58 protein-coding genes and 1 riboswitch (2 of these 59 only partly in view) are annotated in these 57,671 nt (G+C 36.7%); of the genes, 46 read left to right on the top strand and 12 right to left on the bottom strand.

Going from position 1 to position 57,671, the window contains the following annotated elements:
* From AC4BB7_RS11040 to AC4BB7_RS10975, 14 genes are all read left to right on the top strand, one after another.
* Positions 1-280, top strand: the 3' end of a protein-coding gene (locus AC4BB7_RS11040) for a TIGR01906 family membrane protein (RefSeq protein ID WP_490483046.1). It extends 377 nt beyond the left edge of the window; only the last 280 of its 657 coding nucleotides appear in the window; its start codon lies off the left edge, out of view; its stop codon occupies positions 278-280.
* A 532-nt stretch (positions 281-812) separates the two neighbouring features.
* Entirely contained in the window at positions 813-1,916 is a 1,104-nt protein-coding gene (locus AC4BB7_RS11035) for a tyrosine-type recombinase/integrase (protein WP_490483045.1), read from the top strand.
* A gap of 529 nt (positions 1,917-2,445) precedes the next feature.
* Entirely contained in the window at positions 2,446-5,259 is a 2,814-nt protein-coding gene (locus tag AC4BB7_RS11030; RefSeq protein ID WP_490483044.1) for an isopeptide-forming domain-containing fimbrial protein, read from the top strand.
* 16 nt (positions 5,260-5,275) lie between these two features.
* Positions 5,276-5,626 carry an LPXTG cell wall anchor domain-containing protein gene (locus AC4BB7_RS11025; protein ID WP_490483043.1) on the top strand — a complete coding sequence of 117 codons (351 nt, stop codon included), beginning with the start codon at positions 5,276-5,278 and terminating at the stop codon, positions 5,624-5,626.
* Complete coding sequence (locus AC4BB7_RS11020) at positions 5,623-6,432, top strand: WxL domain-containing protein (RefSeq protein WP_490483042.1); 810 nt, start codon at positions 5,623-5,625, stop codon at positions 6,430-6,432. Before AC4BB7_RS11025 ends, AC4BB7_RS11020 begins: the two co-directional genes overlap by 4 nt.
* 68 nt (positions 6,433-6,500) lie before the next feature.
* Entirely contained in the window at positions 6,501-7,334 is an 834-nt protein-coding gene (locus AC4BB7_RS11015) for a WxL domain-containing protein (RefSeq protein ID WP_490483041.1), read from the top strand.
* A gap of 112 nt (positions 7,335-7,446) precedes the next feature.
* The gene (locus AC4BB7_RS11010; protein ID WP_490483040.1) at positions 7,447-8,526 is read left to right on the top strand and encodes a WxLIP family cell surface protein; all 1,080 of its coding nucleotides are present in this window, start codon (positions 7,447-7,449) and stop codon (positions 8,524-8,526) included.
* A 24-nt stretch (positions 8,527-8,550) separates the two neighbouring features.
* Positions 8,551-9,228 carry a hypothetical protein gene (locus AC4BB7_RS11005; RefSeq protein WP_086314058.1) on the top strand — a complete coding sequence of 226 codons (678 nt, stop codon included), beginning with the start codon at positions 8,551-8,553 and terminating at the stop codon, positions 9,226-9,228.
* Between the two features lie 13 nt (positions 9,229-9,241).
* Positions 9,242-9,868 (top strand): signal peptidase I, encoded by a 627-nt coding sequence (lepB, locus tag AC4BB7_RS11000; protein ID WP_490483039.1) that lies wholly within the window; start codon positions 9,242-9,244, stop codon positions 9,866-9,868.
* Positions 9,869-9,893: 25 nt separating this feature from the next.
* Entirely contained in the window at positions 9,894-10,580 is a 687-nt protein-coding gene (locus AC4BB7_RS10995; RefSeq protein WP_490483038.1) for a winged helix-turn-helix domain-containing protein, read from the top strand.
* Between the two features lie 516 nt (positions 10,581-11,096).
* Entirely contained in the window at positions 11,097-11,711 is a 615-nt protein-coding gene (locus AC4BB7_RS10990) for a MarR family winged helix-turn-helix transcriptional regulator (RefSeq protein ID WP_490483037.1), read from the top strand.
* Between the two features lie 205 nt (positions 11,712-11,916).
* Positions 11,917-12,486, top strand: a complete 570-nt coding sequence (locus AC4BB7_RS10985) for a DUF1836 domain-containing protein (protein ID WP_490483036.1) — start codon at positions 11,917-11,919, stop codon at positions 12,484-12,486.
* The gene (locus tag AC4BB7_RS10980) at positions 12,479-13,336 is read left to right on the top strand and encodes a DegV family protein (protein WP_086313541.1); all 858 of its coding nucleotides are present in this window, start codon (positions 12,479-12,481) and stop codon (positions 13,334-13,336) included. Before AC4BB7_RS10985 ends, AC4BB7_RS10980 begins: the two co-directional genes overlap by 8 nt.
* A 195-nt stretch (positions 13,337-13,531) precedes the next feature.
* A complete protein-coding gene (locus tag AC4BB7_RS10975; RefSeq protein ID WP_086313540.1) occupies positions 13,532-14,197 on the top strand; it encodes an MIP family channel protein in 666 nt (221 codons plus the stop codon).
* A gap of 81 nt (positions 14,198-14,278) precedes the next feature.
* Here AC4BB7_RS10975 and AC4BB7_RS10970 read toward each other — a convergent pair whose 3' ends face one another.
* Positions 14,279-15,046 (bottom strand): SDR family NAD(P)-dependent oxidoreductase, encoded by a 768-nt coding sequence (locus AC4BB7_RS10970; RefSeq protein ID WP_086313539.1) that lies wholly within the window; start codon positions 15,044-15,046, stop codon positions 14,279-14,281.
* Positions 15,047-15,209: 163 nt separating this feature from the next.
* Between AC4BB7_RS10970 and AC4BB7_RS10965 the strand changes: the two genes are divergently transcribed.
* Positions 15,210-15,593 carry a MerR family transcriptional regulator gene (locus tag AC4BB7_RS10965; protein ID WP_490483035.1) on the top strand — a complete coding sequence of 128 codons (384 nt, stop codon included), beginning with the start codon at positions 15,210-15,212 and terminating at the stop codon, positions 15,591-15,593.
* A gap of 45 nt (positions 15,594-15,638) precedes the next feature.
* Here AC4BB7_RS10965 and AC4BB7_RS10960 read toward each other — a convergent pair whose 3' ends face one another.
* The gene (locus AC4BB7_RS10960) at positions 15,639-16,598 is read right to left on the bottom strand and encodes a S66 family peptidase (RefSeq protein ID WP_490483034.1); all 960 of its coding nucleotides are present in this window, start codon (positions 16,596-16,598) and stop codon (positions 15,639-15,641) included.
* A gap of 185 nt (positions 16,599-16,783) precedes the next feature.
* On the opposite strand from AC4BB7_RS10960, the gene yycF reads away from it, so the two are divergent.
* The 7 genes from yycF (at position 16,784) to AC4BB7_RS10925 (ending at position 24,334) form a co-directional block, all read left to right on the top strand.
* A complete protein-coding gene (gene yycF / locus AC4BB7_RS10955) occupies positions 16,784-17,488 on the top strand; it encodes a response regulator YycF (RefSeq protein WP_086313537.1) in 705 nt (234 codons plus the stop codon).
* A gap of 6 nt (positions 17,489-17,494) precedes the next feature.
* Complete coding sequence (walK, locus tag AC4BB7_RS10950) at positions 17,495-19,324, top strand: cell wall metabolism sensor histidine kinase WalK (protein ID WP_086313536.1); 1,830 nt, start codon at positions 17,495-17,497, stop codon at positions 19,322-19,324.
* Positions 19,321-20,628: a YycH family regulatory protein gene (locus AC4BB7_RS10945; RefSeq protein WP_490483033.1), complete on the top strand. Its 1,308-nt coding sequence runs from the start codon at positions 19,321-19,323 to the stop codon at positions 20,626-20,628. The genes walK and AC4BB7_RS10945 overlap by 4 nt, the downstream gene beginning before the upstream one ends.
* On the top strand, positions 20,628-21,509 hold the full coding sequence (locus AC4BB7_RS10940) for a two-component system regulatory protein YycI (RefSeq protein WP_086313534.1): 882 nt from the start codon (positions 20,628-20,630) through the stop codon (positions 21,507-21,509). The genes AC4BB7_RS10945 and AC4BB7_RS10940 overlap by 1 nt, the downstream gene beginning before the upstream one ends.
* A gap of 54 nt (positions 21,510-21,563) precedes the next feature.
* The gene (locus AC4BB7_RS10935) at positions 21,564-22,370 is read left to right on the top strand and encodes an MBL fold metallo-hydrolase (protein ID WP_086313533.1); all 807 of its coding nucleotides are present in this window, start codon (positions 21,564-21,566) and stop codon (positions 22,368-22,370) included.
* Between the two features lie 207 nt (positions 22,371-22,577).
* Positions 22,578-23,477 carry a permease gene (locus tag AC4BB7_RS10930; RefSeq protein ID WP_490483032.1) on the top strand — a complete coding sequence of 300 codons (900 nt, stop codon included), beginning with the start codon at positions 22,578-22,580 and terminating at the stop codon, positions 23,475-23,477.
* A 14-nt stretch (positions 23,478-23,491) separates the two neighbouring features.
* Complete coding sequence (locus AC4BB7_RS10925) at positions 23,492-24,334, top strand: TIGR03943 family putative permease subunit (RefSeq protein ID WP_490483031.1); 843 nt, start codon at positions 23,492-23,494, stop codon at positions 24,332-24,334.
* Between the two features lie 39 nt (positions 24,335-24,373).
* Here AC4BB7_RS10925 and AC4BB7_RS10920 read toward each other — a convergent pair whose 3' ends face one another.
* The 3 genes from AC4BB7_RS10920 to AC4BB7_RS10910 all read right to left on the bottom strand — a co-directional run bounded on the left by AC4BB7_RS10920 (position 24,374) and on the right by AC4BB7_RS10910 (position 26,162).
* A complete protein-coding gene (locus AC4BB7_RS10920; protein WP_490483030.1) occupies positions 24,374-24,802 on the bottom strand; it encodes a GNAT family N-acetyltransferase in 429 nt (142 codons plus the stop codon).
* A gap of 89 nt (positions 24,803-24,891) precedes the next feature.
* Entirely contained in the window at positions 24,892-25,368 is a 477-nt protein-coding gene (locus tag AC4BB7_RS10915) for a threonine/serine exporter family protein (RefSeq protein ID WP_490483029.1), read from the bottom strand.
* 41 nt (positions 25,369-25,409) lie between these two features.
* A complete protein-coding gene (locus tag AC4BB7_RS10910; RefSeq protein WP_490483028.1) occupies positions 25,410-26,162 on the bottom strand; it encodes a threonine/serine exporter family protein in 753 nt (250 codons plus the stop codon).
* A 230-nt stretch (positions 26,163-26,392) separates the two neighbouring features.
* On the opposite strand from AC4BB7_RS10910, the gene AC4BB7_RS10905 reads away from it, so the two are divergent.
* From AC4BB7_RS10905 to argF, 6 genes are all read left to right on the top strand, one after another.
* Positions 26,393-27,091 (top strand): DUF554 domain-containing protein, encoded by a 699-nt coding sequence (locus tag AC4BB7_RS10905; protein ID WP_086313527.1) that lies wholly within the window; start codon positions 26,393-26,395, stop codon positions 27,089-27,091.
* Positions 27,092-27,181: 90 nt separating this feature from the next.
* A complete protein-coding gene (locus AC4BB7_RS10900; protein ID WP_490483027.1) occupies positions 27,182-27,571 on the top strand; it encodes a GyrI-like domain-containing protein in 390 nt (129 codons plus the stop codon).
* 238 nt (positions 27,572-27,809) lie between these two features.
* Entirely contained in the window at positions 27,810-28,841 is a 1,032-nt protein-coding gene (gene argC, locus AC4BB7_RS10895) for an N-acetyl-gamma-glutamyl-phosphate reductase (protein ID WP_490483026.1), read from the top strand.
* Between the two features lie 62 nt (positions 28,842-28,903).
* Positions 28,904-29,656: an acetylglutamate kinase gene (gene argB, locus AC4BB7_RS10890; RefSeq protein WP_490483025.1), complete on the top strand. Its 753-nt coding sequence runs from the start codon at positions 28,904-28,906 to the stop codon at positions 29,654-29,656.
* Positions 29,653-30,819: an acetylornithine transaminase gene (gene argD, locus AC4BB7_RS10885; RefSeq protein ID WP_490483024.1), complete on the top strand. Its 1,167-nt coding sequence runs from the start codon at positions 29,653-29,655 to the stop codon at positions 30,817-30,819. Before argB ends, argD begins: the two co-directional genes overlap by 4 nt.
* A gap of 93 nt (positions 30,820-30,912) precedes the next feature.
* Positions 30,913-31,848, top strand: a complete 936-nt coding sequence (gene argF / locus AC4BB7_RS10880; protein WP_490483023.1) for an ornithine carbamoyltransferase — start codon at positions 30,913-30,915, stop codon at positions 31,846-31,848.
* Between the two features lie 32 nt (positions 31,849-31,880).
* Here argF and AC4BB7_RS10875 read toward each other — a convergent pair whose 3' ends face one another.
* Positions 31,881-32,504 carry a class I SAM-dependent methyltransferase gene (locus tag AC4BB7_RS10875; RefSeq protein ID WP_490483022.1) on the bottom strand — a complete coding sequence of 208 codons (624 nt, stop codon included), beginning with the start codon at positions 32,502-32,504 and terminating at the stop codon, positions 31,881-31,883.
* 255 nt (positions 32,505-32,759) lie between these two features.
* On the opposite strand from AC4BB7_RS10875, the gene AC4BB7_RS10870 reads away from it, so the two are divergent.
* From AC4BB7_RS10870 to AC4BB7_RS10860, 3 genes are read left to right on the top strand one after another with little or no spacing between them, the layout of a single operon-like run.
* On the top strand, positions 32,760-33,029 hold the full coding sequence (locus AC4BB7_RS10870; protein ID WP_010760982.1) for an IreB family regulatory phosphoprotein: 270 nt from the start codon (positions 32,760-32,762) through the stop codon (positions 33,027-33,029).
* Positions 33,026-33,454 carry a Holliday junction resolvase RuvX gene (ruvX, locus tag AC4BB7_RS10865; protein WP_086313520.1) on the top strand — a complete coding sequence of 143 codons (429 nt, stop codon included), beginning with the start codon at positions 33,026-33,028 and terminating at the stop codon, positions 33,452-33,454. The genes AC4BB7_RS10870 and ruvX overlap by 4 nt, the downstream gene beginning before the upstream one ends.
* A gap of 47 nt (positions 33,455-33,501) precedes the next feature.
* Positions 33,502-33,810 carry a DUF1292 domain-containing protein gene (locus AC4BB7_RS10860; RefSeq protein ID WP_010760984.1) on the top strand — a complete coding sequence of 103 codons (309 nt, stop codon included), beginning with the start codon at positions 33,502-33,504 and terminating at the stop codon, positions 33,808-33,810.
* Positions 33,811-34,033: 223 nt separating this feature from the next.
* Here the strand turns inward: AC4BB7_RS10860 and AC4BB7_RS10855 are convergent, their stop codons facing one another.
* Genes AC4BB7_RS10855 through AC4BB7_RS10845 form a run of 3 tightly spaced genes read right to left on the bottom strand, consistent with a single transcriptional unit; the run spans position 34,034 to position 37,304 of the window.
* On the bottom strand, positions 34,034-35,203 hold the full coding sequence (locus AC4BB7_RS10855; protein ID WP_490483021.1) for an FtsW/RodA/SpoVE family cell cycle protein: 1,170 nt from the start codon (positions 35,201-35,203) through the stop codon (positions 34,034-34,036).
* Positions 35,200-36,381, bottom strand: a complete 1,182-nt coding sequence (locus AC4BB7_RS10850) for an FtsW/RodA/SpoVE family cell cycle protein (protein WP_086313518.1) — start codon at positions 36,379-36,381, stop codon at positions 35,200-35,202. The genes AC4BB7_RS10855 and AC4BB7_RS10850 overlap by 4 nt, the downstream gene beginning before the upstream one ends.
* On the bottom strand, positions 36,378-37,304 hold the full coding sequence (locus tag AC4BB7_RS10845; protein WP_086313517.1) for an LCP family protein: 927 nt from the start codon (positions 37,302-37,304) through the stop codon (positions 36,378-36,380). Before AC4BB7_RS10845 ends, AC4BB7_RS10850 begins: the two co-directional genes overlap by 4 nt.
* 291 nt (positions 37,305-37,595) lie before the next feature.
* Positions 37,596-37,765, bottom strand: a riboswitch (M-box (ykoK) riboswitch).
* Positions 37,766-38,184: 419 nt separating this feature from the next.
* Between AC4BB7_RS10845 and alsS the strand changes: the two genes are divergently transcribed.
* On the top strand, positions 38,185-39,849 hold the full coding sequence (gene alsS, locus AC4BB7_RS10840; protein WP_490483020.1) for an acetolactate synthase AlsS: 1,665 nt from the start codon (positions 38,185-38,187) through the stop codon (positions 39,847-39,849).
* Between the two features lie 13 nt (positions 39,850-39,862).
* The gene (budA, locus tag AC4BB7_RS10835) at positions 39,863-40,576 is read left to right on the top strand and encodes an acetolactate decarboxylase (protein WP_490483019.1); all 714 of its coding nucleotides are present in this window, start codon (positions 39,863-39,865) and stop codon (positions 40,574-40,576) included.
* Positions 40,577-40,619: 43 nt separating this feature from the next.
* On the opposite strand, the gene rnhC is transcribed toward budA, so the two are convergent.
* Positions 40,620-41,549, bottom strand: coding sequence for a ribonuclease HIII (gene rnhC, locus AC4BB7_RS10830; RefSeq protein WP_490483018.1), 930 nt, complete (start codon positions 41,547-41,549; stop codon positions 40,620-40,622).
* A gap of 386 nt (positions 41,550-41,935) precedes the next feature.
* Here rnhC and AC4BB7_RS10825 point away from each other — a divergent pair, with 386 nt between their 5' ends.
* From AC4BB7_RS10825 to AC4BB7_RS10765, 13 genes are all read left to right on the top strand, one after another.
* Complete coding sequence (locus tag AC4BB7_RS10825; protein WP_490483017.1) at positions 41,936-43,318, top strand: nucleotide sugar dehydrogenase; 1,383 nt, start codon at positions 41,936-41,938, stop codon at positions 43,316-43,318.
* Positions 43,318-44,613: a glycosyltransferase family 2 protein gene (locus AC4BB7_RS10820; RefSeq protein WP_490483016.1), complete on the top strand. Its 1,296-nt coding sequence runs from the start codon at positions 43,318-43,320 to the stop codon at positions 44,611-44,613. Before AC4BB7_RS10825 ends, AC4BB7_RS10820 begins: the two co-directional genes overlap by 1 nt.
* 313 nt (positions 44,614-44,926) lie before the next feature.
* Complete coding sequence (gene rimP, locus AC4BB7_RS10815) at positions 44,927-45,400, top strand: ribosome maturation factor RimP (protein ID WP_490483015.1); 474 nt, start codon at positions 44,927-44,929, stop codon at positions 45,398-45,400.
* 123 nt (positions 45,401-45,523) lie between these two features.
* Positions 45,524-46,705, top strand: a complete 1,182-nt coding sequence (gene nusA, locus AC4BB7_RS10810; protein ID WP_490483014.1) for a transcription termination factor NusA — start codon at positions 45,524-45,526, stop codon at positions 46,703-46,705.
* Between the two features lie 18 nt (positions 46,706-46,723).
* Positions 46,724-47,020 (top strand): RNase P modulator RnpM, encoded by a 297-nt coding sequence (rnpM, locus tag AC4BB7_RS10805; protein WP_086313511.1) that lies wholly within the window; start codon positions 46,724-46,726, stop codon positions 47,018-47,020.
* Positions 47,013-47,315 (top strand): YlxQ-related RNA-binding protein, encoded by a 303-nt coding sequence (locus AC4BB7_RS10800; RefSeq protein WP_086313510.1) that lies wholly within the window; start codon positions 47,013-47,015, stop codon positions 47,313-47,315. The genes rnpM and AC4BB7_RS10800 overlap by 8 nt, the downstream gene beginning before the upstream one ends.
* Before the next feature lie 12 nt (positions 47,316-47,327).
* Positions 47,328-49,922 carry a translation initiation factor IF-2 gene (gene infB, locus AC4BB7_RS10795; protein WP_490483013.1) on the top strand — a complete coding sequence of 865 codons (2,595 nt, stop codon included), beginning with the start codon at positions 47,328-47,330 and terminating at the stop codon, positions 49,920-49,922.
* Positions 49,923-49,955: 33 nt separating this feature from the next.
* Positions 49,956-50,306: a 30S ribosome-binding factor RbfA gene (rbfA, locus tag AC4BB7_RS10790; protein WP_069634716.1), complete on the top strand. Its 351-nt coding sequence runs from the start codon at positions 49,956-49,958 to the stop codon at positions 50,304-50,306.
* Between the two features lie 196 nt (positions 50,307-50,502).
* Positions 50,503-51,759 (top strand): PcsB-like coiled-coil domain-containing protein, encoded by a 1,257-nt coding sequence (locus AC4BB7_RS10785; protein WP_086313508.1) that lies wholly within the window; start codon positions 50,503-50,505, stop codon positions 51,757-51,759.
* 238 nt (positions 51,760-51,997) lie between these two features.
* Positions 51,998-52,918, top strand: a complete 921-nt coding sequence (truB, locus tag AC4BB7_RS10780) for a tRNA pseudouridine(55) synthase TruB (RefSeq protein ID WP_490483012.1) — start codon at positions 51,998-52,000, stop codon at positions 52,916-52,918.
* Positions 52,919-52,935: 17 nt separating this feature from the next.
* Positions 52,936-53,883, top strand: a complete 948-nt coding sequence (gene ribF, locus AC4BB7_RS10775) for a riboflavin biosynthesis protein RibF (RefSeq protein ID WP_490483011.1) — start codon at positions 52,936-52,938, stop codon at positions 53,881-53,883.
* A 232-nt stretch (positions 53,884-54,115) separates the two neighbouring features.
* Positions 54,116-55,909 carry a glycerophosphodiester phosphodiesterase family protein gene (locus AC4BB7_RS10770; RefSeq protein WP_490483010.1) on the top strand — a complete coding sequence of 598 codons (1,794 nt, stop codon included), beginning with the start codon at positions 54,116-54,118 and terminating at the stop codon, positions 55,907-55,909.
* Between the two features lie 128 nt (positions 55,910-56,037).
* A complete protein-coding gene (locus tag AC4BB7_RS10765) occupies positions 56,038-56,268 on the top strand; it encodes a hypothetical protein (protein ID WP_490483009.1) in 231 nt (76 codons plus the stop codon).
* Between the two features lie 150 nt (positions 56,269-56,418).
* Here AC4BB7_RS10765 and AC4BB7_RS10760 read toward each other — a convergent pair whose 3' ends face one another.
* Both AC4BB7_RS10760 and AC4BB7_RS10755 read right to left on the bottom strand, forming a co-directional pair.
* Positions 56,419-57,309, bottom strand: a complete 891-nt coding sequence (locus AC4BB7_RS10760; RefSeq protein ID WP_490483008.1) for a LysR family transcriptional regulator — start codon at positions 57,307-57,309, stop codon at positions 56,419-56,421.
* A gap of 25 nt (positions 57,310-57,334) precedes the next feature.
* Positions 57,335-57,671, bottom strand: the end of a protein-coding gene (locus tag AC4BB7_RS10755) for a LysR family transcriptional regulator (RefSeq protein WP_490483007.1). Its footprint extends 545 nt past the window's final position; 337 of the gene's 882 nt are visible here — the last part of the coding sequence; its start codon lies off the right edge, out of view; the stop codon is at positions 57,335-57,337.

The following is a 57,671-nucleotide window of genomic DNA, read 5'->3' as shown; positions in this document are numbered from 1 at the left end:
AAAGCGAATGTGGCGATTGATTCGTCCGTTCCAATGGGGAATGATCATCCCAGTATTTTTCGGGTTTTTAATGGCAATCGGATTTGATCAGTTTTTTGTGGCATTTCATGGAGTCTTTTTCAATAATGATGATTGGTTGTTCGATCCAGTTACCGATCCGATCATAAATGTTTTACCAGAAGAATTCTTTATGCATAGCTTTATTTTATTTTTTGTTTTATTGGAGTTGTTCTTCTTAATCGGAATTATTTTAGGCAAACGACAACTGAAAAAACTGTAAAGAGAAGAATATAAGTCACTGTAAGCAGACTCACTGAGTTGCTTCAGTGATTTTTTTAGTCTCTTTGTCAACTAATGTTGGTACGGTAAATGAAATTAGTATAAAGAAAAATACTGTATTTCTAGTAAAAATTGAAATTTTACTTTGACATGTTTATTGTATACTTTATTTAAATCAAAAACGTTTCCTGTTTTTCTATAAAACAGGAAACGTTTTTGATTTGATTTTTAAAGTAACTAGTTTAACAACACAATTAATTCTATTAGAGTATTTGATAAAAATCAAGTAGCTAATCGAAAAATATCTCATAATTATTTCCAATTTTTTTATTAAATATGCAAAAAAATGAGAATTTATATAATTATATCGTTTTTTTTGAGAGAAAAAAGTAGAAATCTGGTCTAATTTTTTTCAGTAGATGAAATTTGATAGTGACTTTATTTAGAAAATCAGTATCGAAGTGTACAAGAGGCGGTTCGTTTTTTTCCGCCGTCAGTTCCGCCGTCAATACAATAGAAAGGATTTGATTATTTTGATTAAAGGTGAAAATATTTATAAGCGAAAAGATGGACGGTGGGAAGGACGTTATCCAAAGGCTAGAAAAGCAGATGGTTCTATTTATTATGGCTATATCTATGCACGCTCTTATCGAACCGTCAAAGAACAGATGATTGAGAAAAAAGCACAGGCAATTGTATCTTATGAAGGGCATTCAAAAGAATTTCAAGGAACTTTTGGTCACTGGGCGCACCTTTGGCTGACAGAGATAATGGCGAAAAAAATCAAAGAAAGCACATATGCTAGCTATAACAATAAACTTCAATTACATATTTTACCCTTTTTAGAAAGCTATCCGCTAAAAAAAATTACTTCATTAACGATCAATCAATTCGTTCAATCGTTAGCGAAGTCATTGGGATCAAGTTCGATCAGAATTGTATTTCGGATCGTCAAAAGTTGTTTTGAAGCGGCAAAAGAACGAGGATTTATTTATTTGAATCCTTGTGAGAACACAGCTTTACCTAAAAATTCAAAAAAAAATATACAAGCTTTGACTCGTGCTCAACAGAAAGCTGTAGAAGCAGAGAGTTTAATGGATGAAAAGGGGTTACCTATTTTATTAGCATTAGAAACTGGGATGCGCATTGGTGAAATCTGTGCATTGAAATGGACGGATATCGATTTTGAGTCCTCTTTATTAAGAGTTGAACGGACAAAGCAACGAATTTGTTTACCCAATAGTACTACTGGGCAACGGTCAAAAATTGTGGAAACAGCGCCAAAAACAGCAAATTCGACTAGAGTTATTCCCTTAACGACAAAAATAAAAAAAGTACTATTGTATTGGAAAGGTCATTCTTCAGCTGAGTATGTCGTGACTAGTGATAATCGCTCAATAGAGCCTCGTACAGTTAGTTATCGCTTTGAAAAAATTAAACAAAAGCTGGGTTTATTTAACATGCCATTTCATGCTCTTCGCCATACCTTTGCCACACGTTGTGTAGAATTAGGAGTAAATATAGCAGCCATTAGTTCATTATTAGGTCACTCATCTATAAAGTTAACATTAGATACCTATACCAACTCATTTTTAGAAGAACAACGAGCTGCAATAAAAAAATTATCGCTTATTTAATCTGTTTTTTTAAATTTTATCTCAAATACATTATATTTTTGTGTTTTTTAAATAACCAATGTTTTTTTATTGGGATAATATTCTTATGATTAACTTTACTCATCTGAGTAAGGTTATTTTTTTGCAATCCGCCGTCAAATTAGTCGTCAAACGAGAAAGGTAAATAGTTTTATATAAGGCTTTTTCAGTGCTCTTTCCTGTTTTATAGAAAAACAGGAAATGAAAAAGCATCTTTTTAAAATTGAAAAAATAAATTTGATAATGTAAGCATATAAAAGTTTGGGATAAAATAATTTTTGTAGAAAATTCGTGAGAAGTGACTAATTTAATAATACTATAAACCAGAAAAATAGAAAAATATTTCGAATACAACTACTCTTAGTTTTCAATTTTTATACCAACCATCGTTTAAAAGAAGCTAAAACATATAAGGAAGTAACTCTTGTATGATCGGCAAGGTTTCCTTTAAATGTAGGCTGCTATAAAAAATGAAATATATACTATTATTTACTATGAAAGGAGGAGAAATGTGAAAAAAAATAAAAATACTCAAAAAATCACTTTCTCTATGATTGCGCTTATGGCTATAGTGGGAATATTCTTCTTAGGAAAAAATGTGTTAGCGCATGAAACAAGTGATGGGGAGAATGACTCAGCACAATTAACAAATAAAGTTATGGATTCATTGAGCAACGATAAACTAGCGTTGTCTCCTGGAACAAGGGCAAGGTGGAATAAACTACCAGATTTTAATTGGCGATTGTTAGATACAGACGATATAGATTTGTCAACGTTTCAAAAAGTAGATGTGAATACCCCTGTTAAATTAACGGGTGGAGCCTTCTCCACTACTCAGAGAGATTATTACATGTATTTCGGTCATCCTTCTAGAGGAGAGGTATTCAACCATGATACTGGTAAGTTCGAAGGGACATATTTCTATACGGAAATAGATATGACAGATAAACGGACTTTAGCATTAACAGGTCCAGCTATGATTGGTGTGAAAAAAGGAACAAGTGGGAAGCAACAAGTATTTGGCTATGATTATGATTATGTTAATGGAGGATATGGGGCTTCTAATAGTAGCTTTGATATTGGTGTGTTAGATGATTTAACAGGAAAAATATCTGCATCAGGGTTAGTATATAAGCCATCAGAATCTACCGCCGCACGTGAGTACATTACTGAACAATATGTGAAAGAGAATGAAATTGTTTCATATGGCTATTTTATGCAAGAGGTTAGAAACACTTATCCGCCGAAATATGAATATTTACCAGTAAGAGTTCATGGCTATGTAGCTAATTTTAAAAAGGGTAGAGTTCGTTATGATGTTAGTTTTTATAATCAACGTGGCCAACAGACAAGCTTTGGAGTGACTCACTCTTCCCATATGGATGTTGGTGGGAACCATAGGTCTTCTAGGTTATTTTCATATGGGACAGGGGGGTTGTATTTCAATGAACCCGATAAGACAATCGCAGATGGGATTCCAGCTCGTATTTATTTTTATACAAATATTGGTTATCCAGAAGGTAGTAATATGCCAACAGAATATCTGTGGGGGGATCTAGGTGGCAATCTAAACAAAGTAGGCTACTTTAAGTTTATGATAGGAACTAGCTTTGTTGAAAAGGCTGGAAGTCAGGATGAACCATATCGTCCTTGGTCCAATAACTACCTACCGATGCATGAGGAATACGTTTTAAAACACCCTGTTTTCATGATGAGGTGGCCAAAGATAACCGTTCCAAATGATAGCGTCGGAACCGCAACTTTAGATATGTCAATCGAAGAACCAGAACTCTTGAAACCTACTGCAGAGAAGTCATACAAGAACACGACATCACTCAATGGAGAGAACATGGTTGGAGATATTCTTGATTTTGAAGTTATAGCTTCAAATGATGGAGACATGAACCCTTGGCCACAAGTGACTTTAGAAGATAAATTACCACCAGAATTAGAACTAGATACTCGTTCACTTGTAATGGTTGATGTAAATGGAATAGAGACATCGTTACCTGCCTCTATTTATGATCCAGGCACACACACTTTTGCAATTGGCAAATATGATATTGAAGCGAAAAAATCAATAGCTATTAAGTATAAAGCAAAAATCGTGGGTGGTGCGCAAACAATGATCATCAATCGTTTTAAAGCATACAATGACAAAAACGATGAAGATGAAGCCGAACTTAGTATTCTAGTGAAAGGAGAACCCGCCAAACCAGAAGCGGCTAAAACATACACCAATAACACGTCAACGGACGGAAAAGATCGAATTGATGACAGTCTTACTTTCGAATTAAGTGCATCAAATACAGGAGAAGCCTCTTGGCAAGAAGTGGGCTGGAAAGATGAGTATCCAGCAGAATTAGAATTAGATAAAGAGTCCTTCGTCTTAGTAGATGACAAAGGCGTAGAAAAGAAAGTTACACCTATTTTTCATGCATCACTTCCTTCATTTACAGTAAGTGATACACCACTAGAGGTACAACCAGGGAAAAAAATAACCCTAAGATATAAAGCAAAAATCATCTCTGGTGAAGGAACGACGATTACCAATAAAGTTACAGCTTATACAGTGAGTGATTCGACCAAAAAAGCAGAGGCTCAAGTGGCGATTCCAGTATTTCCCAAAAAACCTTTGACCAAAGACCTCACTATCCACTTTGTAAATAAGGCCGGTGAAAAAATTGCGGAGCCGATTATCCGAAGTGAAACGATTGGTTCGATTGTCAAGTTGAAAGAAGAGGCAGAGACTGTCGGTTCAGCTCTTTACAATGCGATCAAAGCGGTCGAAGCGAACCAATTTAAACTCGTTGAGCGCCCCGCGAATGAAGCCTCTGTTGAAATTATTGACGGAGTCAATGAAGTGACCTATGTATTTGATGGAAAACTTCTGCTTTATTCTGCACCCAATAGAATTAATTTCAGTACCCACAAATATGATGGGAAAACCACAAGGGTGAACGCCCCGGCATACGACCAAGATTTGGTGGTCAAAGATGGCCGTTCTGTCAAAGATAAATGGACCTTAACGGCGAAGTTAACAGCTGAAATGACCCATATAGATCCTGCTCATAAAGACAGTGTCTTAAAAAATGCGATTCGTTATGTATATGAAGGGAAAGAAATCATCTTAGACAAGGGTGCTCAGCCGATCATGGTTCATACAAATGAGGCAGAGAAAGAACTCTATAACATTAGTACCACATGGAATGGCACCAAAGCAGGCGACGGCTTCAAGTTAGAAGTTGACCCAGGCGATGTTAAAAAATTAGGCAGCTACCAAGGAGAAATTCTATGGGAACTCGCAGCGACGCCGGATCCGTAAGAGAAGGAGGAGAGATATGAAAAAAAGCTATAAACGACTATTTTTCGCTCTGTTACTTCTTGTAGGAATTGGAGCGGCGAATACCCAAAAGGCCTTGGCCGAGGGTGGCCAAGTCACGACCAATGGTGTAGTTGGTTTCTATGAAGAATCAAGTACTGAACCGACACAGTCTAGTACCAGTGAACCGTCAACGGCAACCAGTTCTTCTAAAGAGTTGCCCATTACAAAACCGAAAGGCCGCTTGCCGAGTACCGGTGAGCTCATTCAAAGTCCGTATACATGGGTGGGCGTGTTGTTGGCTGTCGGAGCCTTGATCTTGTTTCGACGAGCGAAGAAAAATCGGTCAGCGAAGGAGGGGAATCAATGAGTGATTTAAAAACAATTATTCCTCTTTCCTGCTTGGCTCTCTTAGCGCTAGGCTCACCCCTTACTAGTTATGCCGAAAGCAGTGATGTAACAGGGACTGGAAACATCGAAATGACAGGGGGCATCCTGAAACAGCCGATCGATCCAGAAAACCCAGAAATCCCCGTTGATCCGGGGCCAAGCCCGTCAACAGACGGTCCATTACGCATCGATTTTGTGTCATCATTCCACTTTGGACATAATAAAATCGAGGAAAAAAACCGACAGTTTTACGCGAATGCCCAATTGTTTCACGACGGGACAACGCCCAGAGGGAGTTATATCCAAATTACGGATGAGCGTTCGGATAAAAAAGGGTGGACCTTACAAGTACGCCAAGAATATCAATTTAGAAATACGATCATTCAAGAAAAAGAAGCCCAAGAATTAAAAGGAGCGACCTTGTCTTTAGACCACGGTTGGGCCAATAGTGTCTATACGTGGGAAACCCCGCCGATCGTGACGAAAGATACCATTGAAATTTCAGAGTTGGCCATGACGCAAAACATTGCGATTGCCGAAATAGGCAGTGGGAAAGGTCAATGGACGATTGAATTTGGCGCATCGGAAACGAATAAAAACCAACAAAAAAATACTCTATTTCCAAAAACGACCCCATCTGGTGATGCCATCGTAGACCCAGATTTTGAGAATCAACCAGTTTATGGAAACACCGCTATTTTCTTATCTGTTCCAGAGAGAACAGAAATCAAACCAGTGCAATATGAAACAGAATTGACCTGGATCTTGGCAGCCTTGCCAACTTAATTGGAGTTCACTTGTGCAAGCAAGTAACTATATATAAAACACACATATATCTTTAGGAGGAAAACACAATGAAAACAAGAACACTATGTACCGTTGCTTTAGCAGCCATCGTTTCAGCATCACTAGCAGGGAGCGCAACAGCTTTTGCGGATGAGCACTCATTAAAAGGAAAAGGAATCATTGAAATCATTGAAGACAATGGGGACAATGAAGACATCGATCCAGAGAAACCAGGGACAATCAAGCCAGAAGATCCAAACACTGTAGATAAAAACCCAGTCTTTGGTCCAATTACGATTGACCGTGTAGCGGTGTTGAATTTTGGGCAACAAAAAGTATCGACAAAAACAGAAACATACACAGCCGCAGAAATTCCAGTAACAGAAGTGGCTCCAGATGGGACAGAAACAGCAGGAAAAGTACGTGGACCATACGTACAATGGACAGACAAACGTGCTGGAGATGACCACACGTATTCTATCAAAGCTGAAATGACAAAACAATTTACACACACAACAAAAACAACGAAATCACTAGATAAAGCAACGATTGCTTACACAAATGGCTTATTAAATTCAACACAAGAAAATATTAACTATTGGCCAGCAGGAGAACCAACAAACTTCACATTAGGAAATGGCGCAACCAATCCAGGTGCCGGCAAACAGTTGGTCTTTGATAACACAGCGTCTACAGGAGCTGTTGGTTTAGGAACGTATTCTGCGGAATTCGGACAATCCGCTGACTTTACTGCAGCGGGGATTATACGTCCAGGTGCTTCTACTGCAGGTGTTGGTAAATCTGCTAGTTCAGTTTCCTTAAACGTACCAGCTCAAACCATTGAATTAGGCACTTACGAAGCAGATATCACATGGTCAATTGAATACACACCAGCACCTTAATTCGTGATACGAAACTAGGTGAACTACTCAGTTTAGTACTGAGGCGTACAAGCGGTTGGCAGTTTCTAACTGTCAGCCCTTGTTTATCTTATAAGTAAAGGAAGAAGATCGAATGAAATTAAAACGAACATACATGTTATTTTTGATGATGGCAATGATAAGCATCATCAGTACCAATCACTATACATATGCCAACGAACCCTCCGCACAAGATGCACAAGGGGCAACAGGTTTTTATTATGAACTCAATTATCCAGAGAATCAGAAAGAAGAAAATGGGTACTTTGATTTGAAGATGACACCAGGACAAAAACAAGAAGTCAGCCTCTTGATGAAAAATTTAGGGGAGAAAGAGTTAACGATCGGTATCAGCTTGAATGGTACAAGAACGAACTCTAGTGGTGTGATTGAATATGGCCCTAGCCAAATTGAAAAAGATGCGTCGTTAAAATTTGATTTTGTGGATTTAGTGAACGCCCCTGAAACAGTCACCTTAGCGCCTAAAGAAGAGAAAACGGTCCCGATTACGATTACAATGCCGGAAACGTCATATGATGGGATTATTGTTGGCGGAATTCAATTAAAAACGATTGAAGGGGAGAACCAAGAAGAAAAACCCGCAAAAGAAGGGGCGAATATCGCCAATAAATATGCCTATGTCATTGCGATGGTGTTACAAGAAACAGACAAAGAAGTCAAACCAGAACTAGCCTTGAACAAAGTAGAAGTAGGCCAATTCAATTATCGTAATACGATTTTTGTGGATGTCTCCAATACTCAGGCAGCATTTTTACGAAAATTATCAATGGAAGTCCAAATAACGCCAAAAGGCAAAGCGGAAGTGCTATACGAAACCAAGAAATCAAGCATTAATATCGCCCCCAACACCTTTTTGCATTTCCCCGTTACGATGAATGGGGAAAAGATGGTGCCAGGAACCTATACAGCGAATATCCTTGCGAAAGCTGGGGATCAAAAATGGACATGGCAGGAAGACTTCACCATTACAGACGAACAAGCAGATAAATTTAACCAAGATGATGTCGATTTAGTGCGGGAAAAAGGCGTGAATTGGCCCTTGATCATAGGGGTAGCGGTAGGAATATTTGTGATCGTCATTGGTCTTATTGGCGGAATCCGTTTCGTGAATACCAAAAAGAAGAAAACAGAAAGAAAAAACAGAAAGAAATAGACCGAAGTAAGGTAGGGTAAAGAAATGACTGTATTGGAAATAACCATACTCGTCCTTCTAACATTGACGATACTGAGCGGATTGCTTTTCCTTCTGTGCGTATTGATTTCTGTCAAACTAACCAAAGAAGCCAAACAACTGGCAAAAAAACGAGGAAAAGGGGCCAAACGAAAACGACAACTTGCTCGAAAACGGAAACACTTACAAGGACAAAAGAAGAAAAACAAGCGTCGAACACTCCTTTTTTTGGTCGTCACGTTTCTATTTTTTGGGGGAAGTCAATTGGTAGCCTATTACCAATCAATGAGCCTAAGTCATGAAGATGAAGAGTCCGTTGTAAAAAGTTACTTTTTATTGAATGATTTTGATGAGCAGTTGGAAAAGGCGAAAACAGAAAGTGAACGTAAGGAAAAACTAGATGGAAATATCCGCTACTTAGCGAGCGCTATTACGAGTTATGGTGCGAATCGAGCGAGTGATTTGAACACAGAAGAAGGTCAGTTGATCTTGAATCGTTACTATAAGGCGATGTTGGATCTTGGCACGAATGCGATGCGCATGACGGATGGTTTTTATGGGAATGAAGAAGTGATCGCAGGGTATCAAGAAGATATCAACCGAATACGTGGGTACCAAAAGAAAGTCTTTGAATTGTACAAAGTCGATGAAGCAGCCCTAAAAAAAGCCAAAAGCAATTCTTGAGTAGGATCGGATCATGAGCGCAAAAAAACAAACAGGTAAACCGAAGAACAAACGATCTAGAAATAGTCAATCCATTCAGCGAACGAAGAAGAACAAGCAGGCACTAAACAAACTAGTTCGTCGTAAAAAGCGGAATAGACTGTTTATAGAAGTAATCTGTGGTATGGGCCTCCTTATTTTATTGATATATGCACAATCTTATTTCTTCTTCAGTTTAGCGAAAGTCGACAGCTACGCAATGAGTCCCACCTTGAAACTGGGGGAGTATGTCTTGATTGAAAAACAAGCCCCCATTCAGCGTCAAGCGATCGTGTTGATTAAACGCAAAAGTGCACAGAAATCAGAGTTAAGACGTATTATTGGGTTGCCCACAGAAAAAATAGCCTATCAAAATGACCAACTGTTCATAAATGAAGAAGAACGAGCAGAACCGTTTATCGCTTCGGAAAAAAAAGCGGCGTTTGAGAATGGCTTTGTCTACACGAAAGATTTTAGTTTCTATGAATTAACTGGAGTTGAAACCATCCCAAAAGATACCTATTTTGTGATGGGAGATAACCGCTTGTATTCAACGGATAGTCGAGAGTACAGTGTGATAAAAAAAGAAGAGATTATTGGTGTGGTGAATACAAGTCGGTAATAAGAGAGGTGGAGAGGAGAATAAGATGTACAGAGTAGGAATAGTGACGTTTGGAGAAGAGAACCTGAATGACGTACAATGGCCAAACGAGTGGCAAGTGGGAGTCATTGACACACAAGAACCGTTAGAAAAAAATACGTATGATTTACTTCTTTTTTATGAACAATCGATGGAACAGATTGCGAAGATTTGCGAATATATATTGCATACAAGAAAAGTGACCAATGCCTTATTATGGGTTTGGACAACGTTAGAAAGCGAAAGTACCCGAAAAGTTTACCGAAGTTTGGGAGTCGATGGAGTAGTGACGGATCAATTGACGGTAGAAGAGTGGTTACTGACATTGACGAATCATTTAAATCGTTTTAAGACGAAAGGAACGCCCCGAGAGGAAGAGCCTTTTGTGAAAGCACCAGCAGGAGAGATCTTGCTTAACGGAAGAAATAGCACAGTAAAGATCGGAGATCAAAAAGCGATACGGTTAACCCGATTAGAATACCAAGTATTGGACTTATTATATCGAAATGTGGGACAAGTAGTAACGTATGAGGAAATCTGGGAAGAGATATGGCAACAAGACGGAGAAGAGTCTAATCTATATCGAGTCAGTAATATCATTTTTCACCTACGAAGTAAAATCGAACAAGACATCAAACAACCCAAAGTGATTAAAACAGTTCGTTCTAGAGGTTATTGGTTGGATAATGTTTAAATAACAGTGAATAACAAGTTTAGAAAACTGAAAAAGTAGCATAGATATAACGGCTCTTTGCCAACTAATGTTGGTGAAGAAAATCCAAAGAATTAAATCAATAAATATGATTCCTAGAGGAACTTCTCTCTAGGTTTTTTGTTTTCTTGAAAAAGAATGGTGCCAAAATACTTTTAAGCAATTTTCGTTAAAAGTAATGTTTAAGCCTAGAGTATCTAAGGCATTTTTGATAAAATGTTATATAGGACATCTTGATTTCCTCCTTTTTGAATGGTTTTAGACGACTTAATTCTAAAGGGTTTCAGGGTGTCTTTTCTATTTTTTGTATTAAAAAAGATATTGGTGATTCCTCACCAACATCAGAAAGTATCGTGCCTTTTTTTATTATAAAGGTAGCTTTTTAAATTTTTTAGCCTATATAAATTGCTTTTTTTATTCAATATTGACAAAAACAACAGGTACCTTTATAATATAAATCAGGTACCTGAATTATAATCAATAATGGAGGACTAAATTATGGAAGAACAAACATTGATTGAACAATTTTTACGATTACAAGCAATGATGCAAAAATATTTTATGAAACGTCGTAGAGAACATGGACCTTTTGGTAATCCTCATAGAGGGCAAGGAAGAGTGCTGAATTTATTAAAACTTAAACCTGAAACAACTCAAAAAGAGCTATCTTATTTGCTGGATATGAGACCTCAATCACTAGGAGAATTATTAGGTAAGTTAGAGAGAAATGGATATATTAACCGCGAACCGTTGGAAAGTGATCGTCGCGTGATGGTGATTCGATTGACAGAGGCGGGAAGAGCAGCAGCTGATAATAACAAGCAAGAAGAAGAAACACTTTTTGATGTACTGTCAGAATCAGAACAAGAATCGTTCAAAAATATTATGAACAAATTACTGGAAGCTTTAGAAGATGAAATTCCAGAAGAAGAGCGTGATTTTAGAGGAGCACATAAACACGGCAGACATAGAAGTCATGGTTTTGGTCGAGGACCTGGAAAAATGGATCCCCGTGATTTATTTGGAGTACCTGATTTTCCGAATAGGGGAAAATTTGACTTTGACCCATTTAAACGCAGCGATGAAGAGGATGATGGGTTTAATGATTTTTAAGCCTAGAGAAGGCAATAGAGTTTCTTGATTATTAGGAATAAAAAGAGAATTCACTTTTTATTCGGATTTCATGTGAGTGGGATATGACTCGTAGAGTTATGTTTCACTCGTTTTTTTATTAATTTTTCAATCTGGTTATCAAAACTAGATTGAATGTTTTTCAAAATAATGTTAAACTGTTTTAGTAAATAGAAGGAGGGATCTTGTGAATGAATTAAAAGCCTCTTTACAAATTTGGGGAAAAGAATTGGAAGATGTCCATTTACCAAGATGGCATGAATTACCCGAATTAGAATTATATATGGATCAAGTGATCACACTTGTTGAACGCTACTTGTCACCAGTTATTTTAAAAGAAAAACATACATTACTCACCTCATCAATGGTCAACAACTATGTGAAATTAGGACTGATTCCAGCACCTATTAAAAAAAGGTATAATCAAAAACATCTCGCTTTTTTAATCGCAATTACGTTATTAAAACAAGTTTTAACAATACCAGAAATCAAGCAAGGTATTCTTTATCAAGGAGCAGCGGTTGGGATTCGTGAAGCTTATAATTTGTTTTGCGACGAGCAAGAAGCAGCTATAGCAGTTGTTGTTGCACAAGCGTTAGACAAGGAACCAGTTGCGGCATTTGATCAACCGATACCCGTAGAATTTTTGATTGTAAAAAGCGCAACGTTATCGTTTGCAACAAAATTGTTTACTGAAAAAGTCATTGAATTGGCACAAAAAAACTTAGAAGAAAATGGAGAACAAGAAAATGAATAAAGAAAAAATTGCTCTTTTAGTAGATTCAGGGACAGACGTGCCTCAAGAATTAGTTGAACAATATGGGATGTATATGATTCCGTTGCAGATCATTTATAAAGACCGTATTTATACAGATAAAGTCGATATCACACCAGAGGAAGTTTATGAACGCTTGCCTATAGAAATTCCTAGCACTTCGTTACCTGACGGTGAGACGATCACGAAAATTTTTGAAAAAATCAAAGCAGATGGCTATGAAAAAGTATTAGCTGTTACGATTTCTAGTGGGTTGAGCGGAACATTTAATGTTGTTCGTTTGATAGCAGAAGAATTTGATGGATTGGAAACATTTGTTTTAGATACTAAAAATATTGGAATTGGTAGTGGTCTTCAAGCTATTGAAGCTGCTAAAATAATTGAAGAAGGCCGCTCATGGGATGAAATCAAAATGACATTAACGACTAATGTGGCAAAATCTAAAGTCTTTTTCAATGTTGCAACGCTTGAATATTTACAAAAAGGTGGAAGAATTGGGTTAGTTGCTTCCATTTTAGGAAATGCTTTAAAATTGAATCCAATTATTTCATGTAATGGAGATGGTGTTTATCACACGGTTGCCAAAGCACGAGGTAGAAAAAAAAGTCTGGATAAAACCTTTGAATTAGTGAAAGCCTTCGTTGGAGACCATAAAAAATTTGTTTTGGCTGTTGCGCAAGGACAGGCGGTAGCAGAAGCAGAAACTTTCTACGAAAAATTGAAAGAACAGTTTCCTCAAGCAGAAAAAATTTATTTTGGTACGATCAGCCCTGCGCTAGTCGTTCATACTGGACCGGGGCTTATAGGAATCGGTATCCAACTTTTAGATTGATTTTGAATACCAACAAAGGAGCATTATTTAAATGCTTTTTGTTGGTATTTTTTTGATTTTCCTCATATGATTATATTTATCAATCATATTGAGATATTACTCATTAAATTTTCTCTCAATTTTAGTTGAAAGTATCAAGAAAATTTTCATGATTGTGATAATCTAGGTAAGAACATGGAGAAGGGAGGGAAATGTATGAAAAAAGCAATTGCAGAATGTCTTGGAACATTTATCTTGGTTTTCTTTGGTACGGCGACAGCTGTTTTAGGAGGCGGGATAGAAGGTATTGGCACAACAGGGATCGCTTTGGCTTTTGGCTTGACGATCATAGCAGCGGCTTATAGTATTGGTACGATTTCTGGTGCGCATTTGAATCCAGCAGTTTCTTTGGGAATGTGGGTCAATAAACGGATTTCAACAATGGATTTGATTTACTATATCATTGGACAAGTTGTTGGTGGTTTGATCGCTTCTTTTACTTTACTGTCAATTTTAAATGCTTCAGGAAGAGAAACAACAAACTTGGGTCAGAATGGCTTTGGTGATTTTAGCGCAATGGGTGCCTTAACAGTAGAAATTATTTTAACATTTATTTTTGTTTTGGTTATCATGACGGTCACAAGTGCTAAAAAAGGAAACGCAAAACTTGCAGGAATCGTGATTGGTTTGACGTTAACAATGATCCATTTGGTGGGAATTCCATTAACTGGCACATCTGTCAACCCAGCGAGAAGCTTAGGGCCAGCAATTTTTGCCGGTGGAGAAGCTTTATCTCAGGTTTGGGTATTTATCGTAGCTCCGCTGATAGGTGGCGTACTTGCAGCTATTGTTAGCAGATACTTATTGGATACTGAAGAGTAGACTTGTAAATTTTAAAATTAAATTGAGGCAGGGATGTGACTTTTAGAGTTATGTCCCTGTCTCAATTTATTTTTGACAACACTACAAATTGATAATTCCAGTTTGGTAATGGTCAAAAATAGGTCCTGATAAATTGAACTCAAATGTATCGCGGTCAACTAGCCCAACAACTTCTTGACTTTGATAGAGATCAATAAGAAGTTGCGCCATTTCTTTTGCTGTGTGAAATGTGGTAAAACCTTTGGTATAATCGTAAGTTTTTGACCCATTCGCAACTTGAGCAAATTCTGTTTCAGTTGCAGCTGGAGCTAAGACCTTTGCTTTAAGTTGGGCTTTTTTTGCTTGCAATTCTAAAGCGATAGCTTCAGTAAAGGCACTTACATAAAATTTTGTAGCGCAATACGTAGCAGCATTGGCAACATTTTTATATCCACCAGCAGAAGAAATATTGATCAACTGCGTATTTTCTTTGTCTTTATAGTCTGTGACATAAAGAGAGGATAATAATGTCAAAGCTTCAATATTTAAATGTAGCATTTGGCTAACTTTCGTTAAATCTTGATCAGCTACTGAATGATAGTAGCCAAAACCAGCATTATTGATCCATGTTTCAATATCATATCCTTTTAGAGAGCTGTAAAGAGCCAATACGTTTTTGCTTTGGGACAGATCAACTGTTTTAGTCAGAATCTCAAGTGTTGGATGCTTAGACAGAATTTCCTCTTTTAAGCGATCTAGTCGATCTTCTCTACGGGCAACTAAAATCAAATTTTTCCCGAGGTTCCCGAATTCTTTTGCCGTTTCCAAACCGATTCCTGAACTTGCCCCTGTGATTACTGTGTACTTCATACTGATTCCTCCTATTATTCAATGGTTTTAAAGCTAAATAATTCAACCTACAATAAACTTGTTTCCTCATAAAATGAACTAATGATAAAAACGAAGCTTGATGGTACAATCGAAGTATAAGGTTTAGAGTTTACTCTAACGCAAGGAGAAATTTAAAAAGGATGTGGAAAAAATTTACACGATTAGTGAATTTGCAAAAAAGATTGACATCAGCGAACATACACTGCGCTATTATGAAAAAGAGGGATTGATTAAACCATCTAGAGATGAACATAATTATCGTGTTTATGGAGAGGAAGATCTTGAGTGGGCGAAATTCGTGAATAAATTAAAAAAGACGGGTATCTCCTTAAAAGAAATCAAACGATATACCCAACTGAGAAACCTTGGTGATTCAACGATTACTCAACGTAAAAATTTATTATTAAACCATCGAATAAATATTATAGCTGAATATGAAAAAGCCAAAAGTCATTTAGAATTACTGGATAATAAAATTACATTGTACGAACAATTGGAAAAAGAATATAAAAAAGAAAGTCTCTAATGTTTGCTTCACTTATTTGTGAAGTCTCTATTAGAGGCTTTCTGTTTAAAAAAAGGTGATTTTTTTCTGTGAAGTATCGACAGTCGCTTGATCACCGATCGGAATCGTAAAAATCGGCTGCGTATGACCGAAGTTCATATCATAAATCACAGGAATTTCTCGTAATAAAGGATATTTTGCTAAAATAGCTAATAGTCGTTCTTCAGTCATTTCTGTTTCTTTTGGAAAACGTCCGATCAATAAGGCCTGAGGATGTCTTACGACTTGCAGCAAAGCAGCTAAACCACGAGCGAAATCATGATAGTCATCTTCTTCAGCATTTTCAACAAATAAAATAGAGCGTTCAAGGTCTGGTAAAAAGCGTGTACCAAACAGTAGTTGGAACGTACCTAAATTCCCACCGTAACATCTTCCGGTAACGGATTTCGAATGACTATAGACTTTCCATTTATTCTCATGTAATACTCGCTTAGGCTCGGGTAAATACCATTCGTCTTGGCTCCAAGACTCAGAGGCCGTCACATGAAAAGCTTTTTCATCAGTTGTTGCGTGTAAAAATGTTTCGGTTTGATAGTCCTGTAGCTCATCCATTTGAAAACTGGAAAAATGGGGACCCACATAGGTGAGTAACTTTGTTTTAGCTGTGATTGCATTACATAAAGCAGTAATATCACTGTAGCCGCAAAAAATTTTAGGGTGGCGTTTGATCAATTCAAAATCAAGGTAAGGCAGTAGTTCGTTGCTGTTGAATCCGCCGATGGCCGTTAGAATCCCTTTGACGTTGTCATCTGAAAAAGCTTCATGCAAATCTTTGACTCGACTCATGATCGAAGAAGAGCCTAACACATCTTGTTCATTTGTATGTTCAGAAAAGGTGACGTGAAAACCTAAATCTGTTAATTTTTTTTCAGCGGATTTAATTCCTAAATCTGTTAAACGTGAAAAACTGCTGGATGGCGCAATGACTCGAATTTCATCACCAGCTTGTAATCTTGGTGCTTTCATTTTATCGCTTCCTTTAAAAAAACTTATTCCTAATTATAGTCAGAAAACCTTTTTTTTTGCAAGATATAGATAAGAAAGAGTAAGGACTCTTTTATCAAAGATGAAACAGTGGACAAAATAAGGTATAATGAGGGAGAATATGTTTAGACTATGAAAAGACAAAAGAAAAAAGAGGTGCCTCTTATATGAAAAAAATATTAGTTGTAGATGATGAAAAGCCGATTTCAGAAATTGTGAAGTACAACCTTACAAAAGAAGGATATGAAGTTTTCACGGCTTACGATGGTGAAGAAGCTGTTGAAAAAGTGAAAGAAGTAGAACCAGATTTAATTATCTTAGATTTGATGTTACCAAAAATGGATGGTCTGGAAGTTGCCAGAGAAGTTCGCAAAACCTATGATATGCCGATCATTATGGTGACGGCCAAAGATTCTGAGATCGATAAGGTTTTAGGATTAGAATTAGGGGCAGATGATTATGTGACCAAACCGTTTTCTAATCGTGAACTTGTTGCCCGTGTCAAAGCGAACTTGCGTCGTGGCGCTACAAGTGCTAAAGAAGCAGAATCAACAACACAATCAGAACTTTCTATAGGAGACTTAACGATTCATCCTGATGCTTATATGGTATCAAAACGAGGCAGTAAAATCGAATTGACTCATCGTGAATTTGAATTGCTTTATTATTTAGCGAAACATATCGGACAAGTGATGACGCGCGAACATTTACTTCAAACGGTTTGGGGTTATGATTATTTTGGAGATGTTCGTACGGTTGACGTGACTGTACGTCGTTTAAGAGAGAAGATCGAAGATAGCCCAAGTCATCCAACTTACTTAGTCACTCGTCGTGGTGTCGGCTATTATCTTCGAAACCCTGAACAGGAGTAGTGATTTATGAAGAAAAAAGTTCACTTTTTTCAATCGGTAAATTTTAAGATTGCATTATCATTTATTTTGTTACTATTGATTGCGATTCAAATTATCGGTGGCTATTTTATCCGTGAGCTGGAATCGACAACGATCAATGATTATAAGCAAAATGTTGATCGACAAGTGACTCAGTTGGCAAGCACACTTAGTGCAAAATTAGGTGAAAAAGATCGAGAGCGAACAGAGGTCGACGCCGATTTGAAAAAGACCTTGAGTGATTTCTCTGGATCGGAAACGATCGAAGCTCGCGTTGTTGATGATAAAGGAATCGTAAGGGCAACAAGTGATTTAAATCGACAAGGAATCGTTGGAAAGAAAAATGATTATCGTGACTTGAACGATTTTAGTGCCAAAAAATATCCTGCGATGGATAATGAGAATCGTGTATATATCAATGTTCAGCCTATTCAATCCCCGACTGGCGACACTGTCATCGGGGTTCTTTATGTTAAAAGTAATACCGAAGGCAAGTACCAGGAGATCACAGACACAGCTCGTATCTTCTTTACGGCATCTATTATAGCTGGAGCGATTTCAATCATTGTGACTCTTTTGATTGCCAGATCGATTACTCAGCCGATTGGTGAGATGCGGGAACAAGCCTTACGAATTGCTAAAGGTGATTACACTGGAAAAGTAAAAGTTTATGGAAAAGATGAATTAGGTCAGCTAGCAGAAACGTTCAATCAACTCTCTGAACGAATTGAAGAAGCACAAGAAACGATGGAAGCAGAGCGGAATCGTTTAGATAGCGTGCTAGCACATATGACTGACGGTGTTATTGCAACAGATAGACGAGGGAAGGTCATTACGATCAATGAAATGGCACTTTCTTTATTGAATGTGAAGGATGAAGATGTGATCGGTTCTTCTTTACTAGAATTATTAGATATTGAAACGGATTATACATTGAGGAAATTATTAGAAGAACCAGAAGAAATTTTGATCGATCGTTCTTTGTCTTCAAGGGAAGAAGATCAAATGATCATTCGTGTTGATTTTGCAATGATTCGTCGAGAATCTGGATTTATTACTGGACTTGTTTGTGTGTTACATGACGTAACGGAGCAAGAAAAGAATGAACGGGAGCGTCGAGAGTTTGTTTCTAATGTTTCTCATGAATTGCGGACACCTTTAACTAGTATGAGAAGTTATATTGAAGCTTTAAGTGAAGGAGCTTGGGAAAATCCAGAAATTGCCCCTAATTTCTTAAAAGTTACGCTAGAAGAAACAGACCGCATGATCCGCATGATCAATGATTTATTGAATCTTTCAAGAATGGATTCTGGCAACGGAGAATTACAATTAGAATACGTCAATTTTAATGAATTGATTAATTTCGTTTTAGATCGTTTTGATATGATGGTTGAAGCGAATGATAAAAACTATACGATTCATCGTGAGTTTACAAAACGGGATCTTTGGGTGGAGTTAGATACAGATAAAGTGATTCAAGTATTGGATAATATTTTAAATAATGCTATCAAATACTCACCCGATGGCGGAGAAATCACCTGTCGTTTGCTTGAAACACATAATAATGTTGTGTTTAGTGTAACTGATCAAGGTCTAGGTATCCCCAAAAAAGATGTCAATAAAGTCTTTGAACGTTTCTATCGTGTAGACAAAGCCCGTGCGAGAGAGCAGGGTGGAACAGGTCTTGGTTTGGCGATTTCAAGAGAAGTGGTTAAGGCTCATAATGGGGCGATTTGGGTGGAAAGTCAGGAAGGTCAAGGGTCTACCTTTTATATCTCCTTGCCTTATGAACCTTATGAGGAGGACTGGTGGGAATGAAAATAACAGAAAAAATCGTAAGAATCGGTTTGGTTTTGTTAGTACTCCTAAGTTTGTACTTTTCTTTTAGTATTTGGATCAGTTCTGCAAAAAAAGAACAGCCTATAAAAAATGATTCTCAATTGACAAGTGCAGTTGTCAATGAGCGGATAGACACAGACGTATTTTTACCGTTGCGTTTAGTTCGTATGCAAGATGGAAAATCAGAAATGAATACTAGTGAGAACTTGATCACGAATATCCAAAATGAAATCAAGCACAGTTCGTTTGGGAAAATTGCTCAAACTGTTAGTGGAGACTTAGAACAATTTGAAAACTACCTGGCAATGGGGCAAGGTTTTGAATTACTTTATGAAGGACCATTTCTATTAAGAGAATATGTGTCCGTCTATAATTTAGAGTTAAATCTAACAGATATCGATGCTGATGAAATTTATTTTACTTGTATTCAGGTCGATCTAGCACAAAACAAAATTCGTTTTTTAGATTTTAACCGTAAAGATGTTTACGAAGCACCAATTACTATAAACAACGAAAAAGTCTTGAATTTAATGAATAAAGTTGGTGTGCAATATAACCAAATTTCTGAGCAACAAGCACTTGATGGGAAACATTATTACTTGTCAGAAGATCTAAAAATGAAAAAATATAGTTATATTTTAGCCTCTCAGCCAGTGACGAAGTTTCGAAATGCTTTTTTCTCGAATACAGACGATATTCAAACAAACGAAGATAGCAAGGATTTATCTTATACAAGCGGTAGTGAACGGCTAACTGCAGATGAAAAACTAGGAACAATCCACTTCAATGGCGATTTAGAGGCTAGAACAGTCAAAGATAATATTTACTCTGATAGTTTCAAGTATATAAAAAAACTAGGAACAAATATGGGGAATATTCGTTATTTTGATCGAACAGAGGCAGAGATCAATTATCGAACATTCGTAGAGGGATTTCCAGTCTTTAGTGAGAATGATAAAGGTCAAGTTCGGATTACGATCGGCAATGATAAAGCCGAAAAATCAAGTGTGGTCATCGAAACAAGCGTGGATACGATTCAAGTGCCGATTCCATCAGAAGAAGAAGTTACCTTGAAAAGTACAGAAAACTTATTAGAGCAGTTGATAGCAAATGGCGTAGATACTGAAAAAATCAATTCAATGATGATCGGTTATACTTGGCATAAAATCGAGGAAATAACCCAAGTAGTCGACCTGACTCCAGAATGGTATATTCGCTATGATAATAAATGGTATCCAGAGCGCGAATTAGTGGAACAATTGGCGAATTTGGAGGTGGAATAATGGACTTTAAACGAATTGAGTGGATTTTTTTCCTTGCCTTTTTAGGCTTAAATCTGTTTCTTTTTGGTATTTATCAAGAAGGGGTAAAAGAAGAGAGCAATGTTTCTTTTTCTGAGCAGACAGACAGTATTGAAAAGAGGTTGGGAAAGGATGGCATTTCGTATAAAGGTGTACTTTCTGGTGGAAAAAAAGAAGGATATTATTTGAGTGGTGAACAAACGAACTTTTATGATGCAATTCAAAATGAACGAGAAACGAGAGACCGTAATTTTTTTAAAAATGGAATCGAACTGATCGATAATTCATTAACTGCGTATCCTCAAATGAATTACACTCAAACGAGTTACTTTATTGATGAGAAGAATGTTAAAAAGTCTTTAGAAGCATTTTTAAACGATAAAGATAGCGTTTTGTTTGGCAATCAGTACCTTTATTTACCTGAATTTTCTACATTAGATGGTGAATTTCCAGAAGTCATTGTTTCTCAAAGTTATAAAAATATTCCTTTTAAAGATGATACGGCTCAAATTTCATTAAAGTTGGAAAAGTCAGATGAGTCAGATGGCCTACACAAAATTTATAAGTATACACAAACTCATATTCAAGGAATCGAAGAGTTGAGGGATAAGATGGATTTATCTTCTGAACGTGATGCTATTGAAACGTTGTATATCAATAATAAGATTCCTAGCAACGCGAAGATTACGTTTAGAGAGCTAGCTTATACAAGAATTTATAAAATTCGTGAGAAAAATGTGTATGTACCTGTATGGTTTGTTGGAATCAAGTCTAGTGGTAGTAATTTACAGATAGAACAGGTGAATGCCATGAGCAATACGATCATTACAAATAATACTGTGCCAAAGGTGGAAAATCAGTAGTGATGGTTGTATAATAAGTAGCTGTAGACTAAAGAAGGGAAGCGAATAGAAAAAATGAGTCAAGAAAAAGCTTTTAACATCAGCATTCTTGCCAGTGGCAGTACCGGTAATTCCCTTTTTATTGAAACAGAGAAGAAGAAGCTGCTTATTGATGCAGGCTTGAGTGGGAAAAAAATCACTTCATTACTAGCAGAAGTCGGCCGTAAACCAGAAGACTTGGATGCTATTTTAGTAACACATGAACATCGTGATCATATTCATGGTGTCGGTGTCCTTGCTAGAAAATATAAATTAGACGTCTATGCGAATGAAAAAACGTGGGCAGCAATGGATCCATTGATCGGAAATGTTGCGCTTGAGCAAAAGCATGTCTTTGATATGGGAAAAGTATTAACGTTTGGTGATATGGATATCGAAAGTTTTGGTGTTTCCCATGATGCAGCAGCTCCGCAATTCTACCGTTTCTTTAAGGATAACCGTTCGTTTGTCATGCTGACAGATACAGGATATTGCAGTGACCACGTACGTGGTATAATCAAAGATGCAGATGCTTATTTAATTGAAAGCAATCATGAATTAGAGATTTTACGGATGGGTCCGTATCCTTGGAGCTTAAAACAGAGAATTTTAGGAGACAAAGGTCACTTATCAAATGATGATGGGGCTTTGACGATGGCTGATGTGATCGGGGATCATACGAAACGGATTTATTTAGGGCATTTAAGTAAGGAAAATAATACCAAAGAACATGCTAGAATGGCGATGGAATCGATTTTAGCTGAAAAAGGGCTAGGGGTTAATTTTGATTTTAACGTCTACGATACAGACCCTGAATCAGCATCAGAATTATTTGCGATTTGACCAATTAAGAGTAAACCAACAGTCTTTTTTCGTTTTGGTTTACTCTTTTTGTTATGAAATGAAAATCTTATAGATGTTTTAATATATTCGAGCTTATCTTGTATTTTTGTTAGAGGTGCAGTATAGTTAATTATATTTTTGAATGTTAAAAAAGTATCCGTACCATATGCGATTACTGGTGTTATTTTTAGCAGTAGGAGGAATTAGATGTTTCAGTTTTTACCCCATTCAGTTTTACAAATGGGTACTATTTTCTTGTCTATCGTGATCGAAGCTTTACCGTTTGTGATGCTTGGTTGCGTGATCTCAGGTGCTTTACAAGTGTTTTTAACACCAGAGAGAGTCAAAAAAATACTGCCAAAAAATAAATTTTTATCGATTGTTGTCGGAAGTTTGCTAGGGTTCTTTTTTCCATCTTGTGAATGCGGTATTGTGCCGATTGTTCATCAGTTTGTTAAAAAGGAAGTTCCCACTTATACGGCGTTTGCCTTTATGATTACAGCTCCTATCATTAATCCCATCGTACTATTTTCTACTTACATCGCTTTTAGTAATTCAATAAAGTTTGTTGTTTGGCGGGTTGTTGGGAGTATGTTAGTAGCCTTGGTCGTCGGTGTTTGGTTAGCTTACATCAACAAAGAACCGATTCTAACTCAAACAGAACTCGATCAGGCATGCCAAATAGAAGCCCATCATCATGAGAAAGAAACAGCTTGGCATAAAGGATGGTCTGTATTGACACATGGCATCGATGAGTTTTTTGATTCAGGTCGCTATTTGATTTTTGGTTCCTTGTTAGCTGCTGCTATGCAGACTTATTTGCCAACAGGGGCTATTTTACAATTAGGTCATACCAAAATTTTAGCGATTTTAGTGATGCTTATCTTAGCAGCGACGTTGTCATTATGTTCGGAAGCCGATGCCTTTATTGGTTCTTCATTATTGAGTTTATTTGGCAGTGGACCAGTTGTAGGATTTCTTGTTTTTGGACCAATGGTGGATATCAAGAATTTATTGATGATGAAACGTTATTTTAAAACATCATTTATGTTGAAATTTGTTGGAATCGTGACAGTTGTTGTTAGTCTTTATGCACTAGCTATTTAAGGAGGGAAGAGTAGATGATTCGTTTTTTGATTTTGATTGGCTATACGATGTTGATGATGTATTTGCAGGTATCTGGCAGACTGAATCAATATATAAATGTTCATTACAGCTATTTGGCGATTTTGTCGATGGCACTTTCTTTTGTGTTAGCGATTGTTCAGCTGATTCTTTGGAACAAAGAAGAGGATAAAAAGTCTGAAAATCATCATAACCACGAAGGACATGATCATGGTTTGACCAAACCGTATCAACGTGGGATTGCGTATTTATTATTAGCGTTGCCATTAGTTGTAGGCTTTATGTTTCCGACGATTAGTTTGGATACGTCGATCGTTGAAGCGAAAGGCTTTAACTTTCCGTTAAGTAAAGAGTCTGTGGGGGATCCCGATGTAGAGACTCAATTCTTAAAACCAGATACAAGTATTTATTTTGATAAAACGGATTACAATGAACAAATGAAACAAGCGTTGAAAAAATATGTAAAAGACAATCACGTGACGATCACCGATGAAAATTATTTAGAAGTGATGGAATTGATTTATAACTATCCTAGTGAATTTGCTGGTAAGACCATTTCTTATAAGGGGTTTATCTTTAATTCTAAACGAAAGGAACAACCAGGAACATTTGTTTTCCGATTTGGAATCATTCATTGTGTGGCAGATTCTGGAGTGTTTGGATTGTTGACGAATATGCCAGAAGGTCAAACATTCAGCAACAATGACTGGGTGGAGTTAAAAGGGACGATTCGTTCTGAATACTATACACCTTTTAAACGGGAGATTCCAGCAGTTGATGTTACAAAAGTCAAACAAGTGGAAGAACCGAAGAATCAATATGTGTATCGTTCGTTTTAATAAAAAAGTACCAGCCGATTTTTTCGGCTGGTACTTTTATTATTTTTTCCAAAGAAGCTGATATTCTATCTCGCCAGTATTATCGGTTTGTTCATTGATTTGTTGAAATCCTTGTTTTTTATAAAAATTCACAGCCTTCTGATTTTTAGCATAAACAGAAAGGGTCAACTCATCATGGACCTGTTTTGCTTCGTCTAAAAGCTTTTGACCGATTCCTAGATTTCGATAGCCATTCAGGACAAAAATTCCAGCGATATAAGTATCATTCATGCCCAAAAAGCCAATTATTTTATTTTTCTCACAATAAATATAGAGATCGGCTTTGGGTAATTCTTCTTTTACAAATTCAACGTTTTTTTGCCAATAGCTTTCTGGGATAAAAGGATGGGCCTCACAATTGGCTGTTAGCCAAATTTGTACTATTTCATCTAATTCAAATGATGTTAAGACATCGATTTTTTTAATCATGTTTCTGTTCCTTTCTTAAGTTAGTTCTTGAAAGAAAAGTGATTACACTCATCAACTCACCTCTTGACTATTTCAGTTAAAATTTATGATTACTTTTCCTGTTTCTTTCTAATCAAACTAACGATTTCACGCTTTTCTCTAAAGTTTCTGATGTTATGATTTAAGACCTCTGATAAAACGAGGCCTAAAGCAATGGCTCCAGCGATCATGATGGCTTGGACGGTAGAGTAAATAGCTGTTTCGTAATTACCAATGACTAAATTTCGTACCGCTTGATAGGCTAAGCCACCTGGAACCAAAGGAACCATGCCGGGGATATTAAAAATAGTGACAGGTAATTTTAATTTTCGTGAACAGATAAAGCTAACTGCGGCAACACTTAATGCACCCAGTAGGGAGCCTAAAGCGGCGTTACCACCTAATTGAATCACAAACCAATAAAACATCCAGCCAGATGCACCAGATAAGCCACAGGCAATCAATGATCGTCTGGGAACATTTGTAATGATAGCATATGCGGCCGATGATAAAAAACTAAAAGAAAACTGAATCAGTAAAGTGGTCATTTGAGAACCTCCAAATTCTTAAAAATGCATAACGATCATGTCTAATAAAATAATTGAAAAACAAAAGCAATTGCAAAGCCGATCATAGAGGCAGTCATCATTGCCTCAGTACCTCTGGAAACACCTGAAAGATAATGTCCAGCAAGCAAGTCGCGTAAGGCATTCGTCATTTGAACTCCAGGAACTAAGGGCATGACACATCCTATAATAATCATATCCTGATTGATGCCTAACCCGATTTTACTGCTCAAAAGAGCCGCACACCCAATAAAGAAAGCAGCTAAAAACTCGGAGAGAAATTTGATTCGTAAGACTTTTAAACTGGAATAATACAGAATATAACCGCCCCCTCCGATCAAACAGGTCAAAAGCAGGTCATCCCAAACACCACCAAATAAAATCATGATCGTTCCGCTCACAACAGCAGCGCTGATGAATCTTAGCCATAAAGGAAAAAATTTCCGTTCTTGCTCTAATGTTTTTAGTTCATCTAAAAGCTCATCCAAGGTGTAACGTCCAGTCACATATTCTCTGGACAGCTGATTGATTCTGGAAACTTTTTCTAAATTGATCGAGCGATTTAAAATTTGGACCATGCGAATCGTTGATGTCCCATCTAGACCAACGAAAAGACCGGTTTGCGTAACGTAACTGACTAGGCGATAATCTCCCGAAGCTAAAGCAATTCGACTCATGGTATCCTCTACTCGATACATCTCAGCATCGCTTTCCAACATGATTTTTCCAGCCAATAAACAAGTCTCCAAAACTTTTTCTATATCTATTGTTGTCATTTATTTTCCTCACTTTTAGGTTCTATCATCTTATCTATGATTAGTATAGTTGATTATGGTTGGAAAAAATAGCATGGAACAACAAAAATAAACATAAGAACCAATCATTATGCACAAATCATGATTTTTTGGTCCTTATAGATTTTTCTAGAGCTTAAAATATCTCTTTCGCATTTCTTATCGTATAATAAGAAAAAGTATGAAAATATCTAAGGTTTGGGAGGAAAAAAATGATATTATTGGGTTCATTGGTTAATGGATTAGCAATTATTTTTGGGAGTTTACTTGGCGCTGTTTTGCGTAATATATCTGAACAAATGAAAGATACTGTAACGAAAGGCATTGGACTGGGCGTTGTGGTATTAGGGGTTCAAATGGCTTTTAAAACTTCATCATTTATTGTGATTTTGATTAGTTTATGTTTAGGGGCAATGCTAGGAGAACTGCTTGGGATTGAAGACAAAATGAACGATCTTGGCTTGAAGCTGGAAAAGCGTTTCGCAAAACCAGGTAGTAATTTTGCCGAAGGGTTTGTAACTGCGTCATTGATTTTTATGATTGGATCAATGGGAATTATTGGTGCTATAGAAAGTGGCGTAGCGAATAATCATCAAACGTTGTTTACAAAAGCTGTTATGGATGGTTTTTTGTCAATTATGTTGACAGCGACATTAGGCGTTGGTGTCCTTTTTTCTGCAGTACCCGTTTTTCTTTATCAAGGTATCATTGCTTTCCTTGCCAGCATTCTGATGCGTTATATTCCTAAAGAACTGTTGGATGTATTGATGATGGAAATAAGTGCAATCGGTGGTTTGATGATTTTAGGTATTGGGTTGAATATAATGGGAATCAGCAAAATCAGAGTATCTAATTTTCTGCCTGGTATTCTTATTTTGATTAGTATTGTTCTGGTACAGTTTTATTTATAATGAATAGACAAAATTAAGTTAAATGATGACAGACAGCTGTCATTATTTTTATGATAAGCTCATCTTTAGAAATGTAGAGGAGTGAATAAAATGACAATTAGAGTGACTGAAAAAATAATTAAAGGAAAGAAAATTCGCACGAACAATAACCATTTAGATGAAATTATTGCGTTGTGGAGTAACGTTGCGAAAATGAACTTAGAAGGCGAAGTCTTCGCTGTTTATTCAAACTATGAAAGCAACTTTAAGGGAGATTATGACTTATTAGTGGGAAATGAAAAGGCAGATTTTCATGAGAATTCAGTTATTCTTGCTGGTGATTATGTGGAGATCCCAGTAGCCGTTGCTAGCCCCGAAGGTGTAGGTGAAGCTTGGCAAAAAATTTGGAAAGACGAAGTGCTGGAAGCAAAACGTACTTATCTGACGGATGTGGAACATTACAAGGAAGATGGAACGATTGTGATTTATCTTTCTGTATAGTTCTTGGAATTTTAAGTAGAAGAAAAATTGATCAAGGTCAGTAGAAAAGCTCATAATGCTTTTCCACTGACCTATTTTTATTCAAAACAAGATGAATATTCTGGTTGTTTTTTTTGCATAAATATTTATTTTATTTGTATAAATTAATAAAAAACCGTTGACTTGTCTCGTGAGAAAACGTATAATATGAAAAACAACACATAGCTTGGTAAAATAAAAAAGAAAAGAAGTGAAGCTGATGAAGGTCTCGATTGTTGGTGTAACAGGCTATAGTGGATTGGAGCTTTTACGCTATCTTAGACAGCATCCACTTGTCGAAGTCGTTTCGATCCATGGTCATTCAATGAATAAAAAATCAATAGATGAAGTCTATCCACATTTACAGCAACTCATTACCTTACCTTTAGAAAAAATCGATCCAGAAGAAATAATGAAAAAAAGTGATTTAGTTTTTTTTGCGACTCCGTCGGGTATTTCAAAAGAGTTGGCAAAGTCTTTCGTTGAAGCTGATTTTCCTGTGATTGATTTATCTGGTGATTTTCGGTTAAAGGAGCTTGGAGCGTATGAAACTTGGTATGGCTCTAGTGCAGCTCCGATGCCTTTGATCCAAAAGTTTGATTATGGCTTAGCAGAGTATCGAGAAGTGCCACACTCAAAATGGATCGCTAACCCTGGGTGCTACGCTACGGCTGCGGAGTTATCTTTAGCTCCATTACTAAAAGAAGGTAAACTAAGCTTAGATTCTATCGTAATCGATGCTAAATCAGGTATTTCAGGTGCAGGTAAAGGGTTATCTCAAGCAACTCATTTTTCAGAAACACATGATAATATGACCTTGTACAAAATGAATAGCCACCAACATATTCCTGAAATCGTGCAACAATTAAAAAAATGGGCGCCTGCTCTTACAGCAATTCAATTTTCAACATCATTGATTCCAGTGACTAGAGGGATTTTTCTAACAGCTTATGCTAAATTGACACAACCGATTTCTGACGAGGAATTGGTTCAACTCTATCAAGCACATTTTGAACATAATCCCTTTATAAGAGTTCAAGAAGTTGGGCATTATCCTGTACTTAAACAGGTGATTGGCTCAAATTATTGTGATATCGGACTTGCCTATAATACACAGACAAATATGGTCACGATTGTTACAGTCATTGATAATTTGGGGAAAGGTGCTGCAGGGCAAGCAATTCAAAATTTAAATATTTTTGCAGGATTTGATGAACGATGTGGATTAGATCAGTTACCGATTTATCCATAAAAAAAGGAACAATCAAATAAAATACAAAACAGAACGTTTAAAACATAAAGGGAGCGACAAGTATGAAGAAGGTCATTGTTATTAAAATGGGTGGAGTAGCCAGTGATAACTTAACAAAAGCATTTTTTGAACAAGTCGATCGTTGGCAAAAAGAAGGGAAACAAGTCGTTATTGTTCACGGAGGCGGACATTATATTTCTGAAATGATGCAGCGTTTAAATGTACCTGTGGTGATTCAAGATGGACTACGTGTAACTACCGCTGAAACATTAAAGATCACTCAAATGGTTTTGATCGGTCAAGTGCAACCGATGATCACAGCTCATTTTCAACAGGAAGGTTTCTCAGTTGTAGGACTAAATGCATCTTGTGGTCAAATCATTACGGGATCATTTGTTGATGAACATACATTAGGGGCAGTTGGAGAGGTCGAGCAAGTGGATACAGAATTATTAGAACACTTACTTAAAACGAAGCATATCCCGATCATTGCTCCACTAGGTTTGACAAAAACAGGTGAATGGCTGAACATCAACGCTGATCACGTTGCATGTAAAGTTGCGGAAGAATTACAAGCTGAAAAGCTCTATCTACTAACGGATGTTCCAGGAGTAAAAAAGGAAAATCAGTGGTTAAAAGAACTCTCCACTAGTGAAGTGCCTAAACTAAAGAGAGAAAAAATTATCAAAGGTGGGATGCTGCCTAAATTAGAAAGTGCTGTAGCAGCTATCAAAGGTGGCGTAAAGGAAGTTCATATCACCAATCAAATTCAACACGCTGGAACCATCATTAAATCCAAGGGGGTCTTTGTATGAGTTATTTATTTCCAAATTATCAAAGAAAAGAGTTGGAATTGATCAAAGGGGCTAAAAATGTACTGACAGATCAAACAGGGAACAACTACCTTGATTTTACTAGTGGCATTGGCGTAATGAATTTAGGGTATAATGATCCTGAATTGAATCAAGTATTGCTAGAGCAGTCTACTCTTTTATGGCATACGCCTAATTTATATGAAAATCAATTACAAGAACAAGTCGCTGAAAAATTAGCAAATGAGAAAGAGTATATCAGCTATTTTTGCAACAGTGGAGCAGAAGCAAATGAAGCTGCAATCAAGCTGGCCCGCAAAGCAACAGGCAAAAGTAAAATAATTACATTTACGAATTCTTTTCATGGTCGAACGTATGGTGCAATGAGTGCCACTGGACAAAATAGTATTCATCAAGGATTTGCTCCGTTAGTACCAGATTTTATTTATTTACCCTTTAATGAGTTGGAGCCTTTGAAGGCTGAAATCAATCAGCAAACAGCAGCTGTCATGTTGGAGCTGATTCAAGGCGAAGGTGGTGTTGTACCAGCAGATGAGGAATGGATTCAAGCGGTTCAATCACTATGCCATGAGTTTGGTGCTTTATTGATCATCGATGAAATTCAAACAGGAATTGGACGAACGGGCACTTTTTATGCTTATGAAGGATATCAAATCGAGCCAGATATATTTACACTGGCTAAAGGTTTAGGCAATGGAATTCCTGTAGGTGCAATGCTTGGGAAGAAGAACTTGGCGGAAGCGTTTGGACCTGGCAGTCATGGCTCTACTTTTGGCGGAAATAAGTTGGCGATGTGCGTAGCATCTAGAGTAGTTGAGCGAATCAATCAGACGGAATTTTTGTTGGAAGTTCAGAAAAAAGGGCAGCTGTTAGCAGCTGGTTTAACACAGATAGCAGAAAAAAATAAGGTGATCAAAGCTATCCGTGGTAAAGGCCTTATGCTTGGTATTGAGTTTTCTGACACCAATACATTAAATCAAGTGATGGACTTATTGGAAGCAGAAGGGTTGCTGACTTTAAAGGCTGGACAAAATGTTTTGCGGCTTTTACCACCATTAACGATTGAAGTAGAAGAAATCAAACAAGCTTTAGCGATAATAAGTAAGGTTTTAAGTAATAGGACATTACAGGGCAACGCTGAATAACGAAAAATAGAGTAAAATACAAAGTGACGCAGCTAATTTTTCTTTCAAGGAGGGACAAGCTCGTTTAGATTACATAAATAAGGAGAAAAATAAATGATAAATTCTATGTATGGCAAAAGTGTTTTAAACTTAACTGAGTTAACAAAAGATGAATTTATGGGGATCATTGAGTTAGCTGTTGCAATCAAAGCAAATCCTGAAGAGTATCGTGGCGTACTAGCCGGGAAAATATTAGCAATGATCTTTGAAAAAAACAGCACTCGAACACGTGTCTCTTTTGAGGCAGGAATCATTCAACTTGGAGGGCAAGCGATCGTATTAGATTCCAAGAGTACTCAAATGGGACGGGGAGAACCTGTGAAGGATACGGCTAAAGTCATGTCTAACTATGTGGATGCGATCATGATTCGTACCTATTCAGACCAGATGGTGGCCGAGTTAGCGGCTGAAGCATCCATTCCTGTGATCAATGGTCTAACAGACAATCATCATCCATGCCAGATACTAGCAGATTTTCAAACGATTTATGAACAAAAAGGGAAACTAGAAGGAGTCAAATTAACCTATATCGGTGATGGAAACAATATGGCGCATTCATTTTTGATTGGCGGAAGTTTGGTTGGAATGGATGTAAGCATCGCAACACCAAAAGGATATGAACCGAAAGAAGAGTTTGTGAAGCTTGCCAAAGAAAACGCAAAAGTAAGTGGCAGTACCATTGAAATCTCGAACGAACCAGATCAAGCAGGGAAAAATGCTGACGTTTTAGTAACAGACGTATGGGCAAGTATGGGAGATGAATCAGAACAAAAAGAACGAGAAAAAGTATTCAAATCATTTCAAGTCAATGATCAAATAGCTGCTCAGGCGAAAAAAGATTATCTATTCTTACATTGTCTACCTGCACATAGGGGAGAAGAGGTCGCAGCTGACATTATTGATGGTGTACATTCTGTTATTTATGAAGAAGCTGGTAATCGTCTTCATGCTCAAAAAGCACTGATGGTCAAGGTGCTAACTAATCTATAAAAAGTAAAATGATGTGAAGCGATCGTTTCACATCATTTTACTTTTTGAAAAACATACATAGACCATTGAGTTGTTTTATGGTGATCGTAAGGTAAAAATCCTCGATCAGACATGTAAGTTTGAAATGAGTCTGTCTTTTTGAATTTTGGTAAAAAATAGTTGATTTTTGCTGTTTCACAGGCAAATACAACAAGGCCGTTTTGTTTAAGAATACGATGGATTTCACGCGAAGCTTTGTCTAGATCATCCCAATGAAAGTGAGTTTGAAATGCTGTTACAAGATCAAATGTTTCAGGCTGAAAAGTCATTGTATGAACATCCATTGTTTCAAAGTGAAGCCTTTCGTTTGGATACTTCTTTTTTGCTTGTATGATAGCGTCCTCAGAAAAGTCGATACCTGTTACTGATAATAAGTTTGCCTGCTGTAACTGATAAGCACTAGAAGCGCCATTGCCAACACCAATATCTAAAATATTTATCTGATCATTCAAGTTGAGATTGGTCATTGTCCATTTCACTAAAGGGAGATACACACCATTCCAAAGACGCATCATCCATGTGCCGAGTAATCCTGTCGGTTTTTTTGATTGTTTTAATAAAATCCGAAACAAACTGATCAATAACACAATAATACTACCGATAATCCAAACAAACATAAAAAAACCCCTTAATTTGTATCCAAGCATTTTAAACTAGTATACAATAAAAAAACAACTCGTAGTAAAAATAGTGAGTAAGTCATCTTCATTTTGAGACTAAAACCAATTTATTTGGCTGATAATCTTCTGATTCTGATAAAATTAAAGGAAATCTTTAATATATAGCAGAAAATGTTAAGTTTTGTTTGTAGTTTCGCCTTGTTTTTAGTAGAATGAATGTGTATGAATAGAATAAAAGTGAGGTGTAGATAAATGGGTTTTACAGATGAAACTGTACGTTTTGATTTTGATGACAGTCGTAAGAAGGAAGTAAGTGAGACTCTAGCTACTGTATACAAGGCTTTAGAGGAAAAAGGATATAATCCGATCAATCAGATTGTGGGCTATTTGCTTTCTGGAGACCCGGCCTACATTCCTCGTTATCAAGACGCTCGAAATTTGATTCGTCGTCACGAACGGGATGAGATCATGGAAGAGCTGGTTAAATATTACTTATCCGATCACGGAATCACTATTCGATGAGAGTAATGGGACTTGACGTCGGCTCTAAGACAGTAGGAATCGCGGTAAGTGATCCATTTGGCTGGACGGCACAAGGTGTAGAGATCATTCGAATCAATGAAGAACAGGAAGAATTTGGCTTTGAACGTTTGGCAGAATTAGTCAAAGAATATGAAGTGACTCGTTTTGTTGTTGGATTACCAAAGAATATGAATAACTCGATTGGACCAAGAGCTGAAGCGTCGATGGCTTATGGAAAAAAAATCGAAGACATGTTTCAACTCCCTGTTACGTATCAAGATGAACGTTTGACCACCGTTCAGGCAGAACGTATGTTAGTCGAACAAGCGAACACGTCTAGAGCGAAAAGAAAAAAAGTAATCGATAAAGTAGCTGCTGTCATGATTTTACAAAATTATTTAGATGGCGCTGGCAATAAAATTTAAACTAACTTGTTAAACAACAAGTATAAGATAAAAGGAGAGCAAGACAAATGGCAGAAGAACATAACCATGATCACGATCACGAAGGGCATGAACATATTACGTTAGTTGATGAACAAGGAAACGAAACGTTATATGAGATTTTATTAACAGTTGACGGACAAGAAGAATTCGGTAAAAATTACGTACTTCTTTATCCTGCAGGTGTTCCAGAAGAAGAAGATGTTGAGTTGCAAGCTTATGCATACATCGAAAACAACGAAGGAACAGAAGGCGAATTACAACAAATCGAAACAGATGCTGAATGGGATATGATTGAAGAAGTTTTCAATACGTTCATGGCGGAAGAAGAAGAATAGAAATTTAATGAGAGCTGAATCCTCGATATAAGAGGGTTCAGCTTTTTCTTTTGTTTAGTGAATACCATCTGTTAAAAAATCAAGTGTTTTACTAGTGGATAACGGAGTTAGAATAAATTGGAAAGAAAAGGAGATAGCCGGTAATATATAATAAAACGATGAAGCAACTTTTTAAAAGCTCACTTCATCGTTTTATTTTTTAATTCAAATAAACAGTCCCTAGCTAAATCTTCTCCTTCTGATAATACATCGAAAGAATCAACCCAACCCCAATAAAATTAGCCAAATAAGCTGTACCGCCCTGACTAATAAAAGGCAAAGGAATCCCCGTTAAAGGTAGCAAACCAATATTAGACCCGATATTTTCAAGAATGTGAAACAAGAAATACATAATCACACCCGTCGTAATATACGCATAAAATTCACGTTTTGCATTTAGCGTACAGATCAGCATTTGATAAATTAGATAAAAGAATAACAGGATCAACGCACAAGTACCGACAAAACCATAAGCCTCACCAATTACAGTGAAAATCATATCAGATTCTCTAACAGGAACGTAGATTTGTAAATTCGACAGACCTTTCCCCAACATCTCTCCAGACCCAATAGCAGTCAGACCGCGAGCTTGCTGAAATGAAATTGAATCCGCATATTCAAAAGGATTGAGCCAAGCATGGATCCGATTAAACTGATATGGCTGAAAATGAAGATAGGAAAGGATTGTTTGTCCTCGCTCAGTTAAAACCAACAAAATACCACTGACGCCAATTACACCTAAAATCCCAAAACCGACTGTTAAAATCTTCCAAGAGCAACCAGAAACAAGTACCATACCAAGAAAAATAGAAATAAAAACTAAACTTGTCCCAAAATCTTTTTGATAAAACATTAAAGCAAAAACAGGGAGGCTGACAAGTGATAATTCACCTAATAAGCGAAAATCTTCTTTTAAAGTTGAAGGATTCGACGATTTTTGTCTTCTTCTCGTAACAATATAGGCCAACATCAAAATATAGCCTAATTTCATGAATTCTGATGGCTGAAAGGAAATTGGTCCTATACGAATCCAACGTTTGGTACCTGTTGCGGCTGCCATTATTGGGTCATGAAATTTTATAAGTAAACTCATTACAAATAACGATAAAGCGTAAAGGGCAGGAGTAAATTTCCATAAATATTTTATCGGAATGAACATTGTAGCAAACATTGTGACAATACCTAAAATAGTCCATAAAAGTTGTTTCCTCAATAAAGGTGCAACTGATTCAACAGAAGGGTCTGCATGGAATGCACCGTACTGAGCAATGAAACCGACTAATATCAAAAGAAAGACAGGCAAGAGAAGGGCGTAATTCACTGGTTCGTTTTTGGTATTTAACATTTTTCTCATGCCATACCTCCCTGTTGCCTAGTGGTTTCTCTAATCTCTGTAGCGCGGGCATTCAAAGCGATGCCAAGCGTAATACTCAGTATCAGTAAGCTAGATCCACCATAACTGATGAAGGGGAAGGTCAATCCAGTCATTGGAATAAAACCTAACAAACTACCTACATTTACAGCGACTTGAAGTAAAAGCAACATTCCGCAACCAATATAAAGATAAGAGTAATAAAGATTTTTTGATCTTATTGCAAGTAAGAATAAGTGAGCAACCATAAAAAATACTAAAAATAAAATCCCTAAAGAAAAAATCAAGCCCAACTCTTCGATACAAATAGCAAAAATAAAATCTGTATCAGGAGCTGGAAGGAAGCCTTTTTTCTGAATACTATTGCCTAATCCTAATCCCCAAAAACCGCCATTATGCATAGCATAGTAGGCATTTGACGTTTGAAATCCTTTACCAGTTGGATCGATAAAAGGGTTTTGCATCACTTCAAAACGTGTCACTAAATACCCGAATTTTTGTGGCATCCAATTTGTTGGAATCGACAATAAAAGAACTGTTCCTAACCGTTTTATCGCAACAAAACCAATTAAAGCTATCGACATAAACCAAGGAGAAAGTCCACTAGATAAAAACAAGACTAAAACAAGAATGAAAATCATTGATGCTCCAGCGATATTCGGCTGCAAAGCCACAAAAAACATAAAGAAAATAGCGACTAGCAGTGAGCGTTTATGATCCTTGAATCTAAATGGGACAAGTGTGTCCGTTTTAGCTAAATTGGAAGCCAAATAAAGAACGATTACTAAAGGAACTAACTCAGATGGTTGAAACAAAAGCACCCCCAAGTTTATCCAACGCTTGGCGCCGCCAACACTGGTCCCTATAAACGGTAAAGCGATAATGGATAGGAAGGTCATGGTCAAAATAAAATACATCATTTTAGGTTTACGAAGAACCGCCAAGTTAATTCGATAAACAAAACTCATACAAACGATACTAAAAAGAAAATACATGGTTTGCTTGATTGCTTTACTAGAAGTTCCAAGATCACTATCTAATAGTTGATAAGAACTTGAACTATAGACCATTAGAATGCCAATGACGCATAAGATAAAATAAGGGATCAGAATATAAAAGTCTAAATAATGCATCTTTGAGAATCTCTTCATTTGTTTCATTTTGCAGCTCCATCACTCAAGAAGCTATGAATGGCTTCTTGGTTTTGTTTCTCGTCTATTTCTAATACACTGCCTGCATCAGTGTAATCGTTAAATGACCAGCTCCCTTTAACTGGTACAGATAATGTTTCAAGACTTTTTACGTTCCCTGTTAGAAAATCTTTTGCCAAGTCTACTAGAAGGTCAGTAGGAATATTTGTATCTAAGTAACCGACAGCTTCACCAGCAATTTTTGGAAGTTGTAAGAAGGAAACGGCATCTTTAGATTGTTTTGCCAGGGCGTCCATGACCTGTTGTTGTCTTCTTACACGACCAAAGTCACCTTCTTCGTCCATTCTAAAACGAGCATACTGTAACAATGTATTACCATCCATGGTTTGTTTGCCTTTTTTGATGTCGACATTGTCTAAATTGATATCTTTTTCCGCATCGATCTCAATCCCTTTTGGATAAAGCTCATTGATCAACCGAATAAAATTATTAAAATCAGCTGAAATATAATAATTGATTGGTAATCCAAAAGAGTCATTAAGGACTTTTCTAGTTAATTCTGCTCCACCATAGGCATAAGCTGCATTGATTTTTTCTAATCCATGACCAGGTATTGATACATAAGAATCTCTCATGATTGAGACTAATTTTGGTTGTTTAGTTTCACTATTATAGTGGGCGACCATCAAAGTATCTGCGCGTCCGCCATCTTCATCATCTTCACGACCATCATCACCAATTAACATAATCGTGATTTCTTTCATATTTGTCTGTTGATCACCAGAAAAATTAGTATTTTTGCTCTTGTTCACTTGAGATTGAGCTATTTTTTTCCCGTTATGAAAATTGATTGCCGTGTAACTCCCGATTCCTGTAAAAATCAAGAGAACAAAAAGAATCATACAAATTAAAAATTTCATTCCTGTTTTCATTTTTTATTCCTCGCTAATCATTTTAATTGATCATCAAATAAAGTTTGGCTTTAGGAATTGATTTAGATGGGGGATAAAAAAGTCTATTTACTAAAAATAATGAATCACAGTAAATTCGAAATAAAAGAAGAATCTCTATACCATGTCATTATGAAGAGACATTTTCTTCTTCGATTTGTATATCCACCTCCAAAAAATTAAGAATTCTGTCAACATTATTTATCAAAACAAAAAACCTCCGCTTAGAATAACTCAGCGAAGGGGGATTGATTTCAGCACAAATAGAGCTTTTCATCATTCTCATCGTTGAGTTTTAGCACTATGAAACGTAAAAAGCAGAGCTTTTAGCTACTTTGTGAAAAGCCTTAATTCGACAATTCCTGTCCTACCCATTACTGTCTTTCGACATTTTTGAGCAGTAGCCTGTGTTTCCATAGGAGCCTCACCTAACAAGTTATTCAGATCGCTCTAAATATAGTGAATATCACTAGTAAAGTCAACTAGATAAGTATTAAGTTTTTCATAATAAGTCTAGTCCTGGATAGAGTAACGATTTTTGATCTATCGTTGAACTAGTAGGGAAACAAGCGTTGGAAAACTCGTCCATTTATACGTTTAGCCTAAATATTTTCTTTATTTTTTCTTAAACTTATATTGATATGGAGAATAAGTAAACAAGGAATATAAAAAATTGATTACAGTTTTGTTTTAGCAAACAAATCATTAAACAAATAAAAGATCGCATGCTATAATAACGAAGTGATACAGGTTGATTAACTGTACTATTGTGATGAACGATTTTGTATTTTTTTTTAATATTCACCCTTTTGTATAAGTGATTTTGAAATTATGTAACATTATTTGAAAGGTAGTGTAACAGATGGTGGGAAAAAGTAGAAATGGTGCTGAAGTGATTGTAGAAAGTTTAAAAAATCATCGTGTCGATTATGTATTTGGGATTCCAGGAGCAAAAATTGACGGTTTGTTTGATGCTTTAGTCGATGATGGACCTGAATTGATAGTAACGCGTCATGAGCAAAATGCTGCCTTTATGGCGGCAGCGGTGGGACGATTGACTGGAAATCCAGGAGTAGTAGTTGCGACAAGTGGTCCAGGTGCAAGTAATTTAGCAACTGGATTAGTTACGGCTACGGCAGAAGGTGATCCGGTATTGGCAATAGGCGGTCAAGTGAAACGTAGAGATTTACTAAAATTAACGCATCAAAGTATGAATAATGCTGCTTTATTTGAACCGATCACTAAGTACAGTGCGGAAATTCAAGATCCAGAGACTATTTCGGAAGTTCTAGCAAATGCTTACCGATTGGCAAAGTCTTCGAAAAAAGGAGCTAGTTTTATCAGTATTCCTCAAGATGTTGTCGATGGCGCAGTAAAATCCGTAGGCATCAAACCTTTGAGTGATCCAAAAATTGGTTCAGCTTCATCAGAGGATATTCAATATCTTTCAAAATTAATTCAAGCAGCAGAGTTGCCTGTATTGCTTATTGGGATGAGAGCCTCTACAGATAAAGAAGCTAAAGCGATCCGTGCAATCGTTGAGAAGACCAAAATCCCAGTTGTTGAAACGTTTCAAGCAGCGGGGGTGATTTCTAGAGAATTAGAGGACCATTTCTTTGGACGAATCGGATTATTCCGTAACCAACCAGGTGACATGTTGTTAAAACGTAGTGACTTAGTCATTGCTGTGGGATATGATCCAATTGAGTATGAGGCTAGAAATTGGAATGCTGAAGGAGAGGCAAAAATCATCGTGATCGATGATACTCCAGCTGAAATCGACCAATACTTCCAGCCCGAACGAGAGTTGATTGGGGATATTGCAGAAACATTAACAGTGCTTTTGCCTAGTATTGAAGCTAAAATAGTATCAGAGAAAGCGATCGATTATTTAAATACATTACATGAAAGATTAGTGGAACGAGATGATGTGAAAGAACGAGTAGACAATGGTTTGCTGCACCCTTTGGAGGTCATTGAAACACTGCAAAGTATTGTCACTGATGAAATGACGGTCACTGTTGACGTGGGCAGCCACTATATTTGGATGGCGCGTCATTTTAGAAGTTATCAACCACGACATTTACTTTTTAGCAATGGTATGCAAACACTAGGGGTGGCGCTGCCTTGGGCTGTTTCAGCGGCACTGGTTCGTCCAAATACACAAATAGTATCAGTTTCTGGTGATGGTGGATTCTTGTTTTCAGCTCAAGATCTTGAAACAGCTGTGCGTAAAAAGTTGAATATCATTCATTTGATTTGGAATGATGGACGTTACAACATGGTCGAATTTCAAGAACAGCTAAAATATCATAGAGTTTCTGGTGTTGATTTTGGACCGGTTGATTTTGTGAAATACGCTGAAGCATTTGGTGCAACAGGGGTAAGAGTCAAGAATGTAGAAGAGTTGAGGGCAGCTATTTTAAATGGAATCAAAACGGAAGGTCCGGTAGTTATTGATATTCCAATTGATTATCAAGACAATGAAAAACTTGGTGAAACAATTTTGCCAGATCAGTTTTATTAGAAGGGTGAGAATAATGACAAAAGAAGCAGTCTTATATCAGCACGGGACATTAGGAGCTTTAATGGCAGGCTTGATGGATGGTACTGAAACAATTGCTAATATTTTGAAAAGAGGCGATTTTGGCATTGGCACATTATCTGGTCTAGATGGCGAATTGATTATTTTAAATGGGAAAGCCTATCAAGGCCGAGAAGATGGCGCACTGATTGTGATAGATGAGCAACAGGAAACGCCGTATGCTGCCGTAACTACTTTTAAACCGATCATTACTTTTTCGGTGAACAAGATTATAACTAATTTTGATATCAATAGATTGGTCCGTGAGCATTTGAAGAGTGAAAATCTTTTTCATGCAATCAAAATTCATGGTCAGTTCAAAAAAGTCCATATTCGCGCGATGCCTAAGCAAGAAAAACCTTATAAACGTTTAGTTGAAGTGTCCAAAGAACAACCTGAATTTATTAAAGAAGATTTGGCAGGAACTGTTGTGGGCTTTTTTACACCTGAATTATTTCAAGGTGTTGCAGCGGCAGATTTTCATTTACATTTTATTGATGATGAGCAGACTTTTGGTGGACATTTAATGGATTTTGAGTTGGAGTCCGGGATAGTTGAAATTGAACCAATGGATTCCTTGTTGCAGCATTTTCCTAAAAATGATGAAACGTTTATTCACACAGCGATTGACTACGCTGATCTAGACAAAGAAATTCAAGAAGCAGAATAGCAAAACGCCTAAGACAGTATCTCAATTTGTCTTAGGCGTGTTTCTATTTAGCGGCTATTTTTTTTGCTTTTTCCGTATTTGCAAAATGAAGTTTTACGTATTTACTTAATAATTCCATTCCACCTTTAGCTAAAACTTTAGCAGCAATTTTATCGGAAACAGTTCCAGCCCCAGAAGGGACCTTCATGCCTAATTCTTTAGACTCTTTATCTAATTCTTCCAAAAAGGCCGCGCGACTAATAATTGAAGCTGCAGCAACTGCTACGTGGTATTGTTCACCTTTCGTGATAAAGTACAACTTTTCACTGACCTGATTTTGCTCACTTCGTACATATTTTCTGTAGTTTGCTTCAGGTGTAAACTGATCGATTAAAATCGCTTCGGGTTTGATTGGTGCGATCTCATTTAATAGTAAATGGATTGCTTGATTATGAAGTGCGACTTTCATATGAACAGCATTGTACTTGGGTTGAATCTGATTGTATTTTTCTGGTTCAACAATTAGTAATCTATATGGAATCAGTTCTTTGATGACTTTTGAAAGTTCTATGATTTGAGGATCGGTAAGTTCCTTCGAATCTCTTACACCAAGAGCTTTCAATTTTGTGACCATTGTTTTATCAACATAGGCTGCGCAAACTGTCACTGGACCGAAATAACTACCATTGCCGACTTCATCGCTGCCTAAGACAGAAAGTTGGCTGAAATTAGCTGGAAGTGTGTTTGCCTTCTTTGAAGTGGTAGAGTTTGTTCCTTTGCTCTGGGTCGGGTTTCCCCATTTAGCAGCAGCGTTTTGCGCATCAGGCCCTTGAAACATGACTTTACCAGAAGTGTAGGCCGTGATCGTTGTATTGCCAACTTTCGCAACGAATTCAGAATAAGGTACATTCCTATTCAAAAGATTTCTCTCGTAAAAGGACTTCATTTTTTTTATATTCTCTTTGGTCACTTTGATTACTTGTATTTGAGACATGGTGGTGCTCCTTTCGAATCTTCTTATCTATAGTAAAACAAAAGAATGGAAAAGTGAAGTGAGGAGCGGATAGTTTTTTATCGCTTATTTTCTTTTCGATTTTTTTGACTATAACAGTAGACAATTAAGTGATAGAAAAATCAAGTTCTCTATAACTATATATTCTAATTGGAAAAACAAAATAATATTTTTTGTATATAACATATGTACATTTGTTATAAATAAAGTATAATAAAAATGAAATAAATATATAATGTCTGTGTTTATTTATAAAAAGTTTATTTAAGGGTGGAGTTAGATAAGAAGGGAGATATAGATTAGAACAAAGTTATTTTTTATTTCAAAGGAGAATATTTATTAAAATAGGAATGAATGGGGTTGTTTTTATGGGAAATTCAAATGATACGGTGAAGAATTCACTGTTAGGAAAAATTAAAAAAAGGAAAGCAAAAGTTGGCGTTGTTGGATTAGGCTATGTAGGTTTACCACTTGCGATGGAATTTGTAGCTGCGGGGTTTGAGGTTATAGGAATTGATATTGATCCAGACAAAGTTTCTAGCTTAAATAATGGAAAGTCACATATTTTAGATGTTTCAGCTTCCATTTTAATAGAAGGAATAGAACAAGGAAGTTTTCGAGCAACGACAGATTTTAGCGTTATTTCATCATTGGATGCTGTGAGTGTTTGTGTACCAACACCACTTAATGAAAATCAAGAGCCTGATACGAGCTTTTTAACGTTTACAGCCGAAAAACTAGAACTTTATATGAAAACACCACTAATTATATCGTTGGAAAGCACAACCTATCCAGGGACGACACGAGAACTATTTGCTGAACGTTTTGAAGCAGCCAAAAAACGCTTAGATAAAGATTATTTTCTTTGCTTTTCTCCAGAACGAGTTGATCCAGGTAATACCAAGTTTCAGACTAAGAATATACCTAAGGTAATTGGTGGAATGACGAATATAAGTTCAGAACTAGGAGAAGCCTTGTACAGCGCTATACTGGATGAAGTCATTGTAGTGAGTTCACCTGAGACAGCTGAGATGAGTAAATTACTTGAAAATACATTCCGAAGTGTCAACATTGCTTTTATCAATGAAATGGCTTTGATGTGTGAAAGGATGGATCTTGATATTTGGGAGACCATTGATGCTGCCGCAACAAAACCTTTTGGATTTATGCCGTTTTACCCAGGACCAGGTGTTGGGGGACATTGCATCCCGCTTGACCCAATGTACTTACACTGGAAAGGAAAACAAAATCGATTTTTCAACAAGTTTATTGAAACATCACAAGAAATCAATATGAACATGCCTTATCGTGTTGTAGAAAAAATTCGAGATGCTTTAAATGCTCAAGGGAGATCATTAAAAAAATCTCAGGTTTTATTAGTGGGCCTAGCGTATAAACCAGATATTAATGATGTTCGTGAGTCTCCGACATTGTCTATTTATGAAATTTTAAAAGAGAATCATACAGAATTAACGATTCTAGATCCTTATGTACCATCGTTTGTCGATAAATATGGATCAGAGGTGGCCGTTGTTCAAAATGATTTTTGTAATTATGCGGTCTATGACTGCGTGGTTATTTTGACTAAGCACAGTGTGATAGATTATGAACGATTACTGAAAGAAAGTCATACGATTGTTGATATGTGTCATATTTTCAAAGAAACGCATGAAAAAGTTTTTAAAATTGGTGGTGGTCGTGCAGGTATGGCCTCAGTAAGTAATCTTGTTGAGGTTGAGGAGAGAGTGTGATGGAAAGTAAGTTCAAACGAAGTACGCATTTGATGTTATCTTGTATTACATTTATTCTCTGTGCATTGTTGATCGGTTTGATCGGTTTTTGGCGAACAGGCTATATATCAACAGCTTTTAGTATTTATGGTTGGTGTATGATTTTATACTTAGTAATCAAAACAAGTCTTTCAATGTTCTATAAACCAGATGAAAGTGTTCCTCCCAATTTGAAAGTGACAGTCGTGATACCAGTTTACAACGAGTCCAAAGAAGCAATTTTAACACTGCTTGAAGGTTTAGCCGCACAGAAATATCCAGTTGAGGAAGTTTTTATTGTGGACGATGGCAGCACAAACTATGTTTTAGATCAAGTAATGAAACGAGCGACTGAAACATTACCGATAGAATTTACAAACAAGATGTATATTCATAAATTGCCTTATAACCAAGGCAAGCGTTTTGCACAAGCTTATGCCTTTGAAAATAGTGTAGGAGATATATTTTTTACGATGGATTCTGATGGAGAAATCTTTCCGGATACATTGTATGAGTTAATGCGCCCTTTCAGTGATGACAACGTACAAGCAGTTACTGGACACATTAACGCTAGAAATCGTAAAAATTCGTTGCTTTCATATTTACTTGATATGAGGTATGATAATGCGTTTCGTGTAGAGCGTGCTTCTCAATCAGTTACTGGGAATATTTTAGTTTGTTCAGGTCCGATTAGTTGCTACCGACGTAATATTGTTATGGATAACCTGGATCGTTATTTAAGTCAAACTGTCTTTGGAGTTCCAGCCCATGTTGGTGATGACCGATGTCTTACCAATTATGCAATTGAAAGAGGAAAAACAGTGTATCAGGAAACGGCAAAATGTATAACTGATGTGCCAGAAAAAGTAAGTGTTTTTTTGAAGCAGCAAACAAGATGGAGTAAATCTTTTTTTAGAGAAACATTCATTTCCCTAAAATTGATTCGTAAAAAGCCAATCGTTTTTTTATGGTCAATGACTGAGATTGTTCTTTGGGTTATTTTTTTAATCGCCATATTTTATAATATAGTTTGGTATTTTGGGAAGTTAACTTGGCAAGATTGGTTATTTTATCTACTTCTTGCTTGTCTTTCTGCGTATGCTAGAAACGTGCACTATATTCTTAAGCATCCATTTTGTTATTTGCTGGCTCCTATGTATGGATTATTCCATTTTTTTACGATTCATATTGTACGAATCATCGCATTGGCAACACTTAAAGTAAATAAGTGGGGTACTAGGACTGATGTTACTGCGGGAGCAGCTGAAGAGGATTAAACAAATTATACCAATATACCAGTTTTTTAAATGCGTTCAGCAAGTAATTAAGTTGAAAAATAGAGTTCAACCACTGAGAATAAATGGGTTTCAATAAAGCAAATTTGAGTTTTCAGAAAAACTATGGTAGAATACATTATAAGTAATGATACTAGTTTGAGTGAGCGGATTTCTGCTCACTCTTTTTAATGGGGTAACTTAAGAGGAAAGCAAGATGAAACGTTGATTTGTCTTGCTTTTCTATGATTTAACTGTATGAAGCGTCGTTTCTAAAAACTAGTGCGTTACATAAATCTCGAAGGAGGCGAAAATTTTGAGTAGTGTTGTGGAAACTGTTACCGAGTTAGTCACACCAATCTTAGAAAAACAAAATTTTGAACTTGTAGAAGTAGAGTTTGTCAAGGAAGGAAGAGACTGGTTTCTCCGTGTCTTTATTGATAAAGAAGGCGGTATCGATATCTTAGACTGTGCACTTGTTAGTGAGCAGCTAGATGAAAAGCTTGACGCTATGGATCCCGATCCGATTCCTCAAGCTTACTTTCTGGAAGTATCCTCTCCGGGAGCAGAACGTCCGTTGAAGAAAGAAAGCGACTATGAAAAAGCAGTTGGAGAATACATTCATATTTCACTTTACCAAACGATCGATGGTGAAAAACAATTTGAAGGTATTTTAAAAACACTTGATAAAGATCAGTTGACCTTGACAGTCAAAATCAAAACAAGAGTCAAAGACTATACATTCGAAAGAAAAAACATTGCAAAAGCTCGTTTAGCAATTCAGTTTTAATTAAGTAAACTATCAAGCAGAACGTTTTAGTTTTGACTTATCACGAGATGCAAGAATCGGCATATAAAAGTCGATCAGCTCCGTTCACCTTTCATTTAGACAGTAGGAGGAAATGATAAAAAAATGAGCAAAGAAATGTTAAATGCACTTGATGCATTAGAAGCTGAAAAAGGTATTTCTAAAGAGATTGTGATTGATGCACTGGAAGCAGCATTAGTTTCCGCATATAAAAGACATTATGGGCAAGCCCAAAATGTTGAAGTAGAATTTGACGGTAAAAAAGGCAATATCCATGTTTATGCCGTTAAAGAAGTAACAGAAGAAGTATTTGATTCACAATTAGAAGTGTCATTAAAAGAAGCGATGGAAGTTAATAAAGCATACGAGATGGGCGATAAAATTCGTTTTGAAGTAACGCCAAAAGATTTCGGTCGCATTGCAGCACAAACGGCTAAACAAGTTATTTTACAGCGTGTTCGTGAAGCAGAGAGAAATATTATCTATAACGAATTTAGCGCGTATGAAAATGACATCATGCAAGGGATCGTTGAAAGACAAGACCGTCGTTATATTTATGTAAACTTAGGAAAGATCGAAGCTGTCCTTTCTAAGCAAGACCAAATGCCAAATGAGTTTTATCAACCTCATGATCGTATCAAAGTATATGTTTCAAGAGTTGAAAATACTTCTAAAGGTCCGCAAGTATTCGTAAGCCGTAGTCATCCAGATTTACTGAAGCGATTATTTGAACAAGAAATTCCAGAAGTGTATGATGGAATAGTAGAGATTGTCAGCATCGCTCGTGAAGCTGGAGATCGTTCAAAAGTTTCAGTTCGTTCAACTGACCCTAACATCGATCCTGTCGGAACGTGTGTAGGACCAAAAGGTCAACGAGTTCAAGCAATCGTGAATGAATTAAAAGGCGAGAATATGGATATTGTTGAGTGGAGTGAAGATCCTGCTGTTTTCATCAGTAACGCATTGAATCCAGCTCAAGTCGTGGATGTTATTTTCGATCCGAATAACAATAAAGCTTGTACTGTAGTTGTTCCAGATTATCAGTTATCACTTGCTATCGGTAAAAGAGGTCAAAATGCTCGTTTAGCGGCTAAATTGACTGGCTTTAAAATCGATATCAAACCAGAGTCTGAAATGGAAGCTTATTACGCAGAACTTGCAGAAAACCAAGAAACACCCGAAGAAGAAGCACATGATGAAGCAATCGTAGCATCTGATATGACTGCTGATGATTACGAAAACGTCGAGTTTGAAGAAAAAACTGCAGAAGACGAAGAACAAGTCTAACGATCTGGAGGGAATACAATGAAAAAAAGAAAAATCCCGATGCGTAAATCTGTTGTTTCAGGTGAAATGAAACCCAAAAAAGAATTAGTGCGAATCACACGCTCAAAAGAAGGCGAAGTGGCAATCGATCCGACTGGTAAAATGCCAGGACGAGGTGCATATGTTTCACTTGAGCCCAAAGAAGTCCAAGAAGCATGGGACAAACATATTTTAGATCGTGTGTTGGAGACTACCTTGACAGATGCTTTTTACCAAGAATTATTAGACTACGTTGAACATCAAAAAGCACGTAAAGAGTTGTTCGGCAATGGATAAAGAAAAAGTATTAAATTTATTAGGTTTGGCTATGAGAGCTGGAAAACTAGTAACGGGTGAGGAATTGACCATCGGTGATATCCGTAGTAATAAAGCGAAATTCGTTTTTGTTGCTTCTGATGCTAGTGAGAATACAAGAAAGAAAATAAAGGACAAAAGTTCTTATTACAACGTTCCTTGTGATGATTCGTTTTTACATTCGGAGTTAAGTCATGCGATTGGCAGAACACGTATGGTGATCGGAATCAATGACCAAGGCTTTGCGATGAAGTTCAAGGAACTAATCAAAGGTTAGGAAGGTGATTGCATGGGTAAAAAAAGAATTTATGAATTAGCAAAAGAAATCAATCAATCGAGTAAAGATGTTGTCGAAAAAGCACATGCATTAGGTATGGATGTGAAAAATCACATGGGCGCAATTTCTTCTGAAGAAGAATCAAAACTTCGTCATTCATTTGGAGGAAGCAAGCCTGCAAGTACGCAACAAAAACCAGCAGCGAAACCACAAGCAACTCAAAGTGGTCAAGCGCAAACAAAACCAGCAAATCCAAAACCAGCTAACCAAAATGGAAATAGACCAAACCAAAATCAACATAAAGCACAACAACCAACTGGACAACAAAACCGTCCGCAACAAAGTAACCAAAATCAAAATCGTCCAGCACAATCAGGACAACAAACGAATCAAAACCGTAACAACCAAAATCGAAACATGCAAGGAAGCAGCCAAAATATGACTCAAAACCGTTCAAATCAAGGACAACAAAACCGTCCGCAACAAAACAACCAAAATCAAAACCGTCCAGCACAATCAGGACAACAAAATAACCAAAACCGTAACAATAATCAAAATCGTCCGGCACAAAGCAACACACAAAACACAAATCAAAACCGTCCAGCGACGCAAACAGGACAGCAAAACCGCCCACAACAAGGACAAACTAGCAACAATTCACAAGGAAATCAAAACCGTAACAATACAAATTCTGGAAACCGTAACAATAGTTTCGGCGGAGGCGGTGGTCAAAATCGTAACCGTAATGGCTACAACAACCAAAACCGCAACAGATTTAACAAAAAAGGTAAAAAAGGCAAATACCAAGAATCAACAAAACCAGCAGTGCCAGCACGTAAATTCCGTGAATTACCAGATGTATTAGAATATACAGAAGGTATGAACGTAGCAGATATTGCGAAAAAAATTCACCGCGAACCAGCTGAGATCATCAAAAAACTATTTATGATGGGTGTTATGGTCAACCAAAACCAATCATTAGATAAAGAAACGATTGAACTATTAGCAGTTGATTATGGTATGGAACCACAAGAAAAAATTCAAGTAGATGTTGCTGATATCGATAAATTCTTTGAACCAGAAGCTTTAGTTGAAGAAAATCTTGTCACACGTCCACCAGTTGTAACAATTATGGGTCACGTTGACCATGGTAAAACAACATTGCTTGATACATTGCGTAATTCACGTGTAACTTCAGGTGAAGCAGGTGGTATCACACAACATATCGGTGCATACCAAATCGACATCGATGGCAAACCAATTACTTTCTTAGATACACCAGGACATGCTGCATTTACAAGTATGCGTGCTCGTGGAGCTGGTATCACAGATATTACGATCTTGGTTGTCGCGGCAGATGATGGTGTAATGCCGCAAACGGTCGAAGCGATCAACCATGCGAAAGCAGCAGAAGTGCCAATTATCGTGGCAGTCAACAAAGTCGATAAACCAGGTGCTAACCCTGATCATGTAAAACAAGAATTAAGTGAACATGGCTTAATTCCAGAAGAATGGGGCGGAGATACAATCTTCGTAAATATTTCAGCGAAATTCAACCAAAATATTGAAGAATTATTAGAAAATATTCTTTTAATTGCTGAAGTAGAAGATTTGAAAGCAGACCCAACACAACGTGCGATCGGTACAGTAATCGAAGCTCGTTTAGATAAAGGCAAAGGACCTGTTGCTACATTACTTGTTCAACAAGGTTCATTGCGAGTTGGAGATCCAATCGTTGTCGGAAATACATTTGGACGTGTCCGTGTTATGACCAACGACCTTGGTCGTCGTGACAAAGCAGTAGGTCCAGCAACACCAGTTGAAATCACAGGATTGAATGATGTGCCGCAAGCAGGAGATCGTTTTGTAGTCTTTGAAGATGAAAAAACAGCTCGTCAAGCAGGTGAAGAACGTGGCAAACGTGCCGTTCTGGAACAACGGTCATCAAATAACCGTGTAACATTAGATAACTTATTCGAAAGTCTAAAAGAAGGCGAATTGAAAGATGTTAACGTGATTATCAAAGCTGATGTACAAGGTACAGCAGAAGCCTTAGCCGCAAGCTTACAAAAAATCGAAGTTGCAGGCGTTCGTGTGAAAATCGTTCACTCGGCTGTTGGAGCTATCAATGAAAGTGACGTGACACTTGCTGCAGCAAGTAATGCGATCATTATTGGCTTTAACGTTCGTCCGACACCACAAGCGAAACAACAAGCAGAACAAGAAGAAGTGGATATTCGTTTACACCGTATCATCTACAAAGCAATCGAAGAAATCGAAACAGCGATGAAAGGGATGCTAGATCCTGAATTTGAAGAGAAAATTACGGGTCAAATGACTGTTCGTGAACTTTATAAAGTATCTAAAGTTGGAACGATTGCAGGTTGTTACGTAACAGAAGGCTCTATCCGTCGTGATAGTGGTGTTCGTGTAATTCGTGATGGCATCGTGATCTTTGAAGGCAAACTAGCTAGCTTGAAACGTTTCAAAGATGATGCGAAAGAAGTAAAACTTGGCTTTGAATGTGGTGCCATGGTTGAAAACTTCAACGATCTTAAAGTGGATGATGTAATTGAAGGCTTCGTTATGGAAGAAATCAAACAATAATAATAACTAAAAGTAGAGAGAAGGAGAAACAGTATGGCAAATTATCGTGACCGTCGAGTGGGTCAAGAAATCATGCGTGAAATCAATGATATATTGAGAAAACGTGTAAGAGATCCTCGTGTGCAAGATATTACAATTACCGATGTTCGAGTAACTGGCGATCTACAACAAGCGACGATTTATTACAGTTTGTTATCTGATCTAGCTTCTGATCAACAAAAAGCGCAACAAGGATTAGATAAAGCCAAAGGATTGATTCGTAAAGAATTAGGTCAACGTTTAACATTGTACAAAACGCCTGAACTGATTTTTGAAAAAGATGAATCCGTGCAATATGGGAATCATATTGATGAATTGATTCGTAAATTGAATCAAGGTGATTAAAATAATAGGTTAATGTACCTAATAAAAAGACCGAAAAGGAATGATCCTCTTCGGTCTTTTTTTGTACTTTTGTAACAGAATTATTTTTTGTAACTATATTGAAAGGAACTGTAACATTTTTACCGATTAACTAAAATGGATTTGTGCTATTATTTAAAGTACAAGTCTTATCGTTGAAGAAAATGGAGGGTTAATAGTGAAGAAAAAGAATTTGTCATTATTAATAGTTAGTATGATTACAGTTGCAGGAACAATTGCGCCAATTAGTTCGCTGGCAGAAACAGCTGATAAAAAAATAGAACAACAAGATAAAGAAATTTCGGCATTGAAAGAGAAACAACAGGGAGTAGCCAATCAGATAGCTTCACTAGAAGAAGAAATAGCTTCGATCTTTGATGAAGGTGTTGCCTTGAATAAACAAAAAACAGATTTAACAAAAGAATCTGAGCAATTAAAGAAAGATATCGCTGCACTAGATGTACGCATCAATAAAAGAACTGAAGCAATCCAAAAGCAAGGGCGCAATGTTCAAGTGAATGGACAAGGCACTCAAATTCTTGATATTCTTTTAAATTCAGAATCAATTACAGATGCAGTCGGTCGAGTGCAAGCAATTTCTTCAATTATGACAGCAAATAATGATTTGATTAAACAACAAAAAGAAGACAAAACACTCGTTGAAACAAAGAAATCAGATATTCAAAAGAATTTAGCTGCTGTAGAAGAAGCAACAGCTCAATTAGAAAAAGAAAAAGAAAACCTAGTTGCCAAACAAGCAGATTTGAATGTTTTGAAAGCAGAAGTTGATTCCGAAACTTCTGGTGCTGAAAATTCAAAAAATAAACTCTTAAAAGAACAGCAAGAAGCGCTAAAAGCGCAACTAGCAAATGAAACGAAAAAGAAAGAGGCTAAGAAGACTGAGACTTCTAACAAGCCGGAAAAACAATCTACACAAAGTGAAAGCACTAGTGAAACTACGAAAGAAACAACAACTACACCTCCTGTAGAGACGGATGAACCTAAAGAGACCGCTCCAAGCACGCCTGAGGGGAATAATTCGAATAACCAAGGAAATACAGTAGTGCCAGAAAATCCTGACAAACCAATAGAGCCGCCAGTGACTTCAGCTGACGCAACTTTCCAAGCGCTTAATGCATTACGTACAGCGAATGGATTGAATCCAGTAAGTTGGGATGCTGGCCTTGCTGCTGCAGCTAGCGGAAGAGCTGCAATGATGCAAGATTTTCAAATACCATCAGATCATTGGAATCGTGGAGATGAAGTAATTGCCTTCATGTTTGCTCCAGGAAATTCTGTTATTATGGCTTGGTATAATGAGACCAACATGGTATCTCCATCTGGAACAGGACATCGTGATTGGGAAATGAATCCTAGCATGACACGTGTAGGATTCGGTTATGCAGGTGACGTGATTGTAGGGCATTCTGCTTAATAAAACAATCAAATCCATAAGCGTAAAACAAAACGGTTCATCCGTTTTTGTTTTACGCTTTTTTTAAGAATCACATTCATTAGATCGACCGATATGTTGAACAAGGTGAGCATCTTCCGAAAATAATTTATATGTGAACTATCTCTATCACTCAAGACCCGTTTTTAAAAAATGAATTTCTCTTCTCTTCTATGCTATAATATATCAGTTGATACTATAATTTTGGAGGAACTATTAGATGGACGGTATTTTACCTTTATGGAAAGAAGCTGGCATGACTAGTCATGACTGTGTTTTCAAACTAAGGAAAATTTTACATACAAAAAAAATTGGTCACGGCGGTACTTTAGATCCTGATGTGTCTGGGGTTTTACCTATTTGTATCGGAAAAGGGACGAAAGTAATTGAATATATGGTTGATTCAGGTAAGACGTATGAAGGAGAAATTACGCTTGGTTTTTCTACGACAACAGAAGATGTCAGTGGAGAAATAGTGGAGAAAGTTGCGCTGTCTAAACCTTTTTCAAACGAAGAAATCGATGCTGCTATGCAGACGATGACAGGTGTTATAACACAAATCCCACCAATGTTTTCTGCAGTCAAAGTCAACGGGAAACGTCTTTATGAGTATGCTCGAAATGGAGAAGACGTTGAGCGACCAGTGAGAGAAGCGATGATTTATTCTTTTGAACGTACCAGTGAGCCTGAATTTAATCTAGAAAACGGAACACAAAGTTGGCGCTTTAAAGTAGTTTGTGGTAAAGGAACTTATGTGAGAACGTTGTCTGTTGATACAGGACTTGCCTTAGGAGTGCCAGCGCACATGTCTGATTTGACGCGTACGGCAAGCGGTGGCCTAACAGCTGAGCAGAGTTTGACCTTAGCGCAGGTCGCAGAAAGAATGAAACAAAACAAAATAGCAGAAACGCTTTTGCCGATTGAAATAGCTATCGAACGCTTTAAACGCATTGATTTAACGGAGGAGCTTTACAACAAAGTTAAAAATGGTGTTCGATTAAGTCCAACCGATTTGGCTCTAAAGGAAATGCCGCAGGATTTGGTGGCCTTATTTTATCAAAATCAAGTCGTAAGCTTATATATGGCACATCCGACAAAGCCAAATGTATTAAAACCTAGCAAAGTGCTAAGAAATAATTAATAGAAAGAAGTTTTAACATGCAGATCATTCCAATTCGACATCCATATAATCCAGAACAAATCCCAGCAGAAGAGGTTGTTATGGTACTAGGATTTTTTGATGGTGTTCACCGTGGACACCAAAAAGTCATTGAAACAGGAAAAAAAATTGCGGAGAAGAAAGGCTTAGAATTAGCCGTCATGACATTTAATCAGCATCCGTCCATCGTTTTTCAAAAAGTTTTGCCTGAGAATATGAAATATTTAACGAGCTTAGAGCAAAAAGAACAATTGATGGAAAAGTTAGGAGTAGATTTGTTATATGTAATCGAATTTACTTCGGCATTTGCGCATTTGGCGCCACAAGAATTTGTAGATCAATATATCGTTGGACTACATGCAGCAGCAGCCGTTTCTGGATTTGATTATACTTACGGACCAAAAGATATCGCAGATGTCGCCCACCTACCTGGCTATGCTAAAGATCGATTTGAAGTTGTGACGGTAGGCAAAGAAGAGTTGGATGGAGCGAAAATCAGTTCAACGCGCATTCGCGAATTGATGGAACAAGGGAAGATGGAAGAGGTTACTGAATTACTAGGGTATGTCTATGAAACAGATGGCACCGTTGTTCATGGTGATGCTAGAGGACGTTTATTAGGATTTCCTACTGCTAATATCAAAGTGAAAAGTACAGTACGCTTGCCTAGAATCGGTGTTTACGCTGTGAAAATTAAAATTGGAAACAAATGGCATATTGGTATGGGCTCGATCGGTCACAATGATACTTTTGGTGATGGTCGTGAACTAACTGTGGAGGTATATATTTTAGATTTCCATCAAGATATTTATGGTGAATATGTAACTGTGCGTTGGAACCATTATTTACGTGACCAAGTGAAATTTGATGGAGCGGAAAATTTGATTGTACAGCTAAAACAAGACGAACAAGATACTGCAGATTATTTTTTGAATAACAATCACTAATATAGTTTCATCATATTCGATAAACTGAATAAGGCAGCAATGAGTTTGGTTGTTGCTTATTTAGTTTAATTGTTTTTTTTCAGACTTTAGTTTCAGTGAAGTGGAAATTTGAAGTAGGAAAAATAATATAAAAGTTTATATAAAAACAAATTTTTCTACATCGGATCAAAGTAAATTGATATACTATAATTGCACTACTAAAGGAGAAGTCATTAACGATAAGGGGCATTACATGGAAAAAAAGAAACGTGAAAAGAAGAAAAGGAAACTGTTTAGACTTCCGACGTTATTTATACTCTTGATTTTGGGCGGAATCGCTTTTTTATTTTGGTATTATTACAACCTCGATTATCAGGATAACGCTACTCCATCCTATGATGGGTATCAAGTTTCCCAAGTAGATTTAGAGGTATCAGATGTTGATTTTCACCAAGTTGATGAGCCCTTATTGGAAGGAAGTCGAGTGAATTCTGAATTTACTGAGCCATTGATCGATCCATGGCCGCAAGATGAGCAAGTCAAACAACCAGCAACGCTACCTGTTTTTCGTTTGTGGGATATGGACAATAAACAAACTGTTTACAAAGCAAGCGTAAATCTGTCAAGTGTGAAACATATTGAAAAAGTTGAATTTCCAACGTTTGGTGAAGAAAATGGACCAAACGATTTACAAATCTATCCAGCGAAATATCATCCAGAAAGTAGTACATGGGAAACAGATATTCTGGTTAAGAATCATCAAGAAGCGGGACGTTATCAGATTAAACTGTTGATTACGAAAGAAAATGGAAAAACTGAATTAGTGGACTTTGGTGAGTTTGTAGTTGAACAGCCTAGCATTGAAGCTGCAGTGGATAATGCTAACGTTGGAAAAGGGCAGTTTGACGTAAATATTCAAACTAAAAGCACTGCTGATATTGAAAAAGTACTAGTTCCCGTGTGGTCAAAAGAGGATCAAAGTGATAAAAAAGTATATGAGGGGACCCTTCAACCTGATAATACCTATAAAGTTCATGTTGATTACGAAGATTTCGCTTTTAATAATGGCCTGTACCATGCGAGCACCCAACTAATTGCAATGAATGGATTAAAGGCTGAGTGTGAGGCTGGCACTGCAGAGATTGAGTTGAGGCGGCCAGTTCGTATCCGAATCATGCAAGAAACAACGTTGTTTCAAAATAGAAACTTGTCTAAAACAGCTAAACAATTACCAGCAAACAGTATGGCTTATGTGAAAGGGATCGTCTTTAATTCTGAAAAAAAAGTTTATCGAACGACTGAAGGCTATATTTCCGCTGAGAATATTGAAATTAGTGAAATGATGGATGATATACGTTATGTAGCTCATCGTGGAAATCATAAAGCAGCGCCCGAAAACTCTATCCCGTCCTTCCAACAATCTGATAGTTGGGGAATTGAAACGGATATTTGGCTAACAAAGGATAAACAGTGGGTGATCATGCATGATAGAACAGTTGACCGAATGACAAATGGTAAAGGGAAAATCAGTGATTTGACATTAGCTCAGATAAAAGCCTTACGCATCGATCAAGGATCAAATAAAGAAAATTATTCCCAAGAACAATTAATTGTTCCGACACTAGAAGAGTTTCTAACGATCATGAATAATAAACAGAGTATTCCTTTTATTGAAGTTAAGGCAAAGAATCTTGAACCGAGCGATTATGATCATCTTGCAAATTTAATTACTTCCTATGGTATGTCTAATACAGCGGTGATCATTTCGTTTGATTATCCAAATTTAGTGGAAATGAAAAAACGTCTTCCAGACACTCAGGTTCAATTGTTAGCTAAAACTTTAGATGAACAAATGATTACTCAAACGAGTAGTTTAGGTGGGAAAGCTGGTCTAGATATCAAATATGATAGTGTAGTGAATAGGCCAGACTTAATTGCTAAAGCTCAAAGTAAAGGATTGTCTGTTAATTTATGGGGAGTGCCTCAAAATGAATTTAAAAAGATGGAGGCATTAGGGATAAATAATTTAACAACGGACTATGACTAAGGAGTATTTAAGCCTTTTTGTAAAGGAATAGATTCATAAAAATTTTAGGATGGTTCATGTTTTTTATTCTGTCATAATGGACGATAAGCAAAAATAATTGCTTACTATTTTTTAGGAGGATAAAATCCATGAAAAAAATTATTTTAGGAACAACAATCTTATTTTGCTCAGTTGCTCTAGTAGGATGCGGTAAAAATGCGGAAAAGAACAATGATAAATCTGAAGGATCGTCGTCCTCCAGAATTGAAAAAAGTAGCAGTTCTCTAGAATCAAGCAAGAAAGATAAGCACGAAAAAACTTCGGAATCGAAAGAAGTTGGCAACAAAACTACAGAGTCCGTAGTAAAAAAGAAAAAGTAAAAAAACTGTTTAACAGGGGATAATGTAGAATCTACAAAATGATTTTTAAAAGTAGTGACTGAGTTGGTTTGTAAGGATGTGAGTGGGGATATAACTCAAAGAGTTATATCCCCACTCATATTTTTTTTAAGAATCAGTGTGTGAAATTCATTAAAAAGAAGTATCAATAAAAGATGATAATACTTGTTTTAGTTGATTTCCAATATATTTATTTTTAAGATAATAGATCGACATCACTCTGAGTGGGAGGCTTTCATCATTTATAGAAATGATGTCTAGATCATCCAAATGACGTTGTAAATATTGTGGGACGATAGAAAAAGTATCGGTGTTTTTTACCATGTAAAGAATCAATTCAGTGGTATCAACGTGAATATCCATTTCTTGAGATCTTGATGGGAGACTGTTTTTCATCCAATCATAAATTGTTTTCGTTTCAAGAAATGTTTGATTAAAGAATACAAAAGGATAATTATCAAATAAGTCTAGACTAATTGTTGCATGGTCGAAAACTGGGTGGCCTTTTCGCATGATGATTTTGTATTCATTTGAATAAATATCTATTTTATTTATCGTATCAGGTACATTTTTTATGGAAGGGCCAATTCCAATATCCGATTCTAATGTTTCGAGTGAGTGAAAGATATTATCTGAAATAATTGTATTGATTCTCAAATATTTATATTCTTGAAACAATGCTGAAAGAGTCTCATTTAATTTGAATTCTAGATCGTTTAAAAAAAGAGAAACATTAATCGTAGTTAATGCAGATTCTTTTGAAAAGGAGAGGTCATTGATCTCATCGCAAATATAGAACATTTCTTGTTTGATACGCCAACAATGACTTTCTAGTATTTTTCCAGCGGGGGTGAGTTGACATTCTTCTTTAGCTCTAAAAAATAGCGCTGCCCCGATTTCATCTTCAAGATTTTTTATTTGCTTACTTAATGCGGCTTGTGAAATGCCGAGATGATTGCTGGCTCTAGTGAATTGTTTTTGTTCGCAGAGTGTTAAAAAGTAGTTTAAATGGGTTAATTCCATGTTCTTTTCTCCTTTCAATTTGTTGTTAAAAAATAAATTGAAGTTGTTCGATTAGATCTTTATGTGCTTTTGAGAGAGGTAGGTCTGAATGATAACCAATAGAAATATTTCTGAAAGGTCCATCAATGATCTCGACTGATGTAATACTTAAATAATTCGGAATGGAATCTGCCAATGAGTAAGGAAGAAATGCCACGCCAAAGTCTTGATCGACTAAATTCAATATTGAGATTGTTGAAGGTAGTTCGTAACATTGATTATCTTTAAGTTCAGGATGGTTTATTTCTATCCAAGTTTTAATTATGTTCTTTTCATAGATTTGTTTTGAATAATTTATTAAAGGGGTTTGCAGTAAATGCTCT

It is taken from the genome of Enterococcus sp. AAFC-DPL-5182, from assembly GCF_058216605.1.
Note: the sequence above shows the minus strand (reverse complement) of the source record. Positions and strands in the feature narration are given on the sequence as shown.

Bases quoted from the DNA above. Each gene is read 5' to 3' on its own strand.
- AC4BB7_RS11025 (WP_490483043.1), top strand. From the start codon at position 5,276: ATGAAAAAAAGCTATAAACGACTATTTTTCGCTCTGTTACTTCTTGTA.
- AC4BB7_RS11020 (WP_490483042.1), top strand. From the start codon at position 5,623: ATGAGTGATTTAAAAACAATTATTCCTCTTTCCTGCTTGGCTCTCTTA.
- AC4BB7_RS11015 (WP_490483041.1), top strand. From the start codon at position 6,501: ATGAAAACAAGAACACTATGTACCGTTGCTTTAGCAGCCATCGTTTCA.
- AC4BB7_RS11010 (WP_490483040.1), top strand. From the start codon at position 7,447: ATGAAATTAAAACGAACATACATGTTATTTTTGATGATGGCAATGATA.
- AC4BB7_RS11005 (WP_086314058.1), top strand. From the start codon at position 8,551: ATGACTGTATTGGAAATAACCATACTCGTCCTTCTAACATTGACGATA.
- lepB (WP_490483039.1), top strand. From the start codon at position 9,242: ATGAGCGCAAAAAAACAAACAGGTAAACCGAAGAACAAACGATCTAGA.
- AC4BB7_RS10995 (WP_490483038.1), top strand. From the start codon at position 9,894: ATGTACAGAGTAGGAATAGTGACGTTTGGAGAAGAGAACCTGAATGAC.
- AC4BB7_RS10990 (WP_490483037.1), top strand. From the start codon at position 11,097: ATGGAAGAACAAACATTGATTGAACAATTTTTACGATTACAAGCAATG.
- AC4BB7_RS10980 (WP_086313541.1), top strand. From the start codon at position 12,479: ATGAATAAAGAAAAAATTGCTCTTTTAGTAGATTCAGGGACAGACGTG.
- AC4BB7_RS10975 (WP_086313540.1), top strand. From the start codon at position 13,532: ATGAAAAAAGCAATTGCAGAATGTCTTGGAACATTTATCTTGGTTTTC.
- AC4BB7_RS10970 (WP_086313539.1), bottom strand. From the start codon at position 15,046: ATGAAGTACACAGTAATCACAGGGGCAAGTTCAGGAATCGGTTTGGAA.
- AC4BB7_RS10960 (WP_490483034.1), bottom strand. From the start codon at position 16,598: ATGAAAGCACCAAGATTACAAGCTGGTGATGAAATTCGAGTCATTGCG.
- yycF (WP_086313537.1), top strand. From the start codon at position 16,784: ATGAAAAAAATATTAGTTGTAGATGATGAAAAGCCGATTTCAGAAATT.
- walK (WP_086313536.1), top strand. From the start codon at position 17,495: ATGAAGAAAAAAGTTCACTTTTTTCAATCGGTAAATTTTAAGATTGCA.
- AC4BB7_RS10945 (WP_490483033.1), top strand. From the start codon at position 19,321: ATGAAAATAACAGAAAAAATCGTAAGAATCGGTTTGGTTTTGTTAGTA.
- AC4BB7_RS10940 (WP_086313534.1), top strand. From the start codon at position 20,628: ATGGACTTTAAACGAATTGAGTGGATTTTTTTCCTTGCCTTTTTAGGC.
- AC4BB7_RS10935 (WP_086313533.1), top strand. From the start codon at position 21,564: ATGAGTCAAGAAAAAGCTTTTAACATCAGCATTCTTGCCAGTGGCAGT.
- AC4BB7_RS10930 (WP_490483032.1), top strand. From the start codon at position 22,578: ATGTTTCAGTTTTTACCCCATTCAGTTTTACAAATGGGTACTATTTTC.
- AC4BB7_RS10925 (WP_490483031.1), top strand. From the start codon at position 23,492: ATGATTCGTTTTTTGATTTTGATTGGCTATACGATGTTGATGATGTAT.
- AC4BB7_RS10920 (WP_490483030.1), bottom strand. From the start codon at position 24,802: ATGATTAAAAAAATCGATGTCTTAACATCATTTGAATTAGATGAAATA.
- AC4BB7_RS10915 (WP_490483029.1), bottom strand. From the start codon at position 25,368: ATGACCACTTTACTGATTCAGTTTTCTTTTAGTTTTTTATCATCGGCC.
- AC4BB7_RS10910 (WP_490483028.1), bottom strand. From the start codon at position 26,162: ATGACAACAATAGATATAGAAAAAGTTTTGGAGACTTGTTTATTGGCT.
- AC4BB7_RS10905 (WP_086313527.1), top strand. From the start codon at position 26,393: ATGATATTATTGGGTTCATTGGTTAATGGATTAGCAATTATTTTTGGG.
- AC4BB7_RS10900 (WP_490483027.1), top strand. From the start codon at position 27,182: ATGACAATTAGAGTGACTGAAAAAATAATTAAAGGAAAGAAAATTCGC.
- argC (WP_490483026.1), top strand. From the start codon at position 27,810: ATGAAGGTCTCGATTGTTGGTGTAACAGGCTATAGTGGATTGGAGCTT.
- argB (WP_490483025.1), top strand. From the start codon at position 28,904: ATGAAGAAGGTCATTGTTATTAAAATGGGTGGAGTAGCCAGTGATAAC.
- argD (WP_490483024.1), top strand. From the start codon at position 29,653: ATGAGTTATTTATTTCCAAATTATCAAAGAAAAGAGTTGGAATTGATC.
- argF (WP_490483023.1), top strand. From the start codon at position 30,913: ATGATAAATTCTATGTATGGCAAAAGTGTTTTAAACTTAACTGAGTTA.
- AC4BB7_RS10875 (WP_490483022.1), bottom strand. From the start codon at position 32,504: ATGTTTGTTTGGATTATCGGTAGTATTATTGTGTTATTGATCAGTTTG.
- AC4BB7_RS10870 (WP_010760982.1), top strand. From the start codon at position 32,760: ATGGGTTTTACAGATGAAACTGTACGTTTTGATTTTGATGACAGTCGT.
- ruvX (WP_086313520.1), top strand. From the start codon at position 33,026: ATGAGAGTAATGGGACTTGACGTCGGCTCTAAGACAGTAGGAATCGCG.
- AC4BB7_RS10860 (WP_010760984.1), top strand. From the start codon at position 33,502: ATGGCAGAAGAACATAACCATGATCACGATCACGAAGGGCATGAACAT.
- AC4BB7_RS10855 (WP_490483021.1), bottom strand. From the start codon at position 35,203: ATGAGAAAAATGTTAAATACCAAAAACGAACCAGTGAATTACGCCCTT.
- AC4BB7_RS10850 (WP_086313518.1), bottom strand. From the start codon at position 36,381: ATGAAACAAATGAAGAGATTCTCAAAGATGCATTATTTAGACTTTTAT.
- AC4BB7_RS10845 (WP_086313517.1), bottom strand. From the start codon at position 37,304: ATGAAAACAGGAATGAAATTTTTAATTTGTATGATTCTTTTTGTTCTC.
- alsS (WP_490483020.1), top strand. From the start codon at position 38,185: ATGGTGGGAAAAAGTAGAAATGGTGCTGAAGTGATTGTAGAAAGTTTA.
- budA (WP_490483019.1), top strand. From the start codon at position 39,863: ATGACAAAAGAAGCAGTCTTATATCAGCACGGGACATTAGGAGCTTTA.
- rnhC (WP_490483018.1), bottom strand. From the start codon at position 41,549: ATGTCTCAAATACAAGTAATCAAAGTGACCAAAGAGAATATAAAAAAA.
- AC4BB7_RS10825 (WP_490483017.1), top strand. From the start codon at position 41,936: ATGGGAAATTCAAATGATACGGTGAAGAATTCACTGTTAGGAAAAATT.
- AC4BB7_RS10820 (WP_490483016.1), top strand. From the start codon at position 43,318: ATGGAAAGTAAGTTCAAACGAAGTACGCATTTGATGTTATCTTGTATT.
- nusA (WP_490483014.1), top strand. From the start codon at position 45,524: ATGAGCAAAGAAATGTTAAATGCACTTGATGCATTAGAAGCTGAAAAA.
- rnpM (WP_086313511.1), top strand. From the start codon at position 46,724: ATGAAAAAAAGAAAAATCCCGATGCGTAAATCTGTTGTTTCAGGTGAA.
- AC4BB7_RS10800 (WP_086313510.1), top strand. From the start codon at position 47,013: ATGGATAAAGAAAAAGTATTAAATTTATTAGGTTTGGCTATGAGAGCT.
- infB (WP_490483013.1), top strand. From the start codon at position 47,328: ATGGGTAAAAAAAGAATTTATGAATTAGCAAAAGAAATCAATCAATCG.
- rbfA (WP_069634716.1), top strand. From the start codon at position 49,956: ATGGCAAATTATCGTGACCGTCGAGTGGGTCAAGAAATCATGCGTGAA.
- truB (WP_490483012.1), top strand. From the start codon at position 51,998: ATGGACGGTATTTTACCTTTATGGAAAGAAGCTGGCATGACTAGTCAT.
- ribF (WP_490483011.1), top strand. From the start codon at position 52,936: ATGCAGATCATTCCAATTCGACATCCATATAATCCAGAACAAATCCCA.
- AC4BB7_RS10770 (WP_490483010.1), top strand. From the start codon at position 54,116: ATGGAAAAAAAGAAACGTGAAAAGAAGAAAAGGAAACTGTTTAGACTT.
- AC4BB7_RS10765 (WP_490483009.1), top strand. From the start codon at position 56,038: ATGAAAAAAATTATTTTAGGAACAACAATCTTATTTTGCTCAGTTGCT.
- AC4BB7_RS10760 (WP_490483008.1), bottom strand. From the start codon at position 57,309: ATGGAATTAACCCATTTAAACTACTTTTTAACACTCTGCGAACAAAAA.